The sequence below is a fragment of the Kutzneria sp. NPDC051319 genome, from assembly GCF_040682195.1.
Classification (GTDB): Bacteria; Actinomycetota; Actinomycetes; order Mycobacteriales; family Pseudonocardiaceae; genus Kutzneria.
Genome location: NZ_JBFBAM010000020.1, coordinates 1 through 57671, shown reverse-complemented (window position 1 = coordinate 57671; position 57671 = coordinate 1). Strand labels below are relative to the sequence as shown.

Annotated in this window: 51 protein-coding genes and 4 pseudogenes (1 of these 55 running past the window's edge); 17 read left to right on the top strand and 38 right to left on the bottom strand. The window is 69.9% G+C overall.

The genetic code is table 11. From position 1 onward, the window contains the following. Both iolB and iolD read left to right on the top strand, forming a co-directional pair. Positions 1-882, top strand: partial view of a 5-deoxy-glucuronate isomerase gene (gene iolB / locus AB0M73_RS21800; protein ID WP_363893029.1) — the 3' portion only. It extends 21 nt beyond the left edge of the window; the window shows 882 of its 903 coding nt (coding positions 22-903); its start codon lies beyond the left edge, outside the window; the stop codon is at positions 880-882. After that, positions 879-2726 carry a 3D-(3,5/4)-trihydroxycyclohexane-1,2-dione acylhydrolase (decyclizing) gene (gene iolD / locus AB0M73_RS21795; protein ID WP_363893027.1) on the top strand — a complete coding sequence of 616 codons (1848 nt, stop codon included), beginning with the start codon at positions 879-881 and terminating at the stop codon, positions 2724-2726. The genes iolB and iolD overlap by 4 nt, the downstream gene beginning before the upstream one ends. Positions 2727-2777: 51 nt before the next feature. Here iolD and AB0M73_RS21790 read toward each other — a convergent pair whose 3' ends face one another. Then, positions 2778-3353, bottom strand: coding sequence for an RICIN domain-containing protein (locus AB0M73_RS21790; RefSeq protein WP_363893025.1), 576 nt, complete (start codon positions 3351-3353; stop codon positions 2778-2780). A gap of 220 nt (positions 3354-3573) precedes the next feature. Between AB0M73_RS21790 and AB0M73_RS21785 the strand changes: the two genes are divergently transcribed. Then, positions 3574-3999: a hypothetical protein gene (locus AB0M73_RS21785; protein WP_363893023.1), complete on the top strand. Its 426-nt coding sequence runs from the start codon at positions 3574-3576 to the stop codon at positions 3997-3999. 63 nt (positions 4000-4062) lie between these two features. Here AB0M73_RS21785 and AB0M73_RS21780 read toward each other — a convergent pair whose 3' ends face one another. Continuing rightward, complete coding sequence (locus AB0M73_RS21780) at positions 4063-4251, bottom strand: DUF3073 domain-containing protein (RefSeq protein WP_363893021.1); 189 nt, start codon at positions 4249-4251, stop codon at positions 4063-4065. Between the two features lie 185 nt (positions 4252-4436). Here AB0M73_RS21780 and AB0M73_RS21775 point away from each other — a divergent pair, with 185 nt between their 5' ends. Further along, positions 4437-5330, top strand: coding sequence for a hypothetical protein (locus AB0M73_RS21775; RefSeq protein ID WP_043720949.1), 894 nt, complete (start codon positions 4437-4439; stop codon positions 5328-5330). A gap of 57 nt (positions 5331-5387) precedes the next feature. On the opposite strand, the gene AB0M73_RS21770 is transcribed toward AB0M73_RS21775, so the two are convergent. The 4 genes from AB0M73_RS21770 to AB0M73_RS21755 all read right to left on the bottom strand — a co-directional run bounded on the left by AB0M73_RS21770 (position 5388) and on the right by AB0M73_RS21755 (position 8528). Then, on the bottom strand, positions 5388-5960 hold the full coding sequence (locus tag AB0M73_RS21770) for an aerial mycelium formation protein (RefSeq protein WP_363893019.1): 573 nt from the start codon (positions 5958-5960) through the stop codon (positions 5388-5390). Between the two features lie 52 nt (positions 5961-6012). Next, positions 6013-6867 carry a 3-keto-5-aminohexanoate cleavage protein gene (locus AB0M73_RS21765; protein WP_363893017.1) on the bottom strand — a complete coding sequence of 285 codons (855 nt, stop codon included), beginning with the start codon at positions 6865-6867 and terminating at the stop codon, positions 6013-6015. 210 nt (positions 6868-7077) lie between these two features. Then, positions 7078-8085, bottom strand: a complete 1008-nt coding sequence (locus AB0M73_RS21760; RefSeq protein ID WP_363893015.1) for a folate-binding protein — start codon at positions 8083-8085, stop codon at positions 7078-7080. Then, positions 8082-8528, bottom strand: coding sequence for a Fur family transcriptional regulator (locus tag AB0M73_RS21755; protein WP_255360942.1), 447 nt, complete (start codon positions 8526-8528; stop codon positions 8082-8084). Before AB0M73_RS21755 ends, AB0M73_RS21760 begins: the two co-directional genes overlap by 4 nt. 56 nt (positions 8529-8584) lie before the next feature. On the opposite strand from AB0M73_RS21755, the gene AB0M73_RS21750 reads away from it, so the two are divergent. Further along, positions 8585-9427 carry an aminodeoxychorismate lyase gene (locus AB0M73_RS21750; protein ID WP_363893012.1) on the top strand — a complete coding sequence of 281 codons (843 nt, stop codon included), beginning with the start codon at positions 8585-8587 and terminating at the stop codon, positions 9425-9427. Between the two features lie 154 nt (positions 9428-9581). Here the strand turns inward: AB0M73_RS21750 and AB0M73_RS21745 are convergent, their stop codons facing one another. The 10 genes from AB0M73_RS21745 to AB0M73_RS21700 form a co-directional block, all read right to left on the bottom strand. Further along, positions 9582-12146, bottom strand: a complete 2565-nt coding sequence (locus AB0M73_RS21745; RefSeq protein WP_363893010.1) for a glycosyl hydrolase family 18 protein — start codon at positions 12144-12146, stop codon at positions 9582-9584. A gap of 61 nt (positions 12147-12207) precedes the next feature. Further along, entirely contained in the window at positions 12208-13074 is an 867-nt protein-coding gene (locus AB0M73_RS21740; RefSeq protein WP_363893008.1) for a biotin-dependent carboxyltransferase family protein, read from the bottom strand. After that, the gene (pxpB, locus tag AB0M73_RS21735) at positions 13071-13685 is read right to left on the bottom strand and encodes a 5-oxoprolinase subunit PxpB (protein ID WP_363893006.1); all 615 of its coding nucleotides are present in this window, start codon (positions 13683-13685) and stop codon (positions 13071-13073) included. The genes AB0M73_RS21740 and pxpB overlap by 4 nt, the downstream gene beginning before the upstream one ends. Before the next feature lie 3 nt (positions 13686-13688). Beyond that, complete coding sequence (locus tag AB0M73_RS21730; protein ID WP_043720969.1) at positions 13689-14318, bottom strand: FABP family protein; 630 nt, start codon at positions 14316-14318, stop codon at positions 13689-13691. Positions 14319-14481: 163 nt separating this feature from the next. After that, complete coding sequence (locus AB0M73_RS21725; RefSeq protein ID WP_043720971.1) at positions 14482-14793, bottom strand: DUF1416 domain-containing protein; 312 nt, start codon at positions 14791-14793, stop codon at positions 14482-14484. Positions 14794-14804: 11 nt separating this feature from the next. Next, complete coding sequence (locus AB0M73_RS21720) at positions 14805-15641, bottom strand: sulfurtransferase (RefSeq protein ID WP_043720973.1); 837 nt, start codon at positions 15639-15641, stop codon at positions 14805-14807. Between the two features lie 34 nt (positions 15642-15675). Next, complete coding sequence (locus AB0M73_RS21715) at positions 15676-16104, bottom strand: DUF4395 domain-containing protein (protein ID WP_363893003.1); 429 nt, start codon at positions 16102-16104, stop codon at positions 15676-15678. Positions 16105-16179: 75 nt separating this feature from the next. After that, on the bottom strand, positions 16180-16254 hold the full coding sequence (locus tag AB0M73_RS21710; protein WP_363893182.1) for a putative leader peptide: 75 nt from the start codon (positions 16252-16254) through the stop codon (positions 16180-16182). Between the two features lie 113 nt (positions 16255-16367). Beyond that, positions 16368-16787, bottom strand: coding sequence for a thioredoxin family protein (locus AB0M73_RS21705; RefSeq protein ID WP_363893001.1), 420 nt, complete (start codon positions 16785-16787; stop codon positions 16368-16370). Beyond that, on the bottom strand, positions 16784-17650 hold the full coding sequence (locus AB0M73_RS21700; RefSeq protein WP_052395498.1) for a DUF2993 domain-containing protein: 867 nt from the start codon (positions 17648-17650) through the stop codon (positions 16784-16786). The genes AB0M73_RS21705 and AB0M73_RS21700 overlap by 4 nt, the downstream gene beginning before the upstream one ends. A gap of 174 nt (positions 17651-17824) precedes the next feature. On the opposite strand from AB0M73_RS21700, the gene AB0M73_RS21695 reads away from it, so the two are divergent. The 6 genes from AB0M73_RS21695 to pstB all read left to right on the top strand — a co-directional run bounded on the left by AB0M73_RS21695 (position 17825) and on the right by pstB (position 23598). Then, entirely contained in the window at positions 17825-18589 is a 765-nt protein-coding gene (locus AB0M73_RS21695) for a response regulator transcription factor (protein ID WP_043720978.1), read from the top strand. A gap of 18 nt (positions 18590-18607) precedes the next feature. After that, a complete protein-coding gene (gene mshD, locus AB0M73_RS21690) occupies positions 18608-19489 on the top strand; it encodes a mycothiol synthase (protein ID WP_363892998.1) in 882 nt (293 codons plus the stop codon). Positions 19490-19712: 223 nt separating this feature from the next. Next, on the top strand, positions 19713-20837 hold the full coding sequence (pstS, locus tag AB0M73_RS21685) for a phosphate ABC transporter substrate-binding protein PstS (RefSeq protein WP_363893179.1): 1125 nt from the start codon (positions 19713-19715) through the stop codon (positions 20835-20837). A 100-nt stretch (positions 20838-20937) separates the two neighbouring features. Continuing rightward, a complete protein-coding gene (gene pstC, locus AB0M73_RS21680; RefSeq protein ID WP_052395499.1) occupies positions 20938-21906 on the top strand; it encodes a phosphate ABC transporter permease subunit PstC in 969 nt (322 codons plus the stop codon). Next, complete coding sequence (pstA, locus tag AB0M73_RS21675; RefSeq protein WP_363892995.1) at positions 21903-22814, top strand: phosphate ABC transporter permease PstA; 912 nt, start codon at positions 21903-21905, stop codon at positions 22812-22814. The genes pstC and pstA overlap by 4 nt, the downstream gene beginning before the upstream one ends. A gap of 7 nt (positions 22815-22821) precedes the next feature. After that, positions 22822-23598, top strand: coding sequence for a phosphate ABC transporter ATP-binding protein PstB (pstB, locus tag AB0M73_RS21670; RefSeq protein WP_363892993.1), 777 nt, complete (start codon positions 22822-22824; stop codon positions 23596-23598). On the opposite strand, the gene AB0M73_RS21665 is transcribed toward pstB, so the two are convergent. After that, positions 23574-24545 (bottom strand): hypothetical protein, encoded by a 972-nt coding sequence (locus tag AB0M73_RS21665; protein WP_363892991.1) that lies wholly within the window; start codon positions 24543-24545, stop codon positions 23574-23576. The genes pstB and AB0M73_RS21665 overlap by 25 nt on opposite strands. 143 nt (positions 24546-24688) lie before the next feature. On the opposite strand from AB0M73_RS21665, the gene AB0M73_RS21660 reads away from it, so the two are divergent. Further along, entirely contained in the window at positions 24689-26077 is a 1389-nt protein-coding gene (locus AB0M73_RS21660; protein WP_363892989.1) for a hypothetical protein, read from the top strand. 4 nt (positions 26078-26081) lie between these two features. Here AB0M73_RS21660 and phoU read toward each other — a convergent pair whose 3' ends face one another. From phoU to dusB, 5 genes are all read right to left on the bottom strand, one after another. Continuing rightward, positions 26082-26750: a phosphate signaling complex protein PhoU gene (phoU, locus tag AB0M73_RS21655; protein ID WP_363892987.1), complete on the bottom strand. Its 669-nt coding sequence runs from the start codon at positions 26748-26750 to the stop codon at positions 26082-26084. Between the two features lie 84 nt (positions 26751-26834). Then, positions 26835-29606, bottom strand: coding sequence for an LCP family protein (locus AB0M73_RS21650; RefSeq protein ID WP_363892985.1), 2772 nt, complete (start codon positions 29604-29606; stop codon positions 26835-26837). Positions 29607-29845: 239 nt separating this feature from the next. Then, positions 29846-30661, bottom strand: coding sequence for a GGDEF domain-containing protein (locus AB0M73_RS21645; protein ID WP_363892983.1), 816 nt, complete (start codon positions 30659-30661; stop codon positions 29846-29848). Positions 30662-30815: 154 nt separating this feature from the next. Beyond that, the gene (locus AB0M73_RS21640; protein ID WP_363892981.1) at positions 30816-31247 is read right to left on the bottom strand and encodes a hypothetical protein; all 432 of its coding nucleotides are present in this window, start codon (positions 31245-31247) and stop codon (positions 30816-30818) included. Further along, a complete protein-coding gene (gene dusB, locus AB0M73_RS21635) occupies positions 31240-32373 on the bottom strand; it encodes a tRNA dihydrouridine synthase DusB (RefSeq protein ID WP_363892979.1) in 1134 nt (377 codons plus the stop codon). Before dusB ends, AB0M73_RS21640 begins: the two co-directional genes overlap by 8 nt. A 327-nt stretch (positions 32374-32700) precedes the next feature. Here dusB and AB0M73_RS21630 point away from each other — a divergent pair, with 327 nt between their 5' ends. After that, positions 32701-33015, top strand: a complete 315-nt coding sequence (locus tag AB0M73_RS21630) for a hypothetical protein (RefSeq protein ID WP_363892977.1) — start codon at positions 32701-32703, stop codon at positions 33013-33015. Between the two features lie 178 nt (positions 33016-33193). Next, a complete protein-coding gene (locus AB0M73_RS21625) occupies positions 33194-33589 on the top strand; it encodes a hypothetical protein (RefSeq protein ID WP_363892975.1) in 396 nt (131 codons plus the stop codon). Positions 33590-33623: 34 nt separating this feature from the next. Here AB0M73_RS21625 and AB0M73_RS21620 read toward each other — a convergent pair. The 4 genes and pseudogenes from AB0M73_RS21620 to lysA form a co-directional block, all read right to left on the bottom strand. Further along, positions 33624-33883 (bottom strand): annotated as a pseudogene (locus AB0M73_RS21620) (tRNA-dihydrouridine synthase); the annotation flags it as partial. Positions 33884-33918: 35 nt separating this feature from the next. Continuing rightward, positions 33919-34293: a hypothetical protein gene (locus AB0M73_RS21615; RefSeq protein WP_363892973.1), complete on the bottom strand. Its 375-nt coding sequence runs from the start codon at positions 34291-34293 to the stop codon at positions 33919-33921. A gap of 795 nt (positions 34294-35088) precedes the next feature. Next, the gene (locus AB0M73_RS21610) at positions 35089-35673 is read right to left on the bottom strand and encodes a macro domain-containing protein (RefSeq protein WP_363892971.1); all 585 of its coding nucleotides are present in this window, start codon (positions 35671-35673) and stop codon (positions 35089-35091) included. Between the two features lie 74 nt (positions 35674-35747). Next, positions 35748-37085 (bottom strand): diaminopimelate decarboxylase, encoded by a 1338-nt coding sequence (gene lysA, locus AB0M73_RS21605; protein WP_363892969.1) that lies wholly within the window; start codon positions 37083-37085, stop codon positions 35748-35750. A 193-nt stretch (positions 37086-37278) separates the two neighbouring features. Between lysA and AB0M73_RS21600 the strand changes: the two genes are divergently transcribed. Both AB0M73_RS21600 and AB0M73_RS21595 read left to right on the top strand, forming a co-directional pair. Beyond that, on the top strand, positions 37279-37872 hold the full coding sequence (locus tag AB0M73_RS21600) for a PadR family transcriptional regulator (RefSeq protein ID WP_363892967.1): 594 nt from the start codon (positions 37279-37281) through the stop codon (positions 37870-37872). Further along, entirely contained in the window at positions 37869-39053 is a 1185-nt protein-coding gene (locus AB0M73_RS21595; protein ID WP_363892965.1) for an FAD-dependent monooxygenase, read from the top strand. The genes AB0M73_RS21600 and AB0M73_RS21595 overlap by 4 nt, the downstream gene beginning before the upstream one ends. Positions 39054-39133: 80 nt before the next feature. Here the strand turns inward: AB0M73_RS21595 and AB0M73_RS21590 are convergent, their stop codons facing one another. The 12 genes and pseudogenes from AB0M73_RS21590 to AB0M73_RS21535 all read right to left on the bottom strand — a co-directional run bounded on the left by AB0M73_RS21590 (position 39134) and on the right by AB0M73_RS21535 (position 55294). After that, positions 39134-42700, bottom strand: a complete 3567-nt coding sequence (locus tag AB0M73_RS21590) for a DNA topoisomerase (ATP-hydrolyzing) (RefSeq protein ID WP_363892963.1) — start codon at positions 42698-42700, stop codon at positions 39134-39136. Positions 42701-42735: 35 nt separating this feature from the next. Further along, positions 42736-43374 (bottom strand): annotated as a pseudogene (locus tag AB0M73_RS21585) (toprim domain-containing protein); the annotation flags it as partial. 6 nt (positions 43375-43380) lie between these two features. Next, a pseudogene (locus tag AB0M73_RS21580) lies at positions 43381-44850 on the bottom strand (DNA topoisomerase); the annotation flags it as partial. Beyond that, positions 44827-46239: pseudogene (locus tag AB0M73_RS21575) on the bottom strand (ATP-binding protein); the annotation flags it as partial. The pseudogenes AB0M73_RS21580 and AB0M73_RS21575, both read right to left, overlap by 24 nt. 72 nt (positions 46240-46311) lie before the next feature. Continuing rightward, a complete protein-coding gene (locus tag AB0M73_RS21570; RefSeq protein WP_363892961.1) occupies positions 46312-47238 on the bottom strand; it encodes an endonuclease/exonuclease/phosphatase family protein in 927 nt (308 codons plus the stop codon). Further along, positions 47235-48962, bottom strand: a complete 1728-nt coding sequence (locus tag AB0M73_RS21565; RefSeq protein ID WP_363892959.1) for a helicase-associated domain-containing protein — start codon at positions 48960-48962, stop codon at positions 47235-47237. The genes AB0M73_RS21570 and AB0M73_RS21565 overlap by 4 nt, the downstream gene beginning before the upstream one ends. Before the next feature lie 9 nt (positions 48963-48971). Further along, the gene (locus tag AB0M73_RS21560) at positions 48972-49808 is read right to left on the bottom strand and encodes a carbohydrate ABC transporter permease (RefSeq protein WP_363892957.1); all 837 of its coding nucleotides are present in this window, start codon (positions 49806-49808) and stop codon (positions 48972-48974) included. Then, positions 49805-50674, bottom strand: a complete 870-nt coding sequence (locus tag AB0M73_RS21555) for a sugar ABC transporter permease (RefSeq protein ID WP_363892955.1) — start codon at positions 50672-50674, stop codon at positions 49805-49807. The genes AB0M73_RS21560 and AB0M73_RS21555 overlap by 4 nt, the downstream gene beginning before the upstream one ends. Then, a complete protein-coding gene (locus tag AB0M73_RS21550) occupies positions 50674-51969 on the bottom strand; it encodes an extracellular solute-binding protein (protein ID WP_363892952.1) in 1296 nt (431 codons plus the stop codon). The genes AB0M73_RS21555 and AB0M73_RS21550 overlap by 1 nt, the downstream gene beginning before the upstream one ends. Positions 51970-52009: 40 nt before the next feature. Beyond that, positions 52010-52660 carry a ThuA domain-containing protein gene (locus tag AB0M73_RS21545; protein WP_363892950.1) on the bottom strand — a complete coding sequence of 217 codons (651 nt, stop codon included), beginning with the start codon at positions 52658-52660 and terminating at the stop codon, positions 52010-52012. Next, the gene (locus tag AB0M73_RS21540) at positions 52657-54075 is read right to left on the bottom strand and encodes an aldehyde dehydrogenase family protein (RefSeq protein WP_363892948.1); all 1419 of its coding nucleotides are present in this window, start codon (positions 54073-54075) and stop codon (positions 52657-52659) included. The genes AB0M73_RS21545 and AB0M73_RS21540 overlap by 4 nt, the downstream gene beginning before the upstream one ends. Before the next feature lie 49 nt (positions 54076-54124). Then, positions 54125-55294, bottom strand: a complete 1170-nt coding sequence (locus AB0M73_RS21535; protein WP_363892946.1) for an ROK family protein — start codon at positions 55292-55294, stop codon at positions 54125-54127. 83 nt (positions 55295-55377) lie between these two features. Here AB0M73_RS21535 and AB0M73_RS21530 point away from each other — a divergent pair, with 83 nt between their 5' ends. Further along, positions 55378-57576 (top strand): tetratricopeptide repeat protein, encoded by a 2199-nt coding sequence (locus tag AB0M73_RS21530; protein WP_363892944.1) that lies wholly within the window; start codon positions 55378-55380, stop codon positions 57574-57576. Positions 57577-57671 lie beyond the last annotated feature (95 nt).

Genomic DNA, 57671 nt, shown 5'->3' with positions numbered 1-57671 from the left:
GGGACGCTCTCGGACGGCGAGGACCCGGTTCGGCTCGCGCCGGAGGACGCCGGCTGGGCGTACACCGGCCTTCGGGTGCTGCTGCTGCACCCGGGCACCTCCCGTGTGATCGAGACCGGCGAGTTCGAGGCGTTCGTGCTGCCACTGGCCGGCGGCTGCGTGGTCGAGGTCGACGGCCAGCGCTTCGAGCTGGAAGGCCGGGACTCCGTGTTCACCCGGGTCACCGACTTCGCCTACGTGCCAAGGGATGCCACCGTCACGTTGTCCACTCGGGACGGTGTGGAAGTGGCGCTGCCGATGGCCCGCTGCACCCGGCGGCTTGAGCCCAGGTACGGGCCGGCCGAGGACGTTCCGGTCGAGGCGCGCGGCGCCGGCAACGCGACCCGGCAGGTCACCAACTTCGGCGTGCCCGGCGTGTGGGACCACGCCGACAAGCTCAACGCCTGCGAGCTGATCACGCCCGACGGCAACTGGTCCTCGTACCCGCCGCACAAGCACGACGAGGCGTCCGAGTGCGAGGTCGTCAACGAGGAGATCTACTACTTCCGTATTGCCGGCCGGGACGGCGTGAACACCTCGCGGGAGGGCTTCGGCCTGCACCGCACCTACACCGCCGACGGCGAGATCGACGAGGACGTTGCCGTCCGCGACGGCGATGTTTTCCTTGTCCCGCGCGGTTATCACGGTCCGTGCGTGGCCGCGCCGGGCTATCCGATGTACTACCTGAACGTGCTGGCCGGGCCGGCCGACGACCGTTCCATGGCCTTCTGCGACGATCCCGCCCACGGCTGGGTGCGCGACACGTGGGCCACGATGCCGCTCGACCCCCGCTGCCCAATGACATCTGCATCTGGGACCTCCGCGAAGGGACGCGTCCGATGAGGCTGACCACCGCCCAGGCCCTGGTCCGCTGGATGATCGCCCAGCGCACGGAGCTGCACGACCTCACCGAGGCCCCGCTGTTCCCCGGTGTGTTCGCGATTTTCGGGCACGGCAACGTGCTCGGACTCGGCACCGCCCTTGAGGAGCACCGCGACGAGCTTCCGGTGTGGCGCGGGCACAACGAGCAGGGCATGGCCCTGGCCGCCGTCGGCTACGCCAAGGCCACCGACCGCCGGCAGGTCGGCGTGGCCACGACTTCCATCGGTCCCGGCGCCCTGAACCTGGTGACCGCCGCCGGTGTCGCGCACGCCAACCGGCTGCCGCTGCTCCTGCTGCCCGGCGACACCTTCACCAGCCGCGCCCCCGACCCGGTGTTGCAACAGATCGAGCCCTTCCACGACGGCACCGCCACGGTCAACGACGCCTTCCGGGCCGTCAGCCGGTACTTCGACCGCATCACCCGCCCCGAGCAGTTGCTGGGCGCGTTGCCACAGGTCGCGCGGGTTCTCACCGACCCGGCCGACTGCGGTCCCGTGACCCTGGCGCTGCCTCAGGACGTGCAGGCCGAGGTCTTCGACTTCCCCGACTCGCTGTTCGAGCCGGTGGTGCACCGGGTGCTGCGCCCGCAGCCCGACACCCGGTCGGTCGTCAACGCCGCCTCGATCATCAAGGAGTCCGTGCGGCCCCTGCTGGTGATCGGCGGCGGTGTCCGGTACTCCGGGGCCGCCGAGTACGCCATCGGCTTCGCCGAGCGGCACGGCATCCCCATCACCGAGACCACCGCCGGCCGGACCGTGGTCCCCCACGACCACCCCCTGCACGCCGGTCCGCTCGGCGTCACCGGCTCCACCTCCGGCAACGAGCTGGCCGCCGAGGCCGACCTGGTCATCGCCGTCGGCACCCGGCTCCAGGACTTCACCACCGCCTCGTGGTCGGTCTTCTCCCCGGACGTCCGGCTGGTGAGCATCAACGCCGCCCGTTTCGACGCCGTGAAGCACGGTGGCCTGGCGCTGGTCGGCGACGCCCGGGCCACCCTGGCCAACTTCGTCGGGCTCGACAGCTGGCAGGCGCCGGCCGAGTGGACCGCCCGCGCGCAGACCGCCCGGGCGGGCTGGGACGCCCACATCGACAAGCTGCGGGCTCCCACCGAGGAGCTCACGTATGCCCAGGTCGTCGGCATGGTCAACGACCAGTCCGGGCCGGCCGACTACGTGATGACCGCCTCCGGCGGCCTGCCGGGCGAGCTCATCGGCGGCTGGCGGGCGTCCGGGCTGGCGACCATGGACGTCGAGTACGGCTTCTCCTGCATGGGCTACGAGATCGCCGGCGCGTGGGGCGCGGCCATGGCCCGTCCCGAGGGCGTCGTCACCACCCTGTTGGGTGACGGTTCCTACCTGATGCTCAACTCCGAGCTGTTCAGCGCCGCCTTCGCCGGGCACGGCTTCGTCGCCGTGGTGTGCGACAACGACGGCTACGCGGTGATCCACCGCCTCCAAACGGGGCAAGGGGCCGCCGGCTACAACAACATGTACGCCGACTGCCGGACCTCCCTGCCGGAGCCGCCGCGGGTCGACTTCGCCGCCCACGCTCGGGCCCTGGGCTGCGCCGTCTTCCCGGCCGACGGCGGTTCCTTCGCCGCCCAGTACGCAGCCGCCCGCTCGGCGGCGGCCGAGGGCAAGGTCGCCGTTGTGACCGTGCGCACCCACCCCTCCTCGTGGACCGAGGCCGGTGCCTGGTGGGAGGTCGGCGTCCCGCAGTCCTCGCACCGCCCCGAGGTGCTGGCCGCCCGGGCCGAGCTCGACGAGGCCAGGACCCACCAGGTCCGCTACCTGCACCAGCCGTGACCGCGGACGGCCCCGCTCCCGGTCGGGGGGAGCGGGGCCGCCGCTGTCAGGTCACGCCGCCAAGATCTCCCACCACTGCTGCGGCTGGAAGTTCTTCTGCCACAGCTGGGCCCGGGCCCCGTTGTCCGGCCCGTTGGTGTCCCGGTCGACGCAGGTGTTGAAGTTGTTCAGGAACCGCCCGTTGTAGATCGCCAGGTCGTTGGCGCGGGTCCACCACTGCTGCTGGCTGGTGCTGTTGCACTGCCAGAGTTGCAACACCGTGCCGTTGTTGCCGCCGCCGTTGAGGTCGGCGTCCAGGCACATGGTCTGGAATCGGCCGTTGATGAGGAATCCGTCGTCGGTCGAATACCAGGCCTGCTGGCTCGACCCGTTGCAGGCCCACACCTGGACTCGGGTGCCGTTTCCGCCGTTGGTGGCATCGGCGTCGAGGCATTGGCCCTTGTTGCCGTACAGGCTGTGGATCCGGATCCACGCGGCGGCCGTCGAATGCGGCCGCACGCCCGTGGCCGCGGCCTTCAGCGGCACCAGCCCGCCTGGCGCGGCCGGGGCGGCGTCGGCCTGCGAGGTCAGGACGGTGGCGATGAGTGTGATCGCGATGGCCGCGGCGGCCATCAGCTTTCTGTGCATCACGAGAAACTCCCTCGTTCGAGGAAACAGTTCGATGTGCACAGCCAGATGTAGTGGCGCCGGTTTTGATTAGTTGTGGTTTCGGTCGTTCGATTACCAAGCTAACAACGAGCATGATCGCCGTGAACTATTTATCAATGCGGCCCCGGGTTGACCCGATCCGCTGACGAGCGGCCGGAACCCCGGCGGCGCTGATCAACTGCCGCTATCGTCGGCGGCGATGCACCCCTCGCGTGTCCCGGTCCGCTGCCCCGACCACTTCCCCGACGGCTTCCGCCGCCTCGTCGCCCAGATCGCTGACGACCTCGCGGCGGCGCTGCCCCGGCTGCATCCGGAGCTGAGGGTGGAGATCGGCGATCCCGCGGACCGGCCGCTGCTGGCCTGCACGGTGTGGTTCGACCACGTGCGCCGGGCCGCCTTCGGACTGCCGGTGCGCATGCTGAATGCCGGCGTCGAGCAGCTGCGGCGGAACCTGGCCGAGCGGCTCCAGGACGTGTTCATCGAGGAGTACGGCCGCCCGCTGCCGCCGTGCCCGGGGCACGAGCATCCGCTGGTGCCCGAGGTGCGGGACGCCGCGATGTGGGTATGCCCGAACGACCCGGGTCACTGGTCCTGTCGGATCGGTGACTACCGGGTTGACGGGTAGGCAAAACGGAGGGCTGGGCGGCCGGTCACCCGGCAGCCCAACCCTCGCCATGTCGCAGACGCGTCAACGACGGTAGTCGTCGTAATCGTCGTCGTACGGGTCGTCCGTAGGCTCATCGTCCGGCGGACCCACAGTGGACTGCTCGCCGCCCGACAGCTCACGCTGCAGCGCGTCGAAGTCCGTGTTGTGGGAGCTGTACTTGAGCTCTCGGGCCACCTTCGTTTGCTTGGCCTTCGCTCGGCCGCGCCCCATGGCTCGACCCCCTCGCACAGGGACGGGGGCGGCCGGGGGAATCGGCGGCCCCACTCGTCACGACAACTGGTTCCTGGTAACTACCGTACCGTGTCGACGGGGTTCGGTGCGACGCGGCTTGCCTGTGGACCGCGCGACACCCCGACGACGCCCGGTCGGGCCGCCGATCGTGGCACGATTCCGGTGTGCCCCGCCCGTTCTCCGCTTACCTGCGAGTGTACGAACCGTTGTCGGCCTTCGACGCTCCGTTGGCCGACCGGCTGCGTCAGGCCGTCACCGACGGCCCGCTGAGCCGAGCGGAGGCCGGCGACCGGGAGCGCGAACTGTGGCTCCGATCACAGCTGGCCACGCCGCCGCGGCTGCTGCCCGGCGAGCTGTCCGACGGCCGCCCCGCCCCCAACGCCCCGGTCGACGTGCTGGTGCTGGATCCGGCCGAGGTGCCGACCAGCGAGAGCGCCACCGTGGGCCCTGGGCCACTCGTCTGCCCGCTGGACATGCGGCCCCGCTCCGCGGCGGCGCTGGTGGGCTTCCTGAGCACCTCTTCCGGCGTGCTGAAGGCCGCTGCCCTGACCATCCCGGCCGACATCGCCCGCACCCGGGCCGGCGCCGTCATGGCCGAGCTGCACGGGGGCGCGGTGCATGTGGTGTCCACCACGTGGACCGTGCCGCTGCCGTGGTTCTCCCTCGTCGACCCGGACAGCCGGCACATCATCCTGGCGCCCCGCGAGGACGGCGAACGGCAGGTCGCGTGGCGGATCGCCATGGCCGACGCCCGCCGCCGGGTGGCGCGGGCCCACTCCGTGGTCCGGGAGTCGCTCGGCGAGAACGGCCCGGCCCGGGTCCTCAAGGACACCGGCCGTTGGCTGGAGCACTTCCACCCGCACTCGGCCGTCGAGCTCGACTACGGCGGCCTCGTCCAGCTGCTCGACGACCAGGAGCTGCTCGAGGACACCTCGGCTCAGGACGTGCACGCCATCGTCGACGCCATGGAGTCCGGCGACGCCGACGCCGTCGCCTCCCGCTACGAGCAGCTCCGTGACTTCTGGGGCGAGCTCGCCGGCAAGGAACGCCTGGGCTGACCCCAAGTCAAGTTCGGAAGGGACCATTCCTCCACTCGGAGTGTAGGAAGGACGCCTTCACGCCGTCGGATCGGTGCGGGTGCGCTCGTTGGCCAGCAGCTCGTCCACCGAGGCGCTGCCCCGCTGGTAGCGACCGGCGATCTCGGCGTTGAGCTTGTCCATCACGATCTGCACCTCGCGGCGGCGGGCCGAGACCGAGGCCTCCTCGGCCACGAAGGCCTGCCGGGCCTGGTCCAGCTTCTCGTCGGTCAGCGACGCCACGTCCGACAGGTCCACGTCGGAGACCAGCGCCTCGACGTGCCGACGGTGCGCCTCCGCCCGTGACGGCTCCATCGTCTGATAGCGGCCGAGACCGGTCGCCGGACCGACGGCGTTCTCGGACAGGATCGAGACCAGGCGGTCCACCACGGAGGCGCCGCCGCCCTCGACTCTGCGTTGCTGCTCCGCCTTCACGATGTCGATTCGGGCGTGGAGCAGCCGACGCAGGTAGGACAGGTCGGTCTCCTCCTGCGCCGTCTCATCGCGCAGCGCGCGGACCTCATCGAGCGGACGCTGCTCGACACCGGCCGTGTAGTCCGGAGCGAGCACCCGGTCGATTCGCCGCCGCCCGCCAGGACGGACCTCGATCACACCGCCATCCTGAAGCACGTGGGCGTCACCCGCCAACACCTAGGAGTCGGTTTCAACCGGACCGTTGCACTCCGAGCAGCTTTCGGACCTCGTCCGCCGGCAGCGGCGGCCGCTGGGCTATCCGGGCGAGGCCACTGGCCCTGGCCACCAGCTGAGCGTTGTCGCGGACCCGCTCGCCCCGTGCGTAGGAGATCGTGTCCTCCATCCCGACACGCAGGTGACCGCCCGCCGAGAGCGCCGCGAACATCACCGGTATGGCGGAGCGCCCGATCCCGGTGGCCGAGAACGTCGCGCCCTCCGGGATCACCCTCAGCGCCGCCGCCAGCGTCTCCGTGTCCCCCGGCATGCCTCCCGGCACCCCCATCACCAGGTCCACGTGCACGTGCCCACCCGCCGGCAGGCCGTGCTGGTCCAGCAGCCGGCGCAGGCTCGTCAGCTGGCCCAGGTCGAAGATCTCGTACTCCGGCACGATGCCCCGGTCCCGCATCCGCTTGTGCAGCTCGACCACGAACTCCCAGCGGTTCATGAAGACGTCGTCGCCGAAGTTGACCGTGCCCATCGTGCAGGAGGCCGAGTCCGGGCCCGCCTCCAGCACCCGCAGCCGGTTTTCCTCCGGATCCGTCACCGCGCCGCCCGTCGACAGCTGCACCACGAGGTCCGTCTCCGCCCGCAGCGCCGCCACCGTCGCCTTCAGCAGACCCAGGTCCAGCGTCGGCTTCGCGTCCGTGCCCCGGATGTGGACGTGGATCATCGACGCCCCCACCCGCTCGCAGTCCCTGGCCGTGCTCACCAGCTCGTCCAGGGTCACCGGCAGGTTCGGCACGTCCGCCTTGGCGTGCTCCGCCCCCGTCGGGGCCACCGTGATGAGCGTGCCGTGCGAACCAGGGCGCTGCGTCGACGCTGACATGCGCCGATCCTCGCACGGCATCGGCTCTGGACGGAAGATTTCCCGCCCAACCCCAATTTCTGCATAAAATCAACAGCTTTGCCCGCCCCGGTGGACACAGTCCCCCGCCCAACCCGGGGGGCGACCCCGACGCCAGCCTATCGAAGCAAGGGGTCGCCGAGGGGGTAGGAAGATCGAGATGTGGATAAGTCGGGGGGTGTGGACAAGGGGTTAGCGGCCCAGGTTGCGGACGGCTTCGCGGCCGAGGGCGGCGTTGTCCGGGGGCACCGAGTCGGGGTCGATGGAGGCGGCGATGGGCTCCTCGGCGGGGCCGGCGGCCAGCACGGCGTCGAGGGGGACCGAGCGCTTGATCAGGGCCAGGGCGATGGGGCCGAGCTCGTGGTGGCGGACGGCGGTGCCGACGCGGCCGACGACCTTGCCGTCCAGGGTGACGGGATCGCCGGTCTCGGGCAGGGCGTCGAGGGAGCCGTCGAGGTGCAGCAGGAGCAGGCGGCGGGGCGGGCGGCCGACGTTCTCGACCTTGGAGACGGTCTCCTGGCCCCGGTAGCAGCCCTTGTTGAGGTGCACGGCGGTGCCGATCCAGCGGGCCTCGTGCGGGATGGTGCGGTCGTCGGTGTCGACGCCGAGCCGGGGGCGCAGCAGCTCGACACGCAGGGCCTCGAAGGCCAGCGAGCCGGCGGGGCGGGCCCCGGCGTCAACCAATCGGGTGAACTCGGCGTCCTTCGACTCGCGCGGAACGAGCAGGTCGGCGCCCCACGGCATGGGGCGGACCAGGCCGCCGAAGGTGACCAGGGACGGCGTCTGAGGACCGACCACCGACAGAACGGCGATCTCGGCGGTGGCGTCCCGGGGCTCGACCTTGGACCAGAACCGCATCGACTCCAGGTAGGCCAGCAGGGCCTTGCCGGTGCCGGGCTCGACGTCCAGCCAGGCGGTGCCCTCGAAGTCGGTGAGCACGGCGTGGTGCTCGACCCGGCCCTGGATGTCGAGCACCAGCAGCTCGGTGGTCTCGCCGTCACGGAGGTTGAGCACGTGCTGGCTGGTGAGGTTGTGCAGCCAGGTCAGGCGGTCCTCGCCGGGCACGGCGATGACCTCACGGTTGGAGCGGTCGACCACGGCCGCCGACCGGGCGGCGACGCGCTGCTCGGCGAAGGGGTCGCCGTAGTGCCACGGCACGCCGGCGTCGACGGAACCGGCGGGGGCATCAACGGCGGTCAAGGGGTCTCCTCAGAAGCGGAACAGTTGCGGCAGATGCCCGACAACGCGAGGTGGCTGGCGTCGAGCTGGAAGCCACGGCCACGGCTGAGCCGAGCGGCGAGGTCGTCCAACAGGTCACACGGCACCTCGTCGACCTGCCCACAGCTGTGGCACACGAGGTGCACGTGCTCGTGCTCCTCGACGGAGTAGGACGGCGCTCCGTGGCCGAGATGGGTGTGCCGGACCAGGCTGAGCTTCTCCAACAGCTCAAGGGTCCGGTAGACGGTGGTGATGTTCACGGTCGGCGTGACGCGTTGCACCCGCTGGCAGATCTGCTCGGGCGTGGCGTGCTCGAGCTCGCGGACGGCGTCCAGCACCAACTGACGCTGAGGGGTCATCCGCAGCCCACGCTCGTGCAACGTGCGGCGCAGCCGCGCGGCCTCCTCGGGGCTCACGGTCTCCACTCCCCCAGGATAGGACGTCGCAGAACCGGACGCGGCGGGCTGAGTAGGCTCGGCCCATGCGCGTGCTGGCCTTCCTGGACGGAACGACCGCGGATCCCGAGGCCCCGCTGCTGCGGGTGGACGACCTGGGGTTGCTCCGCGGCGACGGTGTGTTCGAGACGATCCTGGTGGTCGACGGCAAACCGAGGGAGCTGGCTCCGCACCTGGACCGGCTGGACCGCTCGGCGGCCATGCTCGAACTGCCTGAGCCCGACCGGGCGGGCTGGGAGCGGGCGGTCGACGCCGTGATCAACAACTGGTCCGGCGGCAAGGACATGGCGCTCAAGCTGATCCTGACCCGCGGCAACGAGTACGGCGACGGCACGCCGACGGCGTTCGCGATGGGCCTGCCGATCGCCGACAAGGTGCTCAAGCAGCGGGCCGAGGGCATCGCGGCGGTGACGCTGGAGCGCGGCTTCGAGCCGGGCCTGGCCCAGCGGGCCCCATGGCTGCTGCTGGGGGCCAAGTCGCTGTCGTACGCGGTGAACATGGCGGCCGGCCGCTACGCCGCCCGCGAAGGCGCGGACGACGTGATCTTCACGGCGGCCGACGGCTCGGTGCTGGAGGGCCCGACCTCGACGCTGGTCCTGGTCCGCGACCGCACGCTGGTGACGCCGCCCTCGACGATCGGCATCCTGCCGGGCACGACCCAGGCGGCGCTGTTCCGCGCGGCCGAGCGGGCCAGCTGGTCGATCAAGGTGGAGCCCATCCCGGCCGCCGACCTGGTCGAGGCCGAGGGCCTGTTCCTGGTGTCCAGCGTCCGCTGCGTGACCCGCATCCACACCCTGGACGGCCACCAGCTCAAGGACTCCTCGGCGCTGCTGCGCGAGCTGACCGCCCTCTACGAGTCCGAGTACTGAGCCTTCGCCGCACGTTCCGCGCGGGGCGGGTTCGCTCTGATCCGGCGCCTTCCCTTGGCTCAGCTCGATCGATGGACAGACTCGATCGAGCTGAGCCCGCGGTCCAGGCACCGGCGCGAACCCGCGGTTCGTGCCGCCGGCCCGACCACAAGAACTACCTGAGGCCAGTGTCCACTGCGGACATCAGGGTGCCGGTGTCGCCGGACATCTCCCAGATCATCGCGCCGAGCAGGCCCTTGCTCTTGATGTAGGCCATCTTCTGCGCGATGGACCAGGTGTCGTCGAACGACCACCACTGGTTGCCGTCATATCCATACGTGGCAACGGCCTGGGTGTTGTGATAGACGGTCATGCCGGGCACGGAGCTGATCAGGTTGCTGTAGCCCCGGGTTCCGGCCTCCTCGGGGAACTGTCCCGTCGCGGCACCATGTGCGGCCTGCCATTCGCCATGGGCGCCACCGTCGATGACGCCCTGCCAACCTCGGCCGTAGAACGGGATTCCCACGGTCATCTTGCGTGGATTGACCCCGGCCGCGAGATAGGTCTGCACGGCCCCGTCCACGCTGAAGTGGAACGAATACGGGTCGTTCGACGCCGGGTACAGGTTGGCCTGGTCGCCGGTCTGGTTGGGCTCCCACGAGTTGTCGCTGCCGGAACCGTGGAAGTCGTAGCCCTGCACGTTGAACATGTCCAGTGACTTGCCGGTCTGCGGCAGGTCCCAGCCCTCGCTGACCTTGGCCGGGTCGGCGGGGGTGAACGCGGACAGCTGATACCGCTTGCCGTTCGCGGCGCCCAACGCGTCCAGCTCGGCGCGGAACTCGGCCAGCAGCGCGGTCAGGTTGGCCTTGTCGGACGGGCTGTAGTGATTGCCGGGGTGGCCGTTGGCGTCGCCGGGCCACTCCCAGTCGATGTCGATGCCGTCGAAGATGCCGGCCGCCACGCCCGCGCCGCCGGCGCCCTCGGTCTGCGGCAGGTTGCCCTTGATCCAGGTGTCCAGGCACGAGGCGACGAACTTCTTGCGCGACGCGTCGGTCTTGGCCACGTCGGAGAAGTACTTCGAGTACGTCCAGCCGCCGATGGAGACCAGGATCTTCATGTTGGGGTAGAGCGCCTTGAGTTCCTTGAGCTGGTTGAGGTTTCCGCGCAGCGGCGCGAAACCGTCGTCGGCGACGCCGTTGACGGCCTGGGCCGCGGCGAACGGACGGCCGTAGTCGGCGTCGGCGTCGCCGGCCCCGTCACCCTGGTTGGGGTCCTCGGGATCGGCGGTGGTGCCACGGGTGACGCCGGACAGGCAGGTCAGATTCACGGGGTCGATGTTCTCGAACGCGTACAGCAGATGCGTCAGCTTCGCGGCCGCACCGGTGGTCACCAGGTTCTTGACGAAGTACTGGCGGCCGTAGATGCCCCACTGCACGAAGTAGCCGACCTTGGCGTAGCCGCTGCCGATGACGTCGGAAGTCGTTGCGGTGACGGCACTGCTGGCCGCGGACACGTTGTCGTAGCCGTCACGGGCGCGAACCGTGAACGTGTACTGAGTGGACGGACTGAGGCCGGTCACGGTCGCTGACGTGCCGGTGACCGTTGTGGCGACGGCAGATCCGTTGAACACGTCGTACGACACCACGCCGGTGTTGTCGGTGGACGACGACCAGCTCAGCGAGATCGTCACGGAATCCTTGCCAGTGACGGCCAGGTTCGTTGGGGCAGAAGGAGCCTGGGTGTCGGCCGACGGGTCGTTGGTCGTCACGGTGACCGGCGCGCTGGCCGCCGAGGACGTGCCATGAGCGTCCTTGGCCTTGACGGTGAAGGTGTACGACGTCTTCGGCGTCAGGCCGGCGATCGCCGTTGACGTGCCGGTGACCGACGCGGCCAGCGTGGATCCGTTGTACACGTCATAACCGGCGATGGGCAGATCCCCTGCGGTGGCGGCATTCCAGGCCAGCAGCACAGTCTTGGTGGTCTTGGCCGTGGCGTGCAGGTTCGTGGGCGCACTCGGTGGCGCGTCGGCGGATCCGTCGCACTTCAGGTCGTTGACCCGGCATTTCTGTGGGCTGCCCGAACCGCTGACCGTGAACGTCAGGCTGTACGGCTCGGTGCTGCCATGGGCCTTCACCACCGTGTTGTAGTAGGCCGGGGTGGCCACCACATGGGTGCCGGTCTGCGTCACGGTGCCGTTCTGGCCATTGCTGACCGTGGTGCCGCTGGGCAGGTCGAAGGTCAGCGACCACGACTTCAGGTCGGTGTCGGAGTTGTTGGCCACCACGTACTTTCCGGTCGACCCGGCCTGCGAGTACTGCGCGGTCACGGCGGCCGACGGCGGCGGGGTCGTTCCGCCCGACCCGTCGCAGTTGACCCCGTTGAGCAGGCACGCGGCGGGCGTGGCTGCCGAACTGAGGGAGAAGGACAGGCTGTACGGCTCGGTGTTGCCATGGGCGGCAACGGTGTTGATGTAGTACGCCGGCGTGGCCGTCACGTGGGTGCCGGACTGGGTGAGGGTGCCGTTCTGCGGATTGCTCGCGGTGACGCCGGCGGGCAGGTCGAAGGCGATCGACCAGCCGGTGATGGCCGCGGCCGTCGAGTTGGCCACGACGTACTTGCCGCCGCCCGCCGATGCCGTGAACGTGGCGGTGAGGCCGGTGGTCGCGGCCGCCTGTGGGGCGAGCGCGACGGTGGCGCCTAACGTCAGCAGGGTTGCCGAGAGCAGTGCAAGCTTGCGCATGGTGCTCCTACGGTCCAGGCGGCGGCCCGTTCTGAACAGTAAAGTGGCCTAGACCACTGCGTCAACGGAGCGGGTGCAGCCGAACGGGTGTTCCCGGCCGGGCCTGCGCCAACAGGGGCAGGGCCTCGGCGGTCACTACGCCGATCACCGGATAGCCGCCCGTGACGGGATGATCGGCCAGGAACAGCACCGGCCGGCCGTTGGCCGGCACCTGAACCGATCCGGTCACCACGCCTTCGCTCGGCAGCTCCCGCGTCTCGAACGCGGCGGCGCGGCGCAGGGCAGTGCCGTCCAACCGCAGCCCGACCCGGTTGCTCTGCTGGGAAACCGTCCACCGGCCGGCGGCCAGCTGCCCGTGGGGGTCGTCGAACCAGTCCTCACGGGGACCGAGCAGCACCGGCACGACCAGCTCGGCCGGCGCGACCGACGGCGACAGCACATCCGCGCCCTCCGGCAGGCCGTCAACCGAACCGAGCGGCAGAACGTCGTTGGGCCGCAGGGGATCCGGCCCGATGCCGGAGAGAATGTCCGTGGCCCGGCTGGAAAGCTGCAACGGCACGTCGATGCCTCCGGAAACCGCGACGTAGCAACGAAGTCCGCCGACAGGCGCGCCGAGGCACAGCACGTCGCCCGCCCGCAGATGCACCGGGGCGTGGGAGTCGACGAGGTGATCGCCGACGGAGACCAGCACGCCGGGCCCGGTGACGGCGACGGTGCAGGAACAGTTGGCGCGCAACTGGATCCGGCCCAGCAGGGCCTCGATCCCGGCCGCCGACTCGGGATTGCCCACGAGCCGGTTGGCCAGCGTCAGCGCCGGCACGTCCAACGCCCCCGACGGCGGCACGCCCAGATGCGCGTTGCCGGGCCGGCCGAGATCCTGGATCAACGTCTGCGGGCCGACCCGGACCACGGTCAGCGAGCGGCTCACGACGCCACCTCGAACCGGACGTGATCGCCGGGCGCGAGCAGCGCCGGGTCCGGGGTTCGCTTGGCGTCGAAGAGAATCGCGCTGGTGCGGCCGATCAGCCGCCAGCCGCCGGGCGAGGCCGTGGGATACGCGCCTGTGAATTCCCCGGCGATGCCGACGGATCCGGCCGGCACCTTGGTCCGGGGATTGTCCAACCTGGCCTGCCGCAACGGTTCCGGCAGCCCGACCAGGTAGCCGAAGCCGGGCGCGAAACCGCAGAACGCCACCGTGTACTCCGCGCCGCTGTGCAGCGCGACGACCTCGTCGACGCTCAACCGAGCGGTCGAGGCCACCAACGCAAGATCGGGGCCGTCGTAGACGATCGGCAGCCGAACCTGCCGCGGCGTGCGATCAGGCGGGTGCGACAGATCGGCCGCCTCGACGACGGCGCGAGCCCGGTTCAGCCCGTCAGAACCGGGGCGAACGGCGATCAGCACGGTGGTGGCGGCGGGCACGAGCTCGACGACATCGGGCAGGTCCGCGACCAGCAGGGCGCCGTGCAGCGCCTCCACCTCGGCCAGCGAGTCCAGCTCGACCAGCATCGCGTGCCGGCCGCACCGCCGCAGGAGCACGGGTCAGCCGACGACGCGGACGAGCTGCGCCGAGACGTGCGGCTGCAGCGCCTCGCCGACCATCGCCCGCTCCTCCACGTAGGCCAGGTCGCCGTTGTTGACCAGCCCGTACAGGCGCTTGGCCGCGACGACCTCCTTGGCCGTCGAGGTCCGCATCACGATGTCGGTGGCCATCTCCCAGGAGGTCTGGGTGAGCGGCGTGCCGTAGTAGATCTCGACGACCCCGGTGGCGTGGGTGACCAGCACCTCGATGGTGTCGTCGGCCTGCGGACGCCAGAAGCCCGACTCGCGGGCGGCCGGCCGGATCACGTTGTCGTCCTCGTCGAGCAGCCAGGACCGGGCCTCGTAGGTGAGGAACGGGCGGCCGTCGTGGGCGAAGGTGATCTGCTGGCCGAACCGGAACGGGCCGTCGATCGTCGGGTAGACGACCTGGCCCTCGCCGCGCCACACGCCGACCAGCGGCAGCAGCGCCAGGCAGGCGTCGTTGAGGTTGGGGCCCAGCCGCAGGTTCGCGGTGTCACCCGGGATCGGGAGATCGTCGAACTGGGGCAGGTTGCGGTCGCGCGTGGACTCCGCGCGCTGGTCGGCGGCGTGGACCGCGGCATCGCCGCTGCCGAACTGTGGTCCCGTCATGGTCAGCGGTGGTCCTGCAGCAGGCGGTACACCACGTACACGGAGAACCACGCGATGGCGATGCAGACCAGCACCATGAGGATCGTGAAGAAGAGTTCCACGGGCCCAGAATACGGCTGAAGGCCCCAGCCAGCAGTGACTGGGGCCTCCATACAGCCGTTATTCAGGCCACTGCGACCTGGAGCTGGTGCAGGCCGGGGCCGTCGGCCGTCACCTGCGTCTCGCCGGTGCCGCTGCGGTGCAGCGCGCGCACCGTCCAGGCGCCCGGCGCCGCGAAGAAGCGGAAGTCGCCCTGCTCGGAGGAGACGACCTCGGCGGTGAACTCGCCGGAGGAGTCCAGCAGGCGCACGAAGGCCCCGCCGACCGGCTGGCCGGCCGCGGAGACCGTGCCGGACAGCACGACCTCCTTGCCCGGGTCGATGTTGGCCGGAAGCGCCGTGCCCTGCTCCGGAGCGCCACACCCTGCTGCGGTCATGTCAGTCCCTCTCATTCACTGCCGAGTGCGACCGGCACGCCGACCAGCGAGCCGTATTCGGTCCAGGAGCCGTCGTAGTTCTTCACGTCCGTGTGGCCGAGCAGCTCGCGCAGCACGAACCAGGTGTGCGAGGAGCGCTCGCCGATGCGGCAGTAGGCGATGGTGGACTTGCCGCCGTCCAGGCCGGCCTCGCCGTAGATCTCGGCCAGCTCGGCGTCGGAGCGGAAGGTGCCGTCCTCGTTCGCGGCCTTGCTCCACGGCACGTTGATCGCGCTGGGGATGTGGCCGGCCCGCTGGGCCTGCTCCTGCGGCAGGTGGGCGGGGGCGAGCAGCTTGCCGCTGAACTCGTCGGGGGAGCGCACGTCGACCAGGTTCTTGACGTTGATCGCGTCTACGACCTCCTGGCGGAAGGCGCGCAGCGTCAGGTCCTGCTCCTGGGCCTTGTACTCGGTGGCCGGGCGGCTCACCACGTCCTTGACCAGCGGGCGCCCGTCCAGCTCCCACTTCTTACGGCCGCCGTCGAGCAGCGCCACCTTGTCGTGGCCGTAGAGCTTGAAGTACCAGTACGCGTAGGCCGCGAACCAGTTGTTGTTGCCGCCGTACAGCACGACCTGGTCGTCGTTGCCGATGCCGCGGGCCGAGAGCAGCGCCTCGAAGCCGGCGCGGTCCACGAAGTCCCGGCGGACCTGGTCCTGGAGGTCGGTCTTCCAGTCGATCTTGACGGCGCCGGGGATGTGGCCGCCGTCGTAGGCGCTGGTGTCCTCGTCCACCTCGACAAAAACCACGCCCGCGGTGTCGAGGTTGTCCTCGGCCCACTGCGCCGAGACCAGCACGTTCTCGCGACTCATCGATCGGCTCCTTCGCCGGATTGGGGATGGGGTGTCACTTGCCGGTGGCCGGCGCGAACCGGCGGATGATCAGGTACATCTCGCAGCCAAGGCAGAAGGCGAAGGCCGCGTTGAGGAAGGCCGCGACCAGCGCGAGCGCGGTGGCCACGGTGCCGAGGACGGTCAGCCCGGACAGGTAGCCGACCGTGCCGACCAGGGCGAAGGCGAAGCCGACCGTCTGCGCGAACTGCGGCGGGGCCGCGTCCTCGCGCTCGTCGGTCGGGCCCAGCCGCGGTGCGACGAAGCGCCGGTAGAGCAGGCCGTACGGGGCGTGCTGGAGTCCGAGGAAGCCGCCGATGGCGAACACGACGGTCTGCGCCGCGAGCAGCGGCCACCAACCGGTGGCCAGCACGACCGCCAGCACGACCGTCGTGATCCAGGCGCCGAAGCGCGGACCTCGGGGATCGATCTGGGATGCGGACACGAAAGACCTCCTGACCGGGGGACCTCTGGGCATGAGGATCCAGCGGACGTCAGGCGTAGGGCCTCGGACGTCCGGTCAGAAAGGCCGACACAGGCTGCTGCGCACGCGGCAGAGATCCACCGCGCGTCGCTTCGTCAGCAGCTGGGCCATACGGCGGAGACTACCCGCTGCTCCCTCCTGGTGGGAGGGCTGTCCACCAGATGGAATGATTGGTGAATCGATAAAGCTCGGTCGGCCGAGCCAATCGGTCACGGTGAGGGTGCTCACGGTCGTGCCAGATGGGGGCGCAGGGCCTCGACGAGCACGTCGCGCCGGGGCACGCCGCCCACCCGCAACAGCTCGGCCCCGTCCGGCGCGTAGGCGACGGTCGTGGGCGTGCGCAGCACCTTCAGCGAGGTGGCGACCTCGGGCATGTCCGTCAGGTCGAGCTCACGGTGCTCAAGGCCGTCGGTCCTGGACGCGAGGTCGGACAGGATCACGCGGGTGTGCCGGCAGGGGGCGCAGAACGTGGTCGACAGCTGCACCAGCGTCACCGGGGACGCCGGGTCGATCAGGTCCCTGACCTGCGCCGGAAGGTCAGCTGCCGGCTTGCTGCGGCGCACTCGCCCGTCCCGTCCGCGGAGCAGGAAACCCAGCACGGTGGCGGCCGCCAGCACCGCCAGCACCACCCACACGCCGGTCATCCCAGTCCGCTCCTCCCGCTGCCCAGCTGCACGTTCGTGGCCTTGCCGCTGACCGTGAACGCGTTGTTGTCCACGCCGACCTTGGTCGGCACCACCGTGAACGGCAGCGCCTTGCCCAGGTCCAGCTCGGTGGACAGCGCCGCCACGATCGGCTGCTGAAAGGCCTCCGGAACCTTCAACGCCGTGACCCCGTCCACCAATTCCAGCCGGGTCGGCTGGACCTGGATCTTCGTGCCGGACAGGCCGAGCAGTCCGAAGGCGTTGATCTTCAGCGGGTGGCCGGCCACGGTGACGTTGAACGACAGCCGCACGCCCACGCTGGTGTCGGTGTACGGGCTGGTCGTGGGGGTGGGCGTCGGCGTTGGCGTCGGGGTGTCGTAGAGCGTGTCCGGCGAGGTCGGGCCCACGGTCAGGTTGGAGACACCCAGCGCCTGGCCCACGTCGGTGGCGTTGAACGCCCGGTTCACGTCGGCCGCGGTGATCTGGACCTGGCCCTCGACCTGGCTGATCAGCACCGAGTGGGCCGAGCCGGAGACCAGCTCGGACAGCGGCACCTTCACGTCGTAGAGATGGGCCTTGACCTGGAGGTCGCGCAGCGTGTCGCCGATCGGGATGCCGTTGGCCTCGATCTCGATGTCCTGGTAGTCGCCGCGGGCCGCCTGCAGCATGAACGGGAAGCCGTGGATGGTCACCGACGGGTCGTCGGCCAGCTTCAGCTCCGTGCGCATCTTCTTGGACACCTGGTACTCGCCGATGGCCGCGAAGGTGAAGTCGGCCGCCACCAGCAGCGCGGCCAGCACCAGCAGGACGGCGACCAGCACCTTCCACCGGCGGCCGCGGCGCGGCCGGGTCGCTGTGGTCATCGGCAAATCTCCCCACCCGTGTTAATTCGTGTGACGCGCGTGTTTCGGCCGGCCGAGGGGCTGGTCACGACAGGTATTCTCCCGGACATCCGCAGGCAACGGGGCCTGGCCACCGTACGCCGCTGTCCCGCCCACTGGTGGCCGGGTCGCGGCGCGAGAGGAGGCGGCTTGCCCATGGGTGTCGATCTGCTGCTGTTGACCGGGGATCCCGACCCGTCGTCGGTTCTGCCCGCGCTTTCCCTGCTTCCGCACGTCGTGCGGCCGCTGGCGCCGGAGGTGTCGGCGCTGCTCGAGGCCGGGCCACACGACGCCGTCCTGGTGGACGCCCGCGGCGACCTGGCCGGCGCCCGGTCGCTGTGCCGGCTGCTGTCCAGCAGCGGCATCGAGGTGCCGGTTGTGGCGATCGTCACCGAAGGTGGCCTGGTCGCCGTCACCGCCGACTGGGGCGTCGACGAGATCCTGCTGCCCAACTCCGGGCCGGCCGAGGTCGACGCCCGGCTCCGGCTGGTCAGCTCCCGCCGCAAGCCGGAGCAGTCCGGCAACGCCGGCGCGATCCAGCTCGGCGAGCTGCTCATCGACGACGCGACCTACACCGCCCGCCTCAAGGGCCGGCCGCTCGAGCTCACCTACAAGGAGTTCGAGCTGCTCAAGTACCTCGCCCAGCACGCGGGCCGGGTGTTCACCCGGGCCCAGCTGCTGCAGGAGGTCTGGGGCTACGACTTCTTCGGCGGCACCCGCACGGTCGACGTGCACGTCCGGCGGCTGCGGGCCAAGCTCGGCCCCGAGCACGAGCTGATGATCGGCACCGTGCGCAACGTCGGCTACAAGTTCGTCCGGCCGTCGCGGCCCGGCGCCCGCGCCGCCAGCCACGTCGACCACGACACGCACGACGATTCGGAGTCCGACGCCTTCCGTGCGCTGGCCAACCAGTTCCGCTGACCGCTAGCGTCGGTCGACGTGGCTGAGCTGACTGGGCGGGACCGGCTGACCGCCGTCGAAGTGGACGCGGTGGCCGGCATCTTCGAGGCGGCTCGCCTCGCCGACAACCGCGAGGGCGCGGGCGAACTGCCCTCGTTCGTCGCGAAGCCGGGCACCCACGTGCTCGCCGAGGACAACGGGCGCGTGGTCGGCTACGCCCACCTCGACACCGACGGCGATTCCAACGGCCACCCGGTCGGCGAGGCGCTGGTGCATCCCGCCGCCCGTGACCGCGGCGTCGGCACGCGGCTCGTGCGGCAGCTGCTGGCGCTGGCCGGCGATCGCGAGCCGCGGCTGTGGTCGCACGGGGACCACCCCGCCGCGGCCGCGATCGCCGCCGAGCTGGGCCTGAAGCGGGTGCGCGAGATGCGCCGGATGCGGTGGATGACCGGCGACGTGCCCGAAGCGCGGCTGCGCGAAGGCGTCCGCGTCCGCACCTTCGTTCCCGGGCAGGACGAGGCGGCGGTCATCGCCGTCAACCGAAAGGCCTTCTCCTGGCACCCCGAGCAGGGGGCGCTGACGGTCGAGGAACTGGTGTCCACGGAGCAGGAGAGCTGGTTCGATCCGGCCGGGTTCTTCCTCGCCGTCGACGCTTCCGACCGGCTGCTCGGATTCCACTGGACGAAAGTTCACCCGGGGCCTCCGGAGGCCATCGGCGAGGTCTACGTGGTCGGTGTCGACCCCGACGCGCAGGGCGGCGGCCTCGGCAAGGCGCTCACCGTCATCGGGATGGAGCACCTGCGGGCGGCGGGACTACGCAGCGTGATGCTCTATGTCGAGTCCGACAACGCGCCGGCAGTGGCGGTCTACAGCAAGCTCGGCTTCACTGTGTGGGACGCGGACGTGCAGTACGGGAGCTGATCCGGCGTTACGCTGCACTGCGTCACGAACTCTCATCGACAGGGTCACGCTGCGGTCGCGATACCACCCCTATGGAGTAGTTGTCGTCACATCGTGTGTCCTGTTCACTTTCCGTTCATTCACTCACGGTCTGACGTCCACCCTGGCTGCCTACGGTCGGCACACGAGCGGCGGGACCCGTCGCGCTCGAAGTCGAGTCTCCAAACGGAGGATCCAGGTGAACATGAAGCGGCACGGCGTCGCGCTGGGCATCATGGCGGCAGGCGCCCTCCTGCTCACCGCCTGTGGCAGCGACAACAACACCAACACCGCGACGGGTGGCTCCTCGAACACCAGCTCCACGTCGGCGGCCCCCAAGGTCGACTGCTCGGGCAAGAAGACGCTGAAGGCCAGCGGCTCCACCGCGCAGAAGAACGCGATGGACCTGTTCGTCAAGGCCTACAACGACGCCTGCGACGGCAACGACGTCAACTACACGGCCAACGGCTCCGGCGCCGGCGTGTCCGACTTCACCGGCAAGCAGACCGACTTCGCCGGCTCGGACTCCGCCCTGGACCCGAAGAAGGGCGAGCCGGACAAGGCCGCCGCCTCCTGCGGCAGCCCGGCCTGGGACCTCCCGGTCGTGTTCGGCCCGATCACCCTGGTCTACAACGTGAAGGGCGTGTCCGACCTCAACCTGGACGCCGCCACCGCGTCGAAGATCTTCGACGGTGAGATCAAGACCTGGAACGACGACGCGATCAAGAAGCTCAACCCGAGCGCGACGCTGCCCAGCACCGCCATCAGCGTGGTCTACCGGTCCGACCAGTCCGGCACCACGGACAACTTCCAGCAGTACCTGACCAGCGCGGGTGGCTGGACCAAGGGCGCCGGCAAGACCTTCAACGGCGGCGTGGGCTCCGGCGCGTCCGGCAACCCGGCCGTGGCCACCTCGCTCGGCCAGACCGACGGCGGCATCGCCTACGTCGAGTGGTCCTTCGCGCAGGCCAACAAGCTCAACATCGCCTCCATCGTCACCACCGCGGGCGGCACCCCGGTCAAGGTCAGCGCGGACAGCGTCGGCAAGGCCATCTCCAGCGCCGCGTTCAAGAACCCGAGCGGCAACGACCTCTCGCTCGACCTGAGCTCGATCCACAAGAGCACCGCCGCCGGCGCCTACCCGCTGCTGCTGGCCACGTACGAGATCGTCTGCTCCAAGTACGCGGACCCGGCCACCGGCAAGGCCGTCAAGGCGTTCCTGAGCACGGCCATCAACGCGGGCCAGGCCGACCTCGCCACCAACGGCTATGCCCCGCTGCCCGACTCGCTGAAGGCCAAGCTGACCACCGCCATCGACGCCATCAGCTGACCGCCGTACCCCGATGAGCGACACCCGACCGACGCGCCTCCGCCCCGATCGTCCAGAGTCCGCTCTGGACGATCGGGGCGGTAGCCGCATGATTGGTGCCATGACCTCCGACAGCGGTCAACCAGGTGCCCGGACGGCGGCGACCCCGCGCCGCCCCGGCGACACGATCTTCCGCACGCTGACCACCGGCGCCGGCCTCGCGATCGTGATCGCGATCGCGCTGATCGGGATCTTCCTGCTGATCAAGGCCGTCCCGTCGCTGCTGGCCGACAAGGCGAACTTCCTCTTCAGCGCCGACTTCCTCACCACCGACTCGAACAACCTGATGTTCGGCATCAGGGACCTGCTCATCGTCACCGTGCTGACCTCGCTGGTGGCCCTGGTCATCGCGATGCCGGTGTCGCTGGGCATCGCGTTGTTCCTGACCCAGTACGCCCCGGCCCGGCTGTCCCGCGGCTTCGCGTACCTGGTCGACCTGCTGGCCGCCGTGCCGTCGATCGTCTACGGCCTGTGGGGCATCCTCGTGCTCGGCCCGGCCCTCGAACCCTTCGAGACGTGGCTCAACACCGTGTTCGGCTGGTTCCCGCTGTTCGCCAAGGGCAACATCCCGCTGGCCGGCGCGGGCACCATCTTCACCGTCGGCGTGGTGCTCGCGGTGATGCTGCTGCCGATCGTCACCTCGGTCACCCGCGAGGTGTTCCGGCAGACGCCGGTGATGCAGATCGAGGGCGCGCTGGCCCTGGGGGCCACCAAGTGGGAGGTCATCCGGACCACGGTGCTGCCGTTCGGGCGCAGCGGCTACATCGCGGCGTCCATGCTCGGTCTCGGCCGCGCGCTCGGTGAGACCGTCGCCGTGCTGCTCATCCTGCACGCCTCGCCCAAGCCTTCCGGCTTCAGCCTGTTCGACGGCGGCTACACGTTCGCGTCCAAGATCGCCTCGGCCGCGTCCGAGTTCAGCCAGCCGCTGCCGACCGGCGCCTACATCGCGGCCGGCCTCGTGCTGTTCGTACTGACCTTCGTGGTCAACGCGGTGGCCCGGTCCATCGCGCGCGGGAAGGCGGCGCAATGACCACCACAGCGTCCACTTTGGACCGTCCGGCCACGCCGCCCGCCTTCCAGGCCGTCGGCGGCGCCCGCAAGTTCAAGAACATCCTGGCCACCGTGCTGGTGACGGCGGCCTTCCTGATCGCGCTGGTGCCGCTGGTGTGGCTGCTGGTCACCGTGATCGCCCGCGGCTTCGAGGCCGTGATCACCGCCGACTGGTGGACCCACTCGCTCAAGGGCGTGCTGCCCAAGGAGTTCGCCGGCGGCGCGTACCACGCGATCATCGGCACCCTGCTCCAGACCGTGGTGTGTGCGGTGATCGCGGTGCCGGTCGGCATCCTGGCCGCGATCTACCTCGTCGAGTACGGCCGCGGGCGGCTGGCCCGCACCACCACGTTCATGGTCGACATTCTCTCGGGTGTGCCGTCGATCGTGGCCGCGCTGTTCATCTACGCGCTGCTGCTGAGCACGTTCCAGATGGGCCAGAGCGCGTTCGCCGTGTCGATGGCCCTGGTGCTGCTGATGCTTCCGGTGGTCGTGCGGTCCACCGAGGAGATGCTCCGGCTGGTGCCTCAGGAGCTGCGCGAGGCCTCGTACGCGCTGGGCGTGCCCAAGTGGAAGACCATCGTGCGGATCGTGCTGCCGACGGCGCTGTCCGGCGTGGTCACCGGCGTGATGCTGGCGATGGCCAGGGTGATGGGCGAGACCGCGCCGGTGCTGGTGCTGGTCGGCTACTCGAAGTCGATCAACTTCAACATCTTCGACGGCAACATGACCTCGCTGCCGCTGCTGATCTACAGCGAGCTGAACAACCCCAACCCCGCCGGCCAGCTGCGGGTGTGGGGCGCGGCGCTGACCCTGATCATCCTGATCATGCTGTTCAACCTCGTGGCCGCCCTCGTGTCGCGGTTCTCGGCCATCAAGACGAAGTGAGCTGAAAATGGCCAAGCGGATCGACGTCAAGGACCTGAACATCTTCTACGGCAAGTTCCAGGCCGTGGACCGGGTCGCCCTCGCCGTGCCGCCGCGCAGCGTGACCGCGTTCATCGGGCCCTCGGGTTGCGGCAAGTCCACCGTGCTGCGCTCGCTCAACCGGATGCACGAGGTCACCCCCGGCGCCCGCGTCGAGGGCAAGGTGTTGCTGGACGGCGAGGACATCTACGCGTCCACCGTGGACCCGGTCGAGGTGCGGCGCACCATCGGCATGGTGTTCCAGCGCCCCAACCCGTTCCCCACGATGTCCATTCGGGACAACGTGGTCGCCGGCCTGCGGCTGGGCGGCGTGCGGAACCGCAAGCAGCTCGACGAGGTGGCCGAGCGCTCCCTGCGCGGGGCCAACCTCTGGGCCGAGGTCTCCGACCGCCTCGACAAGCCCGGCGGCAGCCTCTCCGGCGGTCAGCAGCAGCGTCTGTGCATCGCCCGGGCCATCGCCGTGCAGCCCGACGTGCTGCTCATGGACGAGCCCTGCTCCGCCCTGGACCCCATCTCCACGCTGGCCATCGAGGACCTCATCGGCGAGCTGAAGAAGGACTACACCATCGTCATCGTCACCCACAACATGCAGCAGGCCGCCCGGGTGAGCGACCAGACCGCCTTCTTCAACCTGGCCGGCGTCGGCCAGCCCGGCCGCCTGGTCGAGATCGACGACACCGAGAAGATCTTCTCCAACCCCGGCCAGCAGGCCACCGAGGACTACATCTCGGGCCGCTTCGGCTGATCGGACCCACACGTGGCGCTCACCCGGCGGCAGGGGTCGGCTGAGCGCCACGTGTGCCTCGTCGGGCCGTGCAGGACCACGCGTCCCGGCGCCGCGTCCACCACCAGGTGGCCGGCGACGCGCCGATAGCCCGTGGCCCCGATGCCGGCCACCGGATGCGTCAGCAATTCGGCCAACTCTCCCCGCGACGGCCGGTTCCGCCAGTCGACGTAGCACAGGTCGGCGCCCATGATCGCCAGCGGCAGCCCCGAAAACATGCCGAGTCGACGCAGTAGCGCGCTGCCCAGCCGGGCCGTTTCCGCCGAGCTCCGACGGATCTCCATCGCCCGCAGTTCGTCCGGCGTCAGCGGCTCGGTGTCGTTGCCCAGCCACCGACGTCCCTCGCTCACCTCGCGCCACAATCCCCAGTGCACCTGCGCCAGGTGGACCGCCACACCGGGCGCCCCGTCCGCGAAATACAGCTCGGCATGCCGCCGGAAGGCCCGTACCCGTAGACCCGGGTATCCCGAGTACCCGTCATCTCCTTCGCTCGGAAGAAGTTTTCCGACGAGTGCCTCCACTGATTCGGGTGACAGATGCACCACGAGATAGTCGCCGTGCGGACGAACCATGCGGAAGTGTCGGTGCAGAGCGTTTTCCGGGCCGTCCAGGTGGGTCGCCTGGCACAGCGTCTCGAATATCGCCGACTCGAGTTCCTGTTGTCGTGGCAGGACCGTGTCGGGCAGCACCGCCGCTCGAAGCCTTTGTGGGAGTGACGCCCCGTCATCCATCGCCGCCGCGAGGTGTTCGATGTCGCCCCGAGTGAGGGAGTGCAGGCCGGCGGCAAGCGCCGGGCGCAGCAGCGCTTCCGGCTCGCCCGTGTATCGATGGCGCAGCGCCACGAACCGTTCGAACAGCGCGGTGTTGATCGGTATTCTTCCTCCCATCGGGTGGTGACATCTGTCCATGACCAGTGCAGCACCCGGCATGTGTGTGGATCCGGTCGTCAGTGGTCGCGTTCCGACCCACTAGGGCCTCAGGGGTCCCACTTGGGGTCTCACTTCGTGATGAGGGCTTTCGGTGCGTCATCGTCCGCTTCATCATGTGGAGCATGGTGAACACCGCGCTCGCGCGGTTACTGAAGACCGCTGAGCTGAGTAACGCCGGGCTGGCCCGCTCGATCGTCGGCGCCGGCGCGCGGGAAGGCATTCACCTGGGCACAAATGCCACTGCCGTAGCCCGCATGCTGCAGGGGTGCCAACCCAGGTGGCCGGTGCCGCGATTGGTCGCGTCGGTGCTGGCCACGCGCCTGGGCTACGCCGTTGAGGTGAACGACTGCGGTTTCACGGAAAATGTCGATGCGGCCGACACGTTTGATGGAATGCGCTGTTTTCCGACGGTTGATGGCACGATCGGCGTCGTGTCGGAACTCTCGGGTAGGGACATCGGTCGGCGGAACTTCCTGATGGGGTCGGCGTTCGCGGCGGCCGCGTTCGCCGAGCCGGCCTTGTTGGCGCTCACGGTGCCACCCGCGGCGGTCGCCGCGCAGACCGGCGGTCCGAGGGTCGGCGCCTCCGATGTGCAGATGGTGCTGGAGACGATTCGCCACTTCGGGGCCCAGCATCGGCGCTACGGCGGCGCGGGTATTCATGCCCAGGTGGCGCATTTTGTGCACGAGCAGGCGGAACGGGCCCGGAGGGCGGCATACACGGAATTGGTCGGGCGGGACCTGTTCGCCGCACTGGCACAGGCCACCCACCTTGCGAGCCTGACCGCGGTGGACTCGGGCCGGCACGCCCTGGCTCAGCGCTACAACACGCAGGCCTTGAACCTGGCTCTGCACGCTGGGGATCGCCTCTACGCGGCGAACGGATTGTCCGAGATGAGCCGCAACACCACCGATATCGCGAACGCGAGTCCGATTGAGACGGAGCGGGTCCGCAATGGACAGCACGCGGCGGCGCTGGCGAAGTCGGCGCTGGAGGTGGCGGGCACGACGACGCCGGCGCTGACCAGCTATCTGCACGCGATCGAGGCGAGGGCCTTCGCGGTGCTGGGCGACCGGCAGTCCACGCAACGGGCGGTGGACGACGCGCAGCGGGCGTTCGAGCGGACCGGTGGCGAGGAGCCGGCCTGGTTCGGCTTCTACGGCGAGGCCGACCTGATGGCCGACGTCGGACAGTGCTTGCGGGACATCGGCCGTCCGCGCCAGGGCTTGGCGCTGCTGGAACGATCGGTGCAGGCGCTGCCGGCGGCCCGGGTCACCGCCAAGGCGAAGACGAAGGTGCACATCGCGGCGGCGTACCTGGAGTTGCGGGAGTACGACCAGGCGGCGGCCGTTGCCGAACAGGCCGTGACGGATGTCGGTTGCCTGGCGTCGCAACGCAGTCGCGACCGGGTGCAGGCATTGCAGCAGCGGGTCCGCCGGCACGACAGTCGAAATCTGTCCGAAATGGATGATCGGCTCACCGAGTTTCTCGGTGAGCCGACCGGGATGTGACGGTCTACAGGTCCTCGGCGCCGCTGGCGTAGCCGGGCATGCGGCCGGTGACGACAAAAACGGTGCGCTTGGCCACCGAGACGGCGTGGTCGCCGAAACGCTCGTAGAAGCGGCCGAGCAGGGTGATGTCGACGGCGGAGGGCACGCCGTGGCCCCAGTCCTTGTCCATGATCACGGAGAACAGGTGGCGGTGCAGGTCGTCCATGGCGTCGTCCTCCTCGTCGAGGCGACGGGCCAGTTCCACGTCCTGCGTGCGGATCACCTGCTGGGCCTTGTGGGCCAGGTCGACGGCGATCCGGCCCATCTCGGCGAAGTAGCCGCGCACCTCCTCGGGCAGCACGGCCGCCGGGTGCCGCCGGCGGGCGGCCTTGGCCACGTGCAGCGCCAGATCGCCCATCCGCTCCAGGCTTTCCGCAGCGTGGATGACCGACAGCACGGTGCGTAGGTCGGTGGCCACGGGGGCCTGTAGCGCGAGCAGCGAGTAGGCGTCCTCCTCGCACTTGGCCCGCGCGTCGTCGATCTTCGCGTCGCCGCCGATCACCCGCTCCGCGATCGCGAGATCCGCGTCCAGCAACGCCTTGGTCGCCTGCTCCATGGCGTCGCCGACCATGGCGCACATGCTCGCCAGCTGGTCAGCGAGGTCGCCGAGCTGGTCATGGTAAGCCTCACGCATGGCCCACAGCCTACGTTCTCGGGGTCGCGCCAGCGGCATCGCCGAGTGAACCCGACGTGAACCACGGGCCACAAAAAGGCATCGTCACTGGCAGGAGCTGTCCGCTCCACTGATCGTGGACACATCCGATGCCTGCTGGCTGTTCTGCTGCGGCTGCGGCGCCTTGACGTCACCGCTGAATTCCGGCCCGGTCACCAGCTGCACGGCCCCGGCCAGCGAAGAGTCCTCCACCAGCTTGGAACCCTCTACCGCGGCCGACAGCGTGCGCGCCTGCGCCTCCCGGCCCGGCGCGTAGCGCACCGTGGTGTGGTCAACGGGGGCGGCCGCCTTGTTCACCGACACGACCTGGAAACCCAGGTGGCCCAAGGAGTTCGCGGTGTTGGTGGGCAGCTCGCCCTGGCCGCTTCCGTTGACCACCTGGATCTTCATGGACTTCGGGTCGACCAGCGGACCGCTGGCCGTCGCGCCCTCGGACGGCAGCGGGGTCCCGTTGATCACCGCGTTGAACAAGGACTTCGTGGCCTCGGGCGTGCCGTTGACCGGGACGCTGGTGAACACCACCTGGTCCGGTCCGATGCCCTGCACCGACTGGGCCAGCGCGGACAGCTGGTCGACGCCCACGTTGTCGCCGGTGGCGTTCTTGGACACCGCGGACAGCAGGCCGTTGAGCTTGGCGGGATCGAGCAGCACCTGGCCCTGCACGGCCGAGCGCAGGATCGCGGCCATCAGCCGCTGCTGCCGCTGGATCTGGCCGAGATCGGGCGACGGGTCGCCGGCTACGCTGCGGGCCTTGATGATCTTCACGGCGGTGTCGCCGTCGACCGGCTGCGGCCCGGTTCCGGTCAGCAGCGCGCCCAACTGCCCGTCCTGCAACGGGTTCTTCACGCACAGCTCGACATTGCCGATGGCGTCGACGATGCCCTTGAGGCCGTCTGAGTTCATCGTCATGAAGTGGTTGATGCGCAGCCCGGAGATCTTCTGCACGTCCTGGGTCACGCACTGCGGGCCGCCGGCCGACAGCGCGCCGGACAGCTTGGCCGGACCGCACGGCGGCTGGCTCAGCTCGAGACCGCTGGGGAAGGACACGAACACGACCCGCTTGTGGTCGGCCGGCACATGCGCGACCAGCACCGTGTCCGAGCCGGCCAGCAGGAAGTTGTCGGTGCCCTGCTGCTTCTCGACGGCCTGGATCGCCGGCGAGTTGGGGTCCAGCGCGTCGACCTGCTTGATGTCCGAGCCGGTCCACTCCTTGACCGAGCCCCACGCGATGCCGCAGACGATCAGCACTATCGCGGCGGCGGCGATGGCCACCACCTTGATGGCCAGGCCGATCATCCGACGCTTGGCGCGGGCCCGCTCGATCTCCGCCGCGTCCATGTCGAACTCGGGGTCGTCCTCGGGCTCCTCGGCGGCCGGCGGCGGGGCCTCGGGCGGCGCGTCGTCGTCCGTGTCGATCCACGGCATGTACTTCTTCTGCCGGGTGCGCCGCTTGGCCTCTTCGACGGCCATCTCGTCATGCACGGCGGAGAAGCGGGCCAGCGTCTGGTCCACCTTGCGGCGGCGCTGCACCTCCTCGCCGATCGGCTCCATCTCGGTGGTCAGCGCGGCCAGCTCGATGTCCTCGCGGCGCTCCGGCCTCGACGGCGCCTCCGCCTCGACGGCGGGCACGTCGACCAGCGCCTCGTCCGGCGGGGCGATCGTGGTCTGCTCGGCGTCCACGTCGGGCTCGAAGCGCGTGCGCTGGCTGTCCTGTGGTCCCTGGGGGTGCTGCGGCTGCAGCACGGGACGGGGCCCGCTGCTCTCGCCCGGTCGGTCCAGCACCGGGCGCGGGCCGCTGACCTCGCCGGGCCGCGGCGGCATCGGCCGGCGCATGTTGGACAGGCTCGACTCACCCGGACGCGGTCCGCCGGGCGGCGGTCCACCGTTGGGGGGCGCGCCGTTGGGCGGCGGCGGGGGCACGACCGGGCGGCGGCCGGTGGCCTCGCCGGGGGGCGGTCCCTGCGGACGTCCGCCGGGCGGCACCGGGCGTCGCATGTTGGACAGGCTCGACTCGCCGGGCCGGGGCCCGCCCGGCGGCATGCCCCGCCCGGGCGGGGGCACGGCGGCACGGCGGCCGGTGGCCTCTCCCGGGGGCGTGACGGCCGCGCGACGGCCAGTGGCCTCTCCCGGCGGGGGAGACACCATGGCGCGGCGGCCCGTGGCCTCACCGGGCGGTGTGACGGCTTGGCGGCGCCCTGTGGCTTCTCCTGGGGGCGTGACGGCCGCGCGGCGGCCAGTTGCCTCGCCAGGGGGCGTGAGGGCGGCACGGCGCGCCGCAGCTGCCTCCGCGGCCCGACGGCCGGGGCGCAGCGTGGTGGTCTCGTCGTCGTCCTCGGGCTCCGGCTCGGGCTCAGGACGGGCCCGGCGGCCGGTCGACTCGCCCGGGCGCACGCCTTCAAGGGCGGCACGGCGACCCGAACTCGCGGCGGCGATCGGGTCCTCGCGCAGCGCCCGGCGTCCGGACTGCTGCCCGGCCGGCGGCGTGACGGGCGACAGACGTTGACCCGTTCCGGGGTCGGAGCGGTGGCCGCCCGAGGTGGGCGGAACGGGCGGTTGGGCCCGTGGCGGCTCGGCCTGCGGGGCCCGGCGGCGCGGCGGTTGCGCGGCCGGCGGCTCCGGGTCGGGCGGGGTCGGGCGAGGGAGATTCGGCCGCGAACCCGTGTGCCGCTGCACCAGGTCCGACACGCTCAGACCGCCCGAGGCCTCCATCGACCTGCGCCTGCGGCTCCGGCGTCCGGTGGGCTCCTGGTCGGGGGCCTCGTACGAGTCCGCGGCACCATCGGGACCGGTGCCGCCGAAGCGGGGATCGTCGGGCACCCAGGCTCCCTTCCGGCTCACGGCCCATACGGGCTGTTCATCACGAGTTGACGTCGGTGCGGCCACAGAGGTTGCACATCGCGGCGCGGCACCCAGCGCACGCGATAGTACGGACGACCGCTAGTTCTAGCGACAGGCAGCCGGAATTCTGACACGGTTCGTACTCGAAACCGCCCAGGCCGTTAGGCCAAATGGGCACTTGAGTAGCGGAACATTGCTGTCAGTAGCCCTCGACGCGCTCAGTAATGCCCGGCCACCCGCACATCAGCGATGGCCCGACGCCCCGAGGCCGGCCCGGCCAGCCGCACCCGGCCGTTCTCGCGGTACGCGACCGCGTTGCGTCCGGACTGCTTGGCCGAATACAGCAGGCTGTCGGCCTGCAGCAGCTGGTGCTCGGCGCCGTTCTCGCAGCTGCCGCTGACCTCGTGGGCGACGCCCGCGCTGACCGTGACCCGCAGGCCCGGCGCCATCGCCGACCAGTCGTGCCGCTCCACCCGGTCCCGGGCCGCCTCGGCGATCTCCACCGCCGCCGCCTGGTCGGTGCCCGGCAGCACCAGCACGAACTCCTCGCCGCCGTAGCGGGCGCAGAACGCCGGTTCCGGCAGCTCCACCTGCAGAAGTTCCACGACTTGTTGGAGGACCCGGTCACCCACCAGGTGCCCATAGCGGTCGTTCACCTGCTTGAACCAGTCCAGGTCGACCAGCGCCACCGCGATCGCCCCGACCTGCTCCGTCAACATCGCCACCAGGCGTTGGTCCAGGTAGCGGCGGTTGTAGCTGGCCGTGAGGCTGTCGCGGATGCTCTGCTCGTGGGCCTCGGCGTGCTCACGGCGCAGCCGGTCCACCTCGCGGCGCAGCTGCTCCGGCACCGCCGGCGTGCTGCCGGCACTGTCCCGGTAGATCAGGTCGAGCGCGGACCGCAGGTGGTCGTACGCCTCGCGCCACTGGCCGCGGGAGGCGAGCAGGCCCGCCAGCTTCTCGTGCAGGTTCACCAGTCCGCCGTCGGCGTGCTCGCCGGTCGGTTCGGAGACATCGGGCTGTGATGACGCGGTCACCGCGCTCACCTCCTCACGAAGGTGGTGTCGTCCTGGCGGCGGCGCGGCTTGAGTCACGGAGGGGCGGCCGGGGTGCTTTTCCCTCTACTGGCTGACCGAACGGTGGCCCAAAACGCTGACCCTGCGTAACACGGATGGGCGTATGTGAGTACCGTCACTGCGCCGGACAGGGGGCGAAGCCGTAAGTCCTTCCCCCGTCAACTACCACGCGCTGCGAACCGATCTGCGTGCCCACCACCGAGTTCCCCTGACGGATGGTGAGCGTCACCGCCACCACATAGACCTGGCCGGTGAGCCGCTTGTCCGAGCCCGGCGGCGTCCACCCCGGGTCCGCCCGCAGCGTCGACAGCGTCGGCGTGGCCGTGATCGTCACGCCGTTCAGGCTGCACACCCGGTCCGCGAAGGCCGGCACCTGCGTCGCCTTGAGGAAGTCCTGCTCCTGCTGCACGCCCTGCGCCGCCGCCGTGTCCAGGTCGTGGAAGTAGTCCGTCACCAGGCCGGGATCCGGCGACGGCTGGGCCTGCCCGGCGACCGTGCAGCCCGTCAGGGCCAACGCCGCCAGGGCGATGAGCCTTCCGTCAGCCACCGCTGTGCATCATCTCGGCCCCGGCCGGCACGCTGGCGTCCTCCGGGTCGTCCAGCCAGCCCTCCGGCAGCACCACCTTCGCCGCCGAGCCCTGCCGGCCACGAGGGCCCTCCGCGTCCGCCGGGAACGGCACCTCGTGGTCCAGCTGCCCGATCAGGTCGTCCAACTCCGGCAGGCTCGACACCATCGCGAAGCTCCGGCGCAGCGTCGAGCCCACCGGGAAGCCGTGCAGGTACCAGGCCATGTGTTTACGCAGGTCCCGCAGGCCCTTGTGCTCGTCGTAGTGCTCGGTCAGCAGCTCCGCGTGCCGGCGCAGCACCTTCGCCACCCCGCCCAGCGTCGGCCCCTCCGGCAGCGGCTCGCCCCGGAACGCCGCCTGCAGGTCCCCGAACAGCCACGGCCGCCCCAGGCAGCCCCGGCCCACCACCACACCGTCGCAGCCCGTCGCCGCCACCATGTCCAGCGCGTCCTGGGCCTTGAAGATGTCCCCGTTGCCCAGCACCGGGATCGTCTTCACGGCCTCCTTCAGCCGGGCGATCGCCGACCAGTCCGCCTGGCCCGAGTACCGCTGCGAGGCCGTCCTCGCGTGCAGCGCAACCGCTTGCGCCCCCTCCGCCTCCGCGATCCGGCCCGCGTCCAGGTACGTCAGGTTGTCGTCGTCGATGCCGATGCGGAACTTCACCGTCACCGGAATGCCCGCCGGCTCCGCCGCCCGCACCGCCGCGCCCACGATGTCCCCGAACAGCCGCCGCTTGTACGGCAGCGCCGCGCCCCCGCCCTTGCGCGTCACCTTCGGCACCGGGCACCCGAAGTTCATGTCCACGTGGTCGGCCAGATCCTCGTCCACGATCATCTGGACCGCTTTGCCCATCGTCACCGGATCCACCCCGTACAGCTGAAGCGACCGGGGCTTTTCGTCCGGGTGGAAGGTGATCATGTGCATGGTGGTGGCGTCGCGTTCGACCAGCGCCCGGCTGGTGATCATCTCGCAGACGTACAGCCCCGCCCCGTACTGCCGGCACAGCTGCCGGAAGGCCGTGTTGGTGATCCCGGCCATCGGCGCGAGCACCACCGGCGGGTCGACCGTGTGCGGGCCGATCCGGAGGGTCTTCGCCGATGTGCTCATGCCTCCATTGTGCGGGACGGTGACCTCACATCGACAACACCCCGGTGGGGGTTACCCATTTACCAGTGGCCGAAGTCACGGCGGACGAACGCGCGCGAGTAGCGGTCGGCAAAGCCGGCGCGCACAAGAACGATCGCTACGCCGTGTCTGTGAACGACGACGGCGCGATCCTGCTGACGCACTGGCCAGCATCCCGAAACGTGAGTTGCTGGTGTGGGAGAACGACGAGCTGCGGGCATCCCTGTTCCGCGGTCTCGCCGATGCCGCTGAGGGCAAGGCCCGGTCCCTTAACTGGATCACGGCCGACGATGAGGACGCGGACGACGAGTGAGTGCTCCACCGTTCCGCCTGCTGTACACCCGGGAAGCCGAGCGCGTGCTCGACGATCTGCGGGCCAAGAAGCAGTACGAGGCGAAGCTCAAGAAGGTCCGCGAAGCACTGCGCCTGTTGCAGGACGCAGGCCCCCGTCACCCGGGGCTGCACTCGCACGACTATCAGTCGGTGCCGGGGCCCGGTGGAGCCACGCTGTGGGAGTCCTATGTGGAGAACAAGACCCCTTCGGCGTGGCGGACCTGGTGGATCTACGGGCCCGACGACGCCCAGATCACGATCGTGACGATCGGCCCGCATCCCTCATGTTGAGTTGTCGTGCTGCCCTGCCGGAACTGGTGTGCCGAGTAGTTCGCTCGTAGGCCGGCGCTCCGGCTGCGTGCCGCGTCTGCATGGGCTGGGGGTGTCCTTGCAGGCCCGCGCAGGGCTAGAGTCCGCCGCCGTGGGGGACCGAATAGTTCTTGCCAGTTGCGTGAGTGTCTTCGGGATCGTGCTGATCGTTGGCATTGCCTGGAGTGCCAAACGGCAGAACCATGCTCGGCAGCTTGCGCGCTGGAAGGAGCTGGAGTGGCTGCAGGCATTGAGCGCCGCCACTCCTGGTGCCGAGCTGGCTGAGGTCACTCGCGTCTACCAATCAGCCCGGTTCGGCACGAAGGCTGTCATCACCTGGCTGGCGAGCGGCCGCCGGCAGGACGCCTGGTTCGAGGGCAACTGGCCTGGTCCCGGTGCTGTCGTCCTGCTGTGTGGTGTGACCGGGTGGGGACCGCACAACCGGAATCCTGACGTCTTCTTCGTATTGCCTGATGAGCTTCTCGCCATGATGTCGGCGGGTACGCGGAAGGCGCTGCTGCACAACCACATGCAGGGAGCTAAGCGGGCTCGATGAACCGTGAGCAGCCGTTGTTGTCAGTCAATTACTTCGGGGACCCGAAGTTCATGTCCACGTGGTCGGCCCGATCCTCGTCCACGATCATCTGGACCGCTTTGCCCATCGTCACCGGATCCACCCCGCACAGCTGCGGCGACCGGGGCCGCTCGTCCGGGTGGAACGTGATCATGTGCATCGCGCGGCCCCGTACTGCCGGAACGCGGTGTTGGTGATGCCGGCCGTCGGCGCGAGCACGACCAGCAGGTCGACCGCGTGGGGTCCGATCCGCAATGTAGGGATCTGTGTTCGCATGTCTCTATTGTGCGTGACGAGTCGGCGTGGCCGGCTCAGGAGTTCACGAGTTGATTGATCCGCTGTACGGACAGTCCAAGAACCTTCCCTGCCTCGTGCTGTGAAATGCCCTGCGCCAGCAGTTCCCGCACCGCCGCGCGAGACTCCGCGGCGGCTTCGGCGTTCTTTCGTTGTGCCTCTTCGCGTAGCACCTCGGCTCGATCCAGGTGATCTTTTACCGCGTCCGGCAGCTGTACCTTCAGGTGTAGCGCGTAGTCGTCACTGCCGATCCCTTCCATGATCTCGATGAGTTCCGAGGCCATGGCCGGCACGTCCTTGTAGCGGAGTGCCTGGGTCGATCGGTTGAGTTCTGCTATGCGGATGAGCCAGAACTTGCCGTCACGGGTCACGTCGGCCTGGTAGGTCCTCACTTGCGCCACCATCCCTTCCCGAGCACGTCCTGGCACTCCTTGAAAATGTCCACGGCGAGGTTCTCGCCGAGCTCACTGTGACGGGGGATCGGGATCACAACACCGCGAAGCGAATACACACTGTGGTTCGCGCCCTCGCGCAGCAGTGTCCACTCCGCGCCCTGGCGCCTAGCCTCCGCTGCGATTGTTTTGACAAGTGCCCGTCGCTTCACAGGGTACGTCTAGCCTGGGGTAGATGCAACCGTCAAGCCTGGGGTAGACGGTCTACTCGATCGGGTTGGCAGAGTGTTGACTTCGGGGACCCGAAGTTCATGTCCACGTGGTCGGCCAGATCCTCGTCCACGATCATCTGGTGATCATCTCGCAGACGCACAGCCCCGCCCGTACTGCCGGCACAGCTGCCGGGACGCCGTGTTGGTGAGCCCCGTTATTGGCGCGAGCACCACCGGCGGGTCGACCGCGTGCGGGCCGATCCGAAGCGCAGGAGTCACAGAAGCCACCCACGCTAGCCAGCGGATCCCCCGCTCCAAGCCGATCACCTGGTCCAGGCTGCAGCCTGCTAGCTTTCGTGGTGCTGGCCACCGTGTCCGAGGCTGGGGCAACCCGCCGGGTGACCGCAGACAGACCTGCTCCGGGAAGGCGGTCTGTCATCAACGTCGACCCCAACTGACCGCACCCACCTGATGGCGACGGTTCCCGGGACCGTCGCAGAACTGGTTGTGTCGTGGTCGAGGCCCTTGAACGGTTGTCCGGCTGGCCATTGGTCGCCGCCCTCGCGATCTTGGTGATCGCCGTCTACATGTTGGTGCGCCTGGTGATCTCCAAGCGACCACCGCGCCCCGGCGATGACGTTGTCATCCGCGTCCTGCCGCCGCGCATCGAGATTCGGTACCGCGGCCCCGATCGGGACGAGCCGCCGGACAGCGCCTCGTAGGTCTCCTCGTCGAACGCCACCAGGCGGATGAGCTCCACTGCGGTCGGGGTGGCGGTGAGGGATTCGCGGGCTATGCGGGCGGGCTGGGCGGTGGGGAAGTCGTAAAGGTCGGTGGCGACGGCGGGGAAGGCGATGGAGCGGACGCCGAGGGAGCGGCGGTAGCAGGAGGCGAGGAGGTCGGGCTCGCCGTAGGAGCCGCCCTCCCAGACGGGGCCGACGGTGTAGATGACGTGGCGCACGGGGGCGAGGTCGAACGCTGGGTGGCCATGGCGTTGCCGGGGTCGCACGGGCCCGATGGCGCCGCCGGCTTGGGCGAGGCGGGGGTCGGTGGCGCGGTGGACGGCGCCGTCGGCGCCACCGCCGAGCAAGGAATCGTCGGCGGCGGTGACGATGGCGTCCACGGCCTGTTCGGTGATGTCCCCGAGCGCTACTTCGATGACGGCCATGGCGGGAAGCCTGCCGGGGGCAAAAGACGCCGGGAGCGGGATTCGCCGACGGCGGATCTGCCTAGGCATAAGGGTCAGCCGAGGTCGCGGGAGAGGAGGTCGTCCTCGGTCTCGCGCCGGACGAGGAGGCGGGCGGCGCCGTCGCGGACGGAGACGACGGGTGGGCGGCCGACCATGTTGTAGTTGGAGGCCAAGGAGTGGTGGTAGGCACCGGTGCAGGGGACGGCGAGGAGGTCGCCGGGGCGGAGGTCGGCGGGGAGGGGGACGTCCTCGGCCAGGACGTCGCCGGCCTCGCAGTGGCGGCCGACGACGGTGGCGGGGTGGGAGATCGGGGAGAAGTGGCGGCCGACGGGGCGGACGGAGTAGCGGGCGCCGTAGAGGGAAGGGCGGGGGTTGTCGCTCATGCCGCCGTCGACGGCGACGAAGGTGCGAGAAGTGCCGTGCTTGACGGTGACGACGCGGTAGAGGGTGACGCCGGCGGAGCCGACGATGGCGCGGCCGGGCTCGATGGTGAGGCGGGGCAAGGGAAGCCGGTGTGAGGAGCACTCGTAGTTGACGGCACGGAGGAGACGGTCGGCGTAGCCGCGGAGGTCGAAGGAAGGGTCGCCGGGGCGGTAGGGGACGGCATGGCCGCCGCCGAGATCGAGCTGGGGCAAGGTGATCCCGTACCTGATCTGAAGGACGGCCAGGAAACCGACCATGCGGCGGGCGGCCTCCTCGAAGCTGGCGACGCGAGAGACCTGGGAGCCGATGTGGCAGTGCAGGCCGACGAGACGAAGGCTGGGCTGGGCCAGCACGCGGCCGACGGCGTCGAGGGCGGCGCCGGAAGCGAGGGAGAAGCCGAACTTCTGGTCCTCGACGCCGGTGGCGATGGCCTTGTGGGTGTGGGCGTCGACGCCGGGAGTGACCCGGATCAGGACGTTCTGGGGATACCGGGCCAGCGCGCCGAGTTGCTCGATCTCGTCGAGGGAGTCGACGACGATGCGATCGACGCCGTAGCCGATGGCGGCCTTGAGGTCCTCGGGGGTCTTCACGTTGCCGTGGAAGACGATGCGGGAGGCGGGGAAGGCGATGGAGCGGGCGACGGCGAGCTCGCCGGCCGAGCAGACGTCGAGCGAGAGACCCTCCTCGGCGATCCACCGCAGCACCCCGCGGCTGGTCATGGACTTGCCGGCGTAGGCGATCTCGACGTCGGGCAGCGCGGACCGGTAGTCACGGCAGTGCCGCCGCACGGTCGCCTCGTCGAGCAGGTAGGCGGGCGTGCCGAAGCGGGCGGCGAGCTGGGTGAGCGGGACGCCGCCGAGCAGCAGGTCGCCGTCGACGCCGTGCGCGGTGGACAGCGGCCAGATCCCAGGCTCGAGGCGTCCGCGCAGTGACTCACCCAGCGTGGGTATCAGCTCGGAGAGGGTCATCGTGTCCTCCGGTGCAGATCGGACTGGGCCCCCAAGAACACTCCGGAAACCGCAGGTGGGCAGGGTTGTGTACGCGGTCATGACGCCGTCGGCGGGCACGTTGTCGCGATGGTGACGGCCGCGTGGCTCGGGCCACATAGTTGACACTGACTAGTCAGACATGGATAGTTAGTCCTGACCAATTGGAGTGACGGTGAAACGACGCAAGGTGTCCAATCCGCTGGCGCTGGCCGTGCTGGCCGAACTGCTCATCGAGCCCATGCACCCCTACGAGATGGGGCGCCGGCTCAAGGAGCACGGCAAGGACCGGGACATCAAGTACAACCGAGGCTCGCTCTACATGGTGGTGGAGCAGCTGACCAAGGCGGGTTTCATCGTCGAGCACGAGACGGTCCGCGACACCCAGCGGCCCGAGCGCACGTTGTACGCGGTCACCGAGGCCGGGCGGGCCGAGCTGTACGACTGGATGCGTGAGCTGGTCACCACGCCGGTGCACGAGTACCCGAGCTTCGGGGTGGCGCTGTCGCTGCTGGTGGTGCTGCCGCCGGCGGAGACGGTGGAACTGCTGGGCCGGCGGCTGGAAACGCTGACGGCCCAGGCGAGGGAGATCGGCGACTCTATCGGCCAGGCCCGGGAGCAGGGCGTGGACTGGTGGTTCCTGATCGAGGAGGAGTACCGGCTCGCGATGCGCGAGGCGGAGCGCGGTTACGTGGCGAGCCTGGCCGAACGGCTGCGGGACCCGCAGTACGACCGGATGTGGCAGGAATACTTCAGGGGGACGACATGAAAGCACTGATCATCGGGGGCGGCATCACCGGTCCGGTCGCGGCGCTCGCGCTGCGCAAGGCCGGCATCGAGGCCGAGATCTTCGAGGCGTACGAACAGAACGCCGGCAACGCCGGCGGCTGGCTCATGATCGCGCCGAACGGCGTCAACGCGCTCGGCATCCTCGGGCTGGACGCCGATCTGCGGGCCATCGGACGGCCCAACCAGCGCATGGTGATGACCGACGGCCGGGGCAAGCGGTTCGGCGCGTTCGACGAGCTGGACGCGGACAACCCGAGCCAGCTGGCGATGCGGTCGGACCTGTGCGCACTGCTGGCCGAGCGGGCCGTCGAGGCCGGCATCAAGATCCATCACGGCAAGCGGCTGGTGGACGTCGCCGAGACCGCCGACGGCGTCACGGCCCACTTCGCCGACGGCAGCACCGCCACCGGCGACGTGCTGCTCGGCGCGGACGGCGTGCACTCGACGGTCCGCAAGCTGATCGACCCGAACGCCCCGGGGCCGCGCTACACCGGCCTGCTCGGCTTCGGCGGCTCCGTGCCGGGCAACGACTTCGGCCTGGCCGAGGGCGAGTTCTACTTCGCCCAGGGCAAGCGAGGATTTCTCGGCTACGCCCTCACGGCCGAGGGTGACACCGGCTGGTTCACCAACGTGCCCAGCCACGAGCCGATGACCGGGGCCGAGGCGCGGGCCATCGGCGCGGAGGAATGGCTGCGCCGCATGCGCGAGCTCTACGGCGACGACTACCCGGCGCACGGCATCCTGGCCAAGGCCACCCCGGACGGCATGGTCGTGCTGGGCGGCATGCACATCATGCCCAGCGCGCCACGCTGGCACACCGACCGCATCGTGCTCGTCGGCGACGCCGCGCACGTGCCGTCCAACAGCACCGGCCAGGGCGCCTCGATGTCCATCGAGAGCGCCATCGAGCTGGCCCGCTGCCTGCGCGACCTGCCCGTGCCGCAGGCGTTCGAGGCGTACGAGAAGCTGCGCCGGGCCCGCGTGGAGAAGGTCGCCGAGCAGGGCGAGAAGACCAACCAGGACAAGGTGAACGGCCGCATCGGCCAGGCGGTGATCGGCGTGCTGGCGCCGATCGCGATGAAGCTGTTCATGAAGCCGGAGAAGATGTTCGGCTGGCTGCACCGCCACCGCATCGACTGGGACGGGAAGGTGTCCGCCTAGGAAGCCCGGGGGAGGGGCTCGGTCGACCGGTCGGCCGAGGATGGGGGCGCGCCGGTGCGAAACCGGCGCGCTCCCAACAACTATCCCCGCTCGATCAGGTGGCCCACGACGTCCGGGCCCGGGTGCGGGTGGCCGGAGCCGTCGCGGCGGATGTCCACCTCGGGCAGCTCGACCGACGAGCCGGTGTCGGTGGAGCCGGCCGGGCGGGAACCGATCCAGGCCAGACGCAGACCAGCCTCACCCTTGAGGAAGCGGTGCGAACGCACGCCGCCGGTGGCCCGGCCCTTGGGCGGGTACTCGGCGAACGGCGTGACCTTGACGGAGTTGCCGGTGGCGGTGACGACCATGGGCTCGCCGTGCTCCTCGTCGTCGGTGCGGACGGCGGCGAAGAACACGGTGTGGGCGTCGCCGGCGAGCTTGATGCCGGCCATGCCGCCGCCCTTGAGACCCTGCGGCCGAACCAGCGAAGCCTCGTAGCGCAGCAAAGACGAGTCGGACGAGACGAAGACCAGGGTCTCGGCGCCGTCGGAAAGCCAGGTGGCGCCGACGATCTCGTCGCCGTCCTTCAGGCTGATCACCTCGAACTCGTCGGACCGCACGGGCCACTCCGGTGAGCACACCTTGACCACGCCCTGCGCGGTGCCCATGGCCAGACCCGGCGACTCGGTGTCGGTCAGCGGCGCGATGGTGACGACCCGTTCGCCCTTGTCCAGCGGCACGAGCTCGCTGGCCGCCATGCCGCCGCTCAGCGACACGGTGCCGACCTGCTCGGGCAACACCGGCAGCGGCAGCACATCCGTCTTGAACGCGCGGCCCTTGCTGGTGACGACCAGGATCTGCCCACGGGCGGTGGTGTGCACCACGGCGGCGACGGCGTCGTTGCGGGCCCGGCCGTTACGCCGCCGTGCCTCCGACGCCTCCTCCGACTCGGCGGCCGTGCGGGCCACCAAACCCGTGGCGGACAACAGAACCTGACACGGGTCGTCGGCCACCTCCAAGGGGCCGGCCGGCTTGGACGCCGCCAGCACCTCCTTGAGGTCGCCGTCGATCAGCGCGGTTCGACGCTCCCAGGTGACGTCCTTGGTCACCTTGGCCAGCTCGGTCGACACGACCTTGCGCAGCACCGCCGGGTCGTCCAGGATCTTGGCCAGCTCGGCGATCTCGCCGGCCAGCTTCTCCTGCTCCGACTCCAGTTCGATCTTGTCGTACTTGGTCAGCCGGCGCAGCGGCGTGTCCAGGATGTACGAGGCCTGGATCTCCGACAACCTGAACTGCTTCATCAGGCCGTCACGGGCGGCCTGGGCGTTGTCGCTGTTGCGGATCAGCCGGATCACCTTGTCGATGTCCAGCAGCGCCTTGAGCAGACCCTCGACCAGGTGCAACCGCTCCTCGCGCTTGCGCTTGCGGTAGCGGGTCCGCCGGGTGACGACCTCGTAGCGGTGCTTGAGGAACACCTCCAGCAGCGCCTTGAGGCCCAGCGTCTGCGGCTGCCCGTCGACCAGCACCAGGTTGTTGATGCCGAAGGACTGCTCCAGCGGCGTCAGCCGGTACAGGTCGGCCAGCAGCGCCTGCGGGTTCACGCCGACCTTGCACTCGATCACCAGCCGGGTGCCGTTCTCCCGGTCGGTCAGGTCCTTGACGTCGGCGATGCCGGTGAGGCGCTTGGACTTGTTCACCTCGTCGGTGATCTTCTCGATGATCTTCTCCGGGCCGACGCCGTACGGCAGCTCGGTCACCGTGATCGCCTGCCGGCCCCGGCTGCCCTCCAGCGGCCCCGTCTCGGCCCTGGCCCGCATCCGCACCACGCCGCGGCCCGTCTCGTACGCCTTGCGCACCTCGTCCAGGCCCAGCAGCATGCCGCCGGTCGGCAGGTCCGGCCCCGGCACGAACTCCATCAGCTTGTCCAGCGAGGCGTCCGGGTGGCTGATCAGCCACCGCGCCGCCGCCACGACCTCGCCCAGGTTGTGCGGGATCATGTTGGTGGCCATGCCCACCGCGATCCCCGACGTGCCGTTGACCAACAGGTTCGGGAACGCCGCCGGCATCACCGACGGCTCCTCCAGCGACCCGTCGTAGTTGGGCCGGAAGTCGACCGTGTCCTCGCCCAGCTCGCCCACCAACAGCATGGCCTCGTTGGACATCCGGGCCTCGGTGTACCGCGAGGCGGCCGGTCCATCATCTGGGCTGCCGAAGTTACCGTGCCCGTCGATCAGCGGCGCGTTCAGAGAGAAGTCCTGGGCCATGCGCACCATGGCGTCGTAAATGGCCAGGTCGCCGTGCGGGTGGTACTTGCCCATGCAGTTGTGCACGACGAAGCCCTCGGTCACGAAGGCGTGCTCGTCGCTGCCGACCTGGATGTCGAAGGTGGTGTCGGAGTCCACCGGCGCCACGGATTCGACCGTGAGGAAGGAAAAACCGGCGAGGTCGTCGAGCCGGTCGGCCAACGGCGAGCCGATCCGGCGCAGTTTGTCCGGCCAGCCGTCGGCCTGCGCCGTGAGACGCCACAGGTCGTCCCGCTTGCAGCCGATCTTTGACCAGCGCAGCAGGAACCGGGCGAACACAGCAGCGTCGCTGCCAGAGACGGACAGGCCGAACAGCGTCGGATGTCCGGTCGGCTTCGGTTGGGACCAGTGGTGGCCGTGGATGCCCATGTCGGCGAGCATCGAGTAGACCTGACGGACCAGGCCTTCGCTGGTGCTGACGTAGACGATCTCGCGGTTGCGCTTGCGTACGTATCCATCGCCGTCGTACAGCCCGGCGAGGAAGGACGCCCACAGCGACCGGTCGGCCAGCACGCTCGCCGGCACGACCTTGTTGTTGCTGAGCGGAGTAGTGGCTTCCACTAGGCCGTCATGCCGAGCGAAAGTAAGGACGTGCTGGTCCCGATGCCGGGGGTTCTTCGCGACGCGCTTGCCGCGCGAGACATTCAGGCCGCCTTCAATTGCCCAGCCATGGGCGACGTCGATCGGCTCCGGATCGCACATGTGGATACGCACGCGGCCGTCCGCCTCGCGGGCGCGGTCCACCGGGAAGCCCTCGGCGACGAGCAGACCGAGCACGTAGCTGTACGCGTCGCCGCCGGTCGGCTCGTTCGCCGACCGGCCGCGGCCGTAGCCGAGCGTCTGCCGGCCGGCCAGGTCCCGCGCGTCCGTCCACTCGACGGTCAGGTCCTCGGCGACGGTGCGGAAACGTTGGCCGGGCGTCACGACCATGCTGTGCCCGTTGGACCACGTGATCCGGACCAGCTCGGAGACCGGGTTCTCGTAGGCGGCGACCACCGGCACCGAGACGCCGGCGGCGTCCAGCACCTGCTCGCCGACCTCGATGTCCTCGATGCGGCGCAACCCCGTCGGCGTGGACACGAGCGTGCCACGCACGAAGCAGTCGCCGACCACGCGGGAGGACTTCACGTAGGCGTGCGTGGGCCGGTAACCCTGCTCGTGCATGGAGTACAGGATGCGGCGGTGCACGGGCTTGAGACCGTCGCGCGCGTCGGGCAGCGCGCGGGAGTGGATGACCGAGTAGGCGTACTCCAGGTAGGAGTCCTCGATCTCGTTGGTGACCGGGATGTCCAGCACGGTGGCGCCGGCGCGGTCGAAGGCCGACGGGTCCACCTTGGTCACGGTGCCCTTGCTGCGGCGTGCCATGTCTTGCCTGTTCTCCTAGCTGAGAAGCGGACCGGTCAGATGTCGATCGCGGCCTGGTCGACGCGGCCGGCCGCGTCGACGAGCCAGTTGCGGCGCGGCTCGACCTTCTCGCCCATCAGCAGCTCCAGCGTCTGCTCGGCGGCCTCGACGTCGGTGAGCGTGATCCGACGAACGGAGCGGGTGGCCGGGTTCATGGTGGTGTGCCAGAGCTCGTCGGCGTCCATCTCGCCGAGGCCCTTGAACCGGGGCACGGGGGTGACAACCTGCTTGCCGGCCTTCTCCAGCTCGGAGAGCTTGGTCTCCATCTCCCGCTGGGTGAAGGTGAAGATGGTCTCGCTGTTGCGTCCCTTGGTGGTGAGCTTGTGCAGGGGCGGCATGGCGGCGTACAGCCGGCCGTCCTCGATCACGGGCCGCATGTACTTGGCGAACAGGGTGATCAGCAGGGTGCGGATGTGCGAGCCGTCGACGTCGGCGTCGGCCATCAGGATCACCCGGCCGTAGCGCATGGCCGGCAGGTCGAAGGTGCGGCCGGTGCCGGCGCCGAGCACCTGCACGATGGAGGCGATCTCGGCGTTGCGCAGGGTGTCGGCCAGATTGGCCTTCTGCACGTTGAGAATCTTGCCCCGCAGCGGCAGAAGTGCTTGGTACTCCGACACCCGGGCCATTCGCGCGCTGTTGTGGACGAACACACCCGCATCGAGGGCGAAGTTGTGATAGCCGTCCACGGTCAGGTCGTAGACGTCGGCTGTTTCGGGCAGCGGCTCCACAGTCAAGACGTGGTGATTGACCAGGGACGCTGCTTCGCGCAGCCGTCCGATCTCGCCGTCGTAGGCTTCGAGCAGCCGGTCGAAACGGAGGCCGGTGCGGGCGACGCGCATACGCATCTCGTTGTAGGCGTCGGCCAGTTCCGCGTCCGGGACCGAAGCCAGCTCCGCAACGCGTTTCAACGCCGCGATGCGCCTGCCCTCGTTCTGTTGTGCCACCCGCTCGACACGCGGCACAGTTGCCACGTAGCGGGCCCGGCCCTCTTGCACCTTCGCCAGATGGCCGTTACTCGGATCGTTGAGGCGTTCCTTCATATAGGCCGAGTGCTGGCGGCCGAAATCGGGATTCTGCTCGTGCCATGCGACGACGGCGGCGCGTTGACGCTCACGCTCGGCGGGGTCGGAGAACTGCTCCGTCGTCGCGAGCGATCGCCATGCTCGCAGATCTTCGTCGGCCCACTGGACACGAGACCGCTCGCTCCATTCGGCGCGGCGGGCCGGGTCGGCGAAGAAGGCACGCACTCGCTCGGCGGCGGCTGCGCGATGTTCGGGGTACGCCCAGTACTCGGCCTGACGCTGGCGCATCTGTTCGGCGTACGTCGCCTTCTCGTCGGCGGTCAGTGCGGCGTACCAGTCCTGGAAACCCTGCTCGATCCGTTCGCGGAAGGCCGGGTCGGCGTTGAGCTCGGCCAGCCGGGTCAGGCACGCCGCGCGGAACTCGGGGTCCTGCCACTGAGCGGACAGCATCGCGGACTTGAACTCGAGGCCGCCGGCCGACAACCAGGCCCGGTAACCCTCGTGCACATGGTCACCCATCATCGCCGCGTGCAGTGCGGCATGGCCTTCCCAGGTCATCCGGCGAATATTGCGTGGATCATTGTTGCGCTTGTTCACGTCGACGTGGTGGCGCACGTTGCCGTTGTCGGTGCTGTCGAGTCCGTGGCGGAGGTTGTAGCTGTCAGCGAGGTAGTGGGTATGCACCCACTCATCGCGGTCGTTCATCCAGACACGCTCGTAGCCGTCCAACTTGTCCCCGGCCGCCTTCGACGACAACGACCGGTACAGCGGCATCAGCGAGTCGCCGGCGGCCAGCTGGTCGGCCCGCCGGTACGAGCCGTCACGGAGCCGGAACAGGTGATCGGGCGTGCAGCGGACCGACTCGCCGTTGTCGAGGGTCACTCGGACCAACGGCGCGGCTCGTTTGGTCAGACGCGGTTCGACGAGCGGCGCGACGACCACGCGGCCGGCTTTGTTGGTTGTGTAGCCGAAGTGCGTGATGCCCTTGGCCCAGTCGGCGGTCAGGTCGGCGAACGACAGACTCTTGCCCGAAGCCAGGGCGACCATCGTGTCGCCGGTGAAACAGCCGAGGGCGGAGTCGCCCTCCACGAGGAACAGCTCGCTGCGGGCGACGCCGGTGGTGCGGCAGTCGACCAGCTTGGGCGGCATGGCCGCGCCCTCCAGCGCGGTCTTGCGCCGGGCGGCGTCCTTCTGGTGCTTCTGGGTGAGCCGAACGCGCGCGGCGTCGACCACCTTCTGCAGGACGGTCTTGGCCTCGGTCTTGGTGCGCTTGTCCTCGGTCCACGCCTTGACGTGCCGCTCGACGACGCCCTGGATCACCTTGGTGATGCCGGCGGTGGACAGCTCGTCCTTGGTCTGCGAGGTGAACTGCGGCTCGGGGATGCGGACGTGGATGACGGCGGTCATGCCCTCCAGCACGTCCTCCAGCGTCGGCATGTCCTCCTTGGGCTTGAGCAGCCCGCGGGTCTTGGAGATGGCGTCCTGCACGGCCTTGGTGACGGCGCGGTCGAAGCCGCGGCGGTGGGTGCCGCCGTGCATGTTGCGGATGGTGTTGGTGAAGCACTCCACGGTGCGCTCGTAGCCGGTGCCCCAGCGCAGCGCCACCTCGACCTCGGCGACACGCTCCACTTTGGACCGCATGACGCCGTTCTCGTCGGCGGCGTTCTCGAAGTAGGTGCCCTCGCCGTTGACCAACAGCGTGCCGGAGACGGGTTTCTCGCCGGACGGGGACAGGAAGTCGACCATGTCCGAGAGCCCGTGCGGGTAGTGGAACGACTCCTCGACGATGGCGCCGTCGGTGGCGTCGCGCAGCACGTAGGTCACGCCCGGCACGAGGAAAGCGGTGTTGCGCAGCTTGGCCCGCACGGCTTCGACGTCCAGCGCGGCGCCGTTCTCGAAGTACCGCGTGTCGTACCAGTACCGGATGGACGTGCCGCTGGACTCGCCGCGCTTCATCTTGCCGGTGACCTGGAGGCCGGACTGCTGGGTGAACTTCGCCTTGGGGCCGGGCGCGTCGAACACGCCGGGCACGCCGTGGGCGAAGGACATCTGGTGCACCTTGCCGAGCTGCTTCACGGTGACGTCGAAGCGGTGCGACAGGGCGTTGACCGCGGACGCGCCGACGCCGTGCAGGCCGCCGGAGGTCTTGTAGCCGGAGCCGCCGAACTTGCCGCCGGCGTGCAGCCGGGTCAGCACCAGCTCGACGCCGGACAGGCCGGACTTGGCGTGCACCCCGGTGGGGATGCCGCGGCCGTCGTCGTCGACCTGGACGCTGCCGTCGGCGTGCAGGGTGACCACGATCCGCGTGGCGAAGCCGCCGATGCCCTCGTCGGTCGAGTTGTCGACCACCTCGGTGAACAGGTGGTTGATGCCCCGGCTGTCGGTGGACCCGATGTACATGCCGGGCCGCTTGCGGACCGCCTCAAGACCCTCCAGGTGCGTCAGGTCGTCGGCCCCGTAAAGAGTCTCAGCGGTCACAGGGTCTTTCTCCCAGATCGTCTCTAGCCCAATGCCCAAACAACGCCGAGGGTAGCCCCCGGCCCTGACAACTCAGTCCAGCAGCGCCAGTTCGGCCACGACCGCCCGGTGATCCGTGCCCGGCAGCAGGTGTTCGCTCGCGGACACCGCGGCCAGCCCGGGACCGTGCAGCACGTGGTCGATCTGGACCAGCGGGAAGTCCGCCGGCCACGTCGGCGCCCAGCCCCGGCCCAGCTCGGCGTGCGTGTCGATCAACCCGGCCGCCAGCAGCGAACGCAGCGGCGAGTGATCGACGGTGGCGTTGAAGTCGCCGAGCACGATCGCGTCCCGGCCGGCCGCGGCCCGCAGCGCCGACATGTCCTGGGCCCAGAGCCCCGGACCTCCGACAGGATAGTACGTGTGCACGCCCGTTATCGGGATCTCGTGACCCAACACGCTCACGGTGACCTGGGTCTGCGGCCAGGTGGTGGGCAGGTCGGCGGGCCCGCCGCGCACGATCGGCAGCCTGGTGAAGATGGAGGTGTCGTTCTCCGGGTGCAGTTCCCGGAACGGCATGAGCCGGTCCATGCCGGCGGCGTCCAGCGCCGTGATCGCCGGCGCGTCCAGCTCCTCGGCGACCAGCACGTCGAGGTTCTGGGAGCGGGCCAGCGCCACCAGGGCCTTCGGGTCGACCTGGCCGCGATGGGTGTTGACGGTGCCGACCCGGATGCGCGGGGCGCCGTCCGGCACGGGCTGGTGGTCGCGCACGAAACGCGGCACGAACCAGGCGATCTGCAGCACGAGCAGCGCCGCCGCGGCCACGGTCAGCCACCGGCCGCGAATGGCCAGCAGCGTCACCAGCAGGGCGGCGGTGAGCAACCCGGCGTAGGGCAGCAGCGCGATCGGGACGGCCAGGTAGGTGCCGTCGTCGAGGCCGAAGACGCGGGTGACGGCGAGCACGGCGATGCCGGCCAGCACCACGGCGCAGGCGATCAGCGCCACTCTGCGTCCGACGGTCACCGGGCGGCCTCGACCGACTCGATGTTGGCCACGGCGAACTCCCGCTCCTCCTCGCGCAGGTAGCACCACGAGTCCAGCCAGCCGGTCAGCAGTTGTTCCGGACGAATGCGGCGTACCGTGCGGTTGCCGGTGCGGTCCCGGTATCCGATCACCACGTCCCCCTCGCGGTCGATCGCGTCGGCCAGCAGCGCCAGCTCGACCTGGCTCAAGGTCCGATTCTGCCGGGTGAGGCGGTCGAAGGTGGGACCGCCCTCGATCGGGACGTGCGGCTCGGCGACCAGTCGGGCGGCCAGTTCGTCGGCGCCGAGGGTGTCCCGGTCCGCCGGCGCGGTCGGCACGGCGCGGTGTTCGGCCTTGCGCTCCACCACAACCGCGCCGGCCGGGCTCTCACCGATCGGTGCGTAGCCGGCCTTTCGTAGCAGCGCCAACACGTTCGCGGGACTGTCCGAACTGGACAGCACGGTCGGGGCCAGCAAGGTGAAGCCGGGCAGCCGATGCGCGATCTCGGCCGCTGTCGCCTCGTCGGTCGTCACGCAGCAGCGGACTTCCCGCACGCGGACGTGCCCGTGCCGCCGGTCCACGTCGTTGATCAGGTATTCCAGCGGCTGCGGCACGGGCCCCAACTCCCGCAGCAGGTCTGCCGCCAGCCAGCCGGCGTCCAACGCGGATCGGACGCTGGCCGCGGTGAACCGCCACACCGCCCCGGCCTCGCGCACGGCAGCGGCCGCGATCGCCGCCGGCGCCGTGCCGGTCACCACGGCCGTGAGATCGGACTGGATGATCACGCCGTCGGCCGGTTCGGGCAGCACCACCTCATCGAGACGGCCGATGAGGAATTTGCCCAGCTCGGTGAGGGTGTCGGCGGCCACCGCGCCCAGCAGCTCCGCCTCCCGCCGTGCCGCGTCGACGTCCTGGTCGCCCCGGCTGGGGCAGAACCAGTCGATCTGCGCGGCGACGGCCTTGACCGACACGCCGCCGGCCGCCGCCGTCAGCAGGGCGTGGCGCACCGGGCCGCCCTCGGGCCGCGAATACCACGCCACGGCGAGCTGCGACCACCGCCGGGCCGGACCGCTTTCCCGCCACCGCGAGTAGTCCGTGGTGGGCGCGAAGCCCTCGTCGACCGTCCCCAGCAGTCCGGACGCGCCGGCGACGTCGAGCCACAGCGCGACCGATCCCGGCTCGGCCGCGAGTTCGCGGGCCAGCCGGGACAGTTCCCTGGATCCGATGCCACCCTTCTGCAACGCCGTGATCGGCCGGGAGGTTGCCTTGTCCAGCAGCGATGTGACGCCGTCGAGCACGGCCGCCGCGGCCGCTTGGGCCGCTCGGCCCAACGTGTCGGCATCCGCGCTGGTCGAGGGCAGCGCGGGCGGACCCGTCAGCTCGGTGCCGTGTCCCTGGTCCTGAGACCAGTGATGGGCCAGCAGCGGCGGCAGGCGCAGGTCCGTGCCCCAGACCAGGCCCAGGGCCTTGAGCTGGGGCAGCACCGTCCGGAACAGCCCCCGGTCGAGCTCGTGCTGCCGGCCGGCGGTGATGGCCTCGCCGGCCACCAGCTGGTCCCGGTTCAGCGTCTGCAACACCGCGACCAGCGACGACGCGCTGGACAGGCGCTGCGCCAGCTGGGCGAAGCCGCGTGGCACGGGCTCGACGAGCACGTCCGGCCGGGCCCGGAGCAGCGCGGCCAGCGCCGACTCGCCCAGACCGGCCAGGTACTCGTCGAACTCCACCCGGCCAACCTACTTGAGCGCGCCGGTCACCAGGTCGAGCCGCCAGTAGCGTTGCAACGAAAGGAACAGCGCGATCACCGGCAGCACCGACAGCAGGGTGCCGGTGATCACCAGCGAGTACAGCGACGCCTCGGCCGCCCCGTGCCGCAGCAGGCTGTACAGGCCGACCGTGAGCGGGAACTTGTCGTCCGAGTTCACCATCACGAACGGCAGCAGGAAGTTGTTCCAGATGGCGATGAACTGCAACAGGAACACGGTGATCAGGCCGGGCCCCATCAGACGCAGCCCCACCGAATGGAACAGCTTCCACTCTGACGCCCCGTCAATTCGGCCGGCCTCCAGCAGCGACTGCGGCACCGAGGAAGCGGCGTAGATCCGGCACAGGTAGATGCCGTACGGGTTGAACAGCTGCGGCAGCAACACCCCGAGATAGCTGTCGGTCAGGCCCACGTTGGACAGCAGCAGGTACTGCGGGATGGCCAGCACGATCTGCGGCAGCAGCACGCAGGCCAGGATCACGTTGAACACGGTCCTGCGGCCGTGGAACTCGTACAGCGCGATCGCGTAGCCGCAGGCGGCCGACACCAGCGAGGCCAGGACGCCGCCGATCAGGGCGTAGCCGAAGCTGTTGAGCATCCAGTGCCAGAAGATGCCGCCCTGATAGGTCGACAGGTCCACGATGTTGCGCCAGATGCCGTCGCTGAACGACGGCAGATAAGTTGCCGTCGAGAACAGGTCCGTCCTGGACTTGGTGGACGCGATCAGGATCCACAGCGTCGGGACGATGCAGTAGACCGCGCCCAGCAGCAGGGCGGCGCTCGGCAGCAGCCGGATCCGTGTAGTCACCGGTTCACCCTCGACACCGTGCGGGAAGCCACGAACGACACGGCCAGCGCCGCGATCACGAACAGCACCGAGGTGGCCGCCGCCTTGTTCACGTCGGAGTCGACGAAGGCGTCCTGGTAGATCTTCATCAGCGGCACCCACGTCGAGGAGATGGCGTTGGACAGCGGCCGCAAGGTGTTGGGCTCGTTGAACAGCTGGAGCGAGGCCAGCGCCGTGAACAAGGCGCACATGGCGATGGCCGGCAGCACCAGCGGAACCTTGATGCGCAAGGCCATCCGCAGCTCGGAGCAGCCGTCGATGCGGGCCGCCTCGTACAACTCGGACGGCAGGGCCCGCAGCGCCGTGAAGATGACGATCATGTTGAAGCCGACCGAGCCCCACACCGCGACGTTGGCCACCGAGAAGAACACCGTGGTGGAGCCGAAGAAGTCGACGTGGTCGCCGCCGATCGGGCTGGTCGCCGGCAGGTACATGAAGCCCCACATGAGCGAGGCGATCACACCCGGCACCGCGTACGGCAGGAAGATCGCCAGCCGGGTGCTGCGGGCCAGCTTGACCCGCGGCACGTCCAGCAGCAGGGCGAACAGCAGCGCGAAGCCGACCGTGGCCGGGATGAACAGCAGCGCCACCAACAGCATGCGCACGATGCTCGACCACAGCTCCGGATCGGCCAGCGCCAGGCCGTAGTTGTCCAGGCCGACGAAGACCAGCTTGCTGCCGCCTCCCAGCAGCCCGCCGACGACCTTGCGCGCCTGGAAACTCAGCACGAGGGCGTAGACGCCCGGCGCCACCACGAACAGCGCCAGCAGCGTGACTGCCGGGAGGACGAGCAGGTAGGGCAGCTTGGCCCGGTTGCGCGCGGCCATCAGCTGACCGTGAACCCGAGCTTCTTCATGTCCGCCACGGTCGCGTTCTGGATGTCGTCCAGCGCCGTGGAGAACGAGGTGTTGTTCTGCAGCGCGGCCCCGAACTTGTCGGTGTAGCCGCTGAAGGTGACCGTCACGTTCGGACCCCACATGGAGAAGCTGCGCGAGCTCGGCGCCGCCTGCTTGACCAGGTCGTAGTAGTTGGCCTGGTTGGGGAAGAAGGCCGGCGGCGAGGACAGGATCGGCAGCGAGCGCCCGGAGGTGGCCGCCGGGTAGACGTTGATGTTCTGGATCTGCGCGGTGACGGCCTTGTCGTCGGTGTTGAGCCACGCCGCGAACTGCGCGGCCTGCGCGGCGTGCTTGGAGTCGGCGGTCACCGTGGTGGCCGAGCCGCCCCAGATGCCGGTGGTCTTGTCACCCGCGGTCCACGCCGGCAACGGCGCCACCGCCCACTTGCCCTTGGTGTTGGGGGCGATGCCGCCCAGCTGCGCCGGGGCCCAGGCGCCGGAGATCCAGGTGGCGAGCTGGCCCTCGTTCATCTGCTTGTTCCACTGCGGCGAGAACGACGGGTTCTTGGCCACGGTGCCGGCGGTGACCAGGCCCTGCCAGTAGTCGGCGACCTTCTTGGACTGGGCGCTGTTGATGGCGACCTTCCACGTGGCGCCGCTGGCCGACCACCAGTCCGCGCCGCCCTGCTGCATCAGGCCGGTGATCCAGCCCGGGTCGGCGGCGTCGAAGTTGGTCATGGCGACCGACGGGGCCTTGTCGTGCAGCTGCTGCGCGGTCTGCTTGAACTCGTCCCACGTGGTCGGCACCTTCAGACCGTTCTGGTCGAAGATGTCGGTGCGGTAGAACAACATCAGCGGCGCCACGTCCTGCGGCACGCCGTAGACCTTGTCCTCGAACCTGGTCGCCTTCAACGTGGTGGCGTCGAAGTCCTTGGCGGCGTCGCCGGTGTACTGCGTGATGTCGGCGACCACGCCCTTGGCCACCAGCGCCGGCAGCGACTGGTACTCCACCTTGGCGATATCCGGGCCGTTTCCGGCCTCGTGCGCGGTGATCATCTTGCTGACGAGCTGGTCGCCACCGGCCGGATTGGACAGTGTGACGTGGATGTCGGGGTGGGCCTGGTTCCAGATGTCCACCACCTTGTCCATGTTGGGATCCCAGTCCCAGAAGGTCAGGTCGACCTTCCCGCCCGCGGCCTGCTGGTCGCTTCCGCCACCACTGCCGCACCCGGTCACAAGCAGAGCGCCGGCAACCAAAGCGCCGGCGAGTCGCCACTGACTCCGCATAGCCCTGTCTCCGCTCAGTCTCTTTGTACTGCCTGTCGGCTCACTGAACTACCTGTCGGCTCGCCCAGACCAGACCGCGATGGGTCAATGTGTACACCGCCGGATCCCACAGGTCCTCGGTGCGATGCCCGATCGCGGAGAAGAAGATCCTGCCCGCGCCCCAGTTCCTCGTCCAGGCCACCGGCATCGTCACGGGCTGCTCCGGCGGCCCGAACTCGGTGGTGGCCAGGACCGTGTTCAGCGCGTCGCCGAGCATCCAGTACTGCTCGGTGTGGACGGTGAAGTCCGGCAGGCCGGCCACGATCGGATGGTCCGCCTGCGCCCGCTCCATCCGCACCTCGTAGTCCAGGAACTGCGGCGGGTGGTAGAGGAACACGCCGCCGACCATCCGCAGATAGTCCGGGCTGTCCTGGAACGTGGCCACCACACCGCCGTGCCAGCCGGCGAAGCCGGTGCCGGCGCGCACGGCCGACACCAGGCCCTCGCACTGCTCCGGCGTCAGCCTGCCCATCGACCAGCACTGCACGATCAGGTCGGTGGCGGCCAGCTTCGCGGCATCGGTGTAGACGTCCAGATCCTCGGCGATCTCCACGTCGAAGCCGGCGTCGGTGAGGCCGGGAATGAACATGTCGGTCGCCTGGACCGGACTGTGTCCTTCCCAGCCGCCGCGCACCACCAGCGCTTTTTTCACCGGCGGCCCGCCCAGTCCGGAATGGACAGCGGCGTGCGCTGCACGCCGATCCACTGGCGCTTGGTGAAGCCGGGCATCTGGTTCTCCGCGCCGTGCCGGGCGTGCGCGTCGTTGACGTGCACCTCGCCGGCCTGGAGCTGCTCGGCCACGTCCATGCCGCGCACGATGTCCTTGGAGAACACGGAGTTCATCAGCATCGGCAGGCCATTGGTGATCGCGATGGCCTCTTCCTCGGTGTCCACGACCGTGACGGGCACGACCGGGCCGAAGATCTCCTCGCTGAACGCCGGCATGTCCGGGGTGACGTCGGTCAGCACCGTCGGCCGGTAGAACAGGCCGTCGTACTCCGCGCCGGTCAACACCTTCGCGCCCATGTCGATCGACGGCTGCACGATCTTGTGGTGCACCCGGTCGCGCTGGCGTTCGCTGATCAGCGGGCCGAGGTCGGTCTCCGGGTCCATCGGGTCGCCGACCCGCAGCTTGGAAGCCCGGGCCACCAAGGCTTCCAGGTAGGCGTCGGCCACGGCGCGCTGCACGATGTGCCGGCTGGCGCTGATGCAGGTCTGGCCCTGGAACTCGTACGAGGCGATCATCGCGCAGGATGCGGCCAGCTCGACATCGGCGTCGTCCAGCACGACAAAAGCGTTGCTGCCGCCCAGTTCCAGGCGGATGTTGCGCAGGTCGACGGCCGCCGCGGCGGCGATCTCCAGTCCCACCTCGCGGGAGCCGGTGAAGTCCATCAGGTCCAGGCCGCGGTGCTCGGACAGCGCCTTGCCGGCGTCCAGGCCGTCGCCCGTGACGACGTTGAACACGCCGGGCGGGAAGCCGGCGGCGTCGGCCGCCTGGGCCAGCACGAGGCCGCCGATGAACGGCGTCAGCTCGGCCGGCTTGAGCACCACCGTGTTGCCGAAGGCCAGCGACGGCGCGACCGCCCGCATGGCCAGGTTCATGGGGTAGTTCCACGGCGTGATCAGGCCGACCACGCCCAGCGGCACCGCCCGGGACAGGGTCAGCTTGCCGGCCTTGTACGGCTGGAGGATGTCGCCCGCGGTCTGCGTGGCCTGCACGGCCGAGATGGCCAGCTGGCGGATGCTCGTGCCGACCTCGTCCTCGGCCTTGTAGCGGACGCCGCCGGTCTCGCGAATGCTCTGCTCGACCAGGTCCTCGAAGTTGGCCTGGAGGTAGTCGGCGAACTTGCGCAGGTAGGCGGCGCGTTCGGCGCCGGCCAGCGCGGCCCAGGCGGGCTGCGCGGCGCGGGCGGCCTCGACGGCCCGGTTCACGTCGACGGCGGTGCCCAGGGCGTAGCTGCCGATCTGGGCGCCCGTCGCCTTCTCGTACACCGGCGCGGTTCTGCCTGACTCCGCGGCACAGAAGGATCCACCGACGTAGAGCAGCCCGTCCGCGACTTTATCCATGTCTTAAGGTAAGTCGCGGACGAACGAGGGGTCAATAGTCAGTTCCGGGTCAGCCCCCGTTGGCCAGGAAGCGCATCACCGGCAGCGTGGCCGCGCCCAGCGCGACCGCCTCCGGGCCGAGCTGGCCCAACTCGACCCGCGTGCCGTCGCGCAGGTAGCTCAGCGTGTGCCGGGAGGCCGCGTCCTGCACCGCCTCCAGGATCGTGTGCCCGATGGACAGGCTCACCCAGCCCGAGAGCACCACCCGGTCCGGCGTCACCAGGTTCGTCAGGTTGGCGATGCCGATGCCCAGGTACTCGGCCGTGACGGCCAAGGTCTCGGCCGCCGGCCCCGGCCGCTCCGCCCGCTCCGCCAGCTCCCGCATCCGGGCCTCGGTGTCCTGCGCCGTGAAGGGCTCGCTGCCGGGCAGCGCCAGATAGCGGTCCAGGATGCCCTCGGCCCCGATGTACGCCTCCAGACAGCCACACGAGCCGCAGCGGCAGGGCAGCCCGCCGGCGTGCACGACCGTGTGGCCCCACTCCGTGGTGGAGCTGGAAACGCCCTGGTAGGAGTCGGATTCCACGGCCAGGGCCGCCCCGACGCCCACGCCGAGCAGCGCGATCACCGCCCGCGTCGAGCCCCGGCCGGCGCCCCGCCACATCTCGGCCTGGCCCAGCGTGCGGGCGCAGTTGTCGACGTACAGGGGAGCGCTCACGCCGTCGGCGAGCATCTTGACCAGCGGCACACCCCGCCACCCGAACGTGGGGGCGTGCACCAGCTCGTCGCCGTCCACCGACCCCGGCACGCCGATGCCGACGCCCAGAATCGACACCGGGGACGTGCTGACCTCGGCGATGCCGGCCAGGATCAGCTCCGCGACGTGCGAAGGCTCCAGGTTGCCGTCCATCGGGTAGGTCGCCGTCGCCACCGTGTTCAGCGCGCAGTCGAACAGGCCCACCTCGATGTGCGTCTCCCCGATGTCGACGCCGATCACGTGGCCGTAGTCCCGCCGGACCTGGAGCACCGTGCGCGGGCGGCCGCCCTCGGACTCGGCCGAGCCCGCCTCCTCGACCACGCCGTCGGCGATGAGGTCGGAGATCACGTTGCTCACCGTCGACGAGCTCAGCCCGGACGAGTCGACCAGTTCGAGCCTGCTGCCCCGGCCCTGGAGATACAGCCGCGACAGCAGCGCCGACCGGTTGCGTCGGCGCAGCTCACGGGTGGTCTGTTTCGCTGGCACAGTGGGATCTTGCCAAACTTCTCGCCGATAGCGTTCACATCGCACCTGTTGGGCGCAACCGAACAATGCGGGAGAGTGGACCAATGACCACCCGGGAGCACATCGGCGAGGGCTTCGGCCACGCCGTGCGCACCCGCCGCGAGGCGCTGGGCTGGTCGTTGACCGACCTCGCCGCCGTGGTCCGCTACGACAAGTCGCTGCTGTCCCGGCTGGAGAACGGCCGCCGCCGGCCGACCGAGCAGCATGCACGTGCACTGGACAGTGCGCTCGGGGCCGAGGGGCAGTTGATCCATCTGGCCCGGCGGGCCCTGCCCCGCTCGCCGGCCCAGCTGCCGGCCGCCCCGGCCCGGTTCGTCGGCCGAGATGCCGAGCTCGCCGCGCTGGCCGCCGCCGTGCGCGAGTTCGCCGAAACGGGTGACCCGATCGTGGTGACCATCGACGGGCCGCCCGGGGCCGGCAAGACCGCCCTGGCCCTGCGGTTCGCCCATTCGATCGCGCACGACTATCCCGGCGGGCAGCTCTACACCGACCTGCGGGGGCATTCCTCCCATGACCCGGCCGAGCCGCTGGACGTGCTGGAGGAGCTGCTGACGTCGCTCGGGGTGGAGAACCTCCCGGCGCGGCTGGAGCAGCGGGCCAGCCTGCTGCGGTCGGCGCTGGCCCCGACGCGGACGCTGCTCGTACTGGACAACGCCTCGGATTCTGACCAGCTGCTGCACCTGCTGCCGGGGGCCGGCGGGTGCGCGGTGGTGATCACCAGCCGGGACCGGCTGTCGGGGCTGGCCATGCGCACCGGGGCCGCGCGGATCACCGTCGCGCCGATGGACTCCGCCGAGTCGGTGCGTCTGCTGTCGACGATCATCGGCAACCGGGGCGTTGTGTCGGACGGGGCGTTGGAGGAGCTGGCCCGGCGCTGTGGCCATCTGCCGCTGGCCTTGCGGATCGCCGCCGAGCGGGTGGTGTCTTCGGAGCTGGACGACCTGCTGCTGGAGCTGGACAGTTCCCGGCTGGACGCCCTGGACGTCGCCGACGCCACGCCGGCGCGGACGATCATCTCGTGGTCGTATGGGCGGCTGGACGCCGACACGGCCCGGATGTTTCGGCTGCTCGGGCTGCACCGGGGGCCATATCTCAGCGTCGCCGCCGCCGCGGCGCTGGCCGGCGTCCGGGTCGGCGCCGCCCGCCGGGCCTTGGACCGGTTGGCCGGGGCGCACCTGATCCACAACCCTCGGCGTGGGCACTGGCGGTTCCACGACCTCGTCGCCGACTACGCCGCTGAGCTGGCCTTTTCCGACCCGGAGGCCGATGCCGCGGTGGCCCGGCTGGCCAGTTGGTACCTGCACGGGTATTCCGTCGCCGGGCAGCTGATCGCGCCGTACCGGGACAACTGGTTGGAGATCGCGCCCGTGCTGGCGGGGGTGGAGCCGCCTTCGTTCGAATCCGAACAGGACGCCCTGGCGTGGTGCAAGGCGGAGCTGCCGAACGTGATTCCCGTGCTGCGGCTGGCGCTTCGCCACGGGCAGCGGGAGGTGGCCTGGCATCTGCCGCTGGAGCTGTGGAGTTATCTGCTGCTGGCCCAGCCGTGGGGCGCCTGGATCGCCAGCCACAAGCTCGCCCTGGAGGCGTCCGAGGGCAACGACTACGCCCATGGGTGGGTCGCCACCAACCTCGCCGAGGGCTACCGGCGGATCGGCTCCTACGGCGACGCCGCCCGGTACTACGCGCTCGGCCGGTCGCTGCGGGAGCGCTGCGGGGACCGGCCCGGGCTGGCGTGGTCGCTGGCGGGGTCGGCGTTGTTGGCCATCGACCTGGGGGAGATCGCCGAAGCCAAGGACTTCTCGGAATCGGCCGTCGAGCTGTTCGCCGAGACCGCCAACTCCGAGGGGCGGGCCCTGCTGCTCGGGGTGCTCGGCAACATGCAGGCCGCCCTCGGCTCGTACGACGCCGCCCTCGTGGCCTTCGGTGAGGCCGCCTCGTTGATGACGTCGCTGGGCAGCCTGCCCGGCGTCGCCCAGATGCTCACCCGCTCCGCCGAGGTCCACCAGACCCTGGGCTCCTTCGACGCCGCCCTGGCCGACTTCGTCGGGGCCACCAACGCCGCCCGCCAGGCCGGCGACGCCATCGCCGAGGTCGCCGCCCTCCGCTCCTACGCCCAGCTCCTCTCCGACGTCGGCCGCCCGTCCGAGGCCCGCCAGGCCTGGACCCAGGCCCTCGCCATCCTGGAGGCCCGCGGCGAAGACGAGGCCACCCAGGCCGCCGACCTCCGAGCCCACCTCACGTAACCCCGCGAGATGCTCCTATGGTCTGTCAAGCCGTTTGGAGGGTGGGCAGCGCGGCTAGATCGGCCATCAGGCGTGGGTAGATCTCCCGGGCGGCG

Bases quoted from the DNA above. Each gene is read 5' to 3' on its own strand.
- phoU (WP_363892987.1), bottom strand. From the start codon at position 26,750: ATGCGTGAGGCTTACCATGACCAGCTCGGCGACCTCGCTGACCAGCTG.
- AB0M73_RS21665 (WP_363892991.1), bottom strand. From the start codon at position 24,545: ATGGACAGATGTCACCACCCGATGGGAGGAAGAATACCGATCAACACC.
- AB0M73_RS21595 (WP_363892965.1), top strand. From the start codon at position 37,869: ATGAAAGCACTGATCATCGGGGGCGGCATCACCGGTCCGGTCGCGGCG.
- AB0M73_RS21745 (WP_363893010.1), bottom strand. From the start codon at position 12,146: ATGCGCAAGCTTGCACTGCTCTCGGCAACCCTGCTGACGTTAGGCGCC.
- AB0M73_RS21790 (WP_363893025.1), bottom strand. From the start codon at position 3,353: ATGCACAGAAAGCTGATGGCCGCCGCGGCCATCGCGATCACACTCATC.
- lysA (WP_363892969.1), bottom strand. From the start codon at position 37,085: ATGACCCTCTCCGAGCTGATACCCACGCTGGGTGAGTCACTGCGCGGA.
- pstA (WP_363892995.1), top strand. From the start codon at position 21,903: ATGACCACCACAGCGTCCACTTTGGACCGTCCGGCCACGCCGCCCGCC.
- AB0M73_RS21785 (WP_363893023.1), top strand. From the start codon at position 3,574: ATGCACCCCTCGCGTGTCCCGGTCCGCTGCCCCGACCACTTCCCCGAC.
- AB0M73_RS21730 (WP_043720969.1), bottom strand. From the start codon at position 14,318: ATGACGGGACCACAGTTCGGCAGCGGCGATGCCGCGGTCCACGCCGCC.
- pstC (WP_052395499.1), top strand. From the start codon at position 20,938: ATGACCTCCGACAGCGGTCAACCAGGTGCCCGGACGGCGGCGACCCCG.
- AB0M73_RS21705 (WP_363893001.1), bottom strand. From the start codon at position 16,787: ATGACCGGCGTGTGGGTGGTGCTGGCGGTGCTGGCGGCCGCCACCGTG.
- AB0M73_RS21695 (WP_043720978.1), top strand. From the start codon at position 17,825: ATGGGTGTCGATCTGCTGCTGTTGACCGGGGATCCCGACCCGTCGTCG.
- AB0M73_RS21765 (WP_363893017.1), bottom strand. From the start codon at position 6,867: ATGTCAGCGTCGACGCAGCGCCCTGGTTCGCACGGCACGCTCATCACG.
- AB0M73_RS21555 (WP_363892955.1), bottom strand. From the start codon at position 50,674: ATGGCCGCGCGCAACCGGGCCAAGCTGCCCTACCTGCTCGTCCTCCCG.
- AB0M73_RS21590 (WP_363892963.1), bottom strand. From the start codon at position 42,700: ATGGCACGCCGCAGCAAGGGCACCGTGACCAAGGTGGACCCGTCGGCC.
- AB0M73_RS21700 (WP_052395498.1), bottom strand. From the start codon at position 17,650: ATGACCACAGCGACCCGGCCGCGCCGCGGCCGCCGGTGGAAGGTGCTG.
- pstB (WP_363892993.1), top strand. From the start codon at position 22,822: ATGGCCAAGCGGATCGACGTCAAGGACCTGAACATCTTCTACGGCAAG.
- AB0M73_RS21540 (WP_363892948.1), bottom strand. From the start codon at position 54,075: ATGGATAAAGTCGCGGACGGGCTGCTCTACGTCGGTGGATCCTTCTGT.
- AB0M73_RS21610 (WP_363892971.1), bottom strand. From the start codon at position 35,673: ATGGCCGTCATCGAAGTAGCGCTCGGGGACATCACCGAACAGGCCGTG.
- AB0M73_RS21780 (WP_363893021.1), bottom strand. From the start codon at position 4,251: ATGGGGCGCGGCCGAGCGAAGGCCAAGCAAACGAAGGTGGCCCGAGAG.
- AB0M73_RS21720 (WP_043720973.1), bottom strand. From the start codon at position 15,641: ATGAGTCGCGAGAACGTGCTGGTCTCGGCGCAGTGGGCCGAGGACAAC.
- AB0M73_RS21550 (WP_363892952.1), bottom strand. From the start codon at position 51,969: ATGCGGAGTCAGTGGCGACTCGCCGGCGCTTTGGTTGCCGGCGCTCTG.
- AB0M73_RS21660 (WP_363892989.1), top strand. From the start codon at position 24,689: ATGGTGAACACCGCGCTCGCGCGGTTACTGAAGACCGCTGAGCTGAGT.
- AB0M73_RS21725 (WP_043720971.1), bottom strand. From the start codon at position 14,793: ATGACCGCAGCAGGGTGTGGCGCTCCGGAGCAGGGCACGGCGCTTCCG.
- dusB (WP_363892979.1), bottom strand. From the start codon at position 32,373: ATGAGCACATCGGCGAAGACCCTCCGGATCGGCCCGCACACGGTCGAC.
- AB0M73_RS21750 (WP_363893012.1), top strand. From the start codon at position 8,585: ATGCGCGTGCTGGCCTTCCTGGACGGAACGACCGCGGATCCCGAGGCC.
- pstS (WP_363893179.1), top strand. From the start codon at position 19,713: ATGAAGCGGCACGGCGTCGCGCTGGGCATCATGGCGGCAGGCGCCCTC.
- iolD (WP_363893027.1), top strand. From the start codon at position 879: ATGAGGCTGACCACCGCCCAGGCCCTGGTCCGCTGGATGATCGCCCAG.
- AB0M73_RS21530 (WP_363892944.1), top strand. From the start codon at position 55,378: ATGACCACCCGGGAGCACATCGGCGAGGGCTTCGGCCACGCCGTGCGC.